We start from the raw sequence: 57,671 nt of genomic DNA, 5'->3' as shown, positions 1-57,671 counted from the left end.
CTGCCGGTGTTGGAGTCAGCGCGTTGTTCTCAGTCACTGCAGGCACCGCCGGAACTGGCAGCGGAAGACCAAAGTTGCTGACCAGCAGATCCAGGGTGGCACCGCGCGTATCCTCAACCGTATTGTCGCCGCGACCACGAAGCACCAGCGTGATGCCATTCCCCTGTTCGCGCGAGTACTTCAAGATCTCGGCCTGCTGATCGGTCATCGCCACAATCAAGAGCCACGAGCCGGGGGTAATGCCAGGGCCATTTGCCTCGGTGGTCGTGTTGGTGGTGCCATCCGGGCTGATCGGCTGGCCGCTCTCATCAAGCTGCGCCTCGGCTGTTGGGGTAGTAGTGCCCTCAGGGGCCGCTTCAGCATGGCGGATCCTCAGCACCTGCACATTTTGGATCAGAGTCTTCGTCGACTGGCCGTTAAACTGCTCCTCAACGATCTTAAGCAGGCCCTGCTCATCAAACCCTGGACGGAGGTAGATGCGCGACACATTGAAAGATGCGATAATATCGACGAAATCCCCTGGTGTGATCTCATCGGCAACACCTGTCAGGTTGTTCACCATCAGCGAGATCGCCTTGGTGCGCGGCTGGCCCTCGGCAGCCGGCGGGATCTGCGAGGAGAGACCAGCGTCGGTGACATCATCTGCCATGATCGGCTGGGTCGCATTCACTGCAGAGATAGTCACTTTGCCCGTGAGCTCGGAGACATTGGTAAAGTATTTGTTCGCCTGGCTGCTGTACTCAGTCTCAGGGATCTCGGTCTCGGTCAGCAGCGACTCGGTATCGGTCAAGAGGGTATTGCGCGGAATGTCTACCCGGGCAACCACCACACGCTGCATAGGAATAGCCGTGGGAGGAAGGACTTGCTCCTGGCTACTTCCAGTCAGGCCAGAAAGACCGTTCCCAAACATGAATATGACCGCTACGACCACTACAGCCAAGAGAAGACCCACAAGCAAAATCAGCTGGCCTCCACGCCTCATGAGAGATGACCTTTCTTCACAATACACAAATGCGGTGCGCGAGGTACCTGTGGTGGCAATTATAGCACAGGCACTTAAAGATGAATAGCCTATAGAGAAGGGCTAAAACACCTATTGGTCTATAGTACTAAGGTCCAGGCACGGTACCAATTTTTACTTTTAGACACAGCAGAACATCCACTCTGGTGCTATTACGAGCACCAGAGTGGATGTTTTTCTCAGGTCTACTTGCTGATCATTGGCAGCGACAGATCGTAGGAGACGACAGGAATCTCAGGGTCGGTAGGATTCAAGGTGAATGAATATTTGATCACATTGTTGGACTCACCATTCAGCGCATCGGTCTCATCGATGCAGCCGTTCGCAATCCCATTCCCGCTGGTATCATCGCAGTAGGAGTCGACCACCAGATACACGTAGTAGGTGCCTCGTCCGTTCTTGGCAAAGTAGCTAAGCAGATTGAGGTTGTTCGACGTACAGTTGGGATCGGTGGTGATATCAGCCCACGACAGGATCTGATAAGTTTGATTGGCTGTCATCCGCGATGTTGGGATTGTTGTACAGCCGATATCGTGTGTATCGGACTGCACAGGGATAGTTGGCGGTGAACTTGGCTCCTGATCCTTGTAGATAAAGATATCGACAAAGAAGGAGCCAACCGAGCCATCCGAATCGGCATTCTGGGTTGGCTCATAGCCTCCATTTACCGGCAGATCTTCCTTATCATTGTGGTTACGGATACGCACATTGAAACCGATAAGCTGCTTGTCGGCGTTGAAGACCGCCTCGATATCTTTCTTATCAAGATCTGCGCGTATATCCGGGCTGCCCGGCAGCAAGATCAGCAGCGAGAGGTAGAGCAGCGTCGGGGTAGATGCCCCCAGGGCCGCCGAGTATTCTGGCTCATTCTTGAGGCTAACAAGTCGAGCACGATATTGGAAACAGCGACCCTCGGCGGTATCCAGGGTTACCTCATTTGCGCCCTCTTGGGAGAAGGAGCTGCCAGAGTTGCCATCTATTGGCTTCCAGTCGTTAAAGGTCCAACCCGGATCGCTGCAGGTGTTGGCGTTCGCCACACGATACGAAATCTCGATATCGCCATTATTGGGATCGCTAAAGTAGGTGCCCCAGCGGATGTTCTGCACCTCAGCATTCGAAAAGTTGAAGTCGACCACATTGCTGTAGTACCAACCATCACGCGGGTAACCAACCAGCTGCTTCTGCTCGCCGCCGATCTTGCCATAGCGAATGTCGCTGGTATAAACGGGGTTGTTGCCATCAGCCGTAGACTGCCCGCCCAGCACATACACATATGCCGACTCGCCCACCTTCACCAATGCTGTACCATGGAAGGCTCGTGCGGTAGCAAATGCATCTTCATCCGCGAGGAAGTTTGAGCCATTCTCGGACAGAGGAGGCAGTTCAAGAAAGTCATTAACGATCGACATGAGCATGTCGTTCTGGGGGTTAAGCGCGGATCCATCCACCACAGCCCCGCCGGGCAGATAGTTTTTACCACCAAAGGTCACTGCGCCTAGCCCAACGCGTGCCGAGGGCAGTGTACCACTCGTCCAGTCGCCACTGTCGGGCGAGCCAGTTGCGCTGGGCAAGATCTGGTACACCTCGGCATTATAGGCAGCACCTGGGTTGCCAGGGAAGTTATTTGATACGGTCTGACCACCAAAGACGTAGATCGCACGGCCACCATACAAGTTGTTGGTGACATCGTATGCGCCGGATACTGCGGCGGCGTCCCAGAGGCCAGCAGCATCCACACCGCTATCATCCCGAAGATCCAGGTCGGCCCCACGATCCCAGCCCTCCTGCGAAGGATTGGATGGCTTAACAAGCTTGCCAGTCGAGCTATCGACCTTGGCCCAGAAAACTGCTTTCGAGCCACTCTCCACCATATTTTGATCAACGCGATAGCGCTGCAGGCCACCGATCAGGTACACATAGGTCGTACCGTTAATCGTGCTAGTAACCGCCGATGCGCCCTGCAACCCGGAAAGCTGGTTAATCAGCGGGATAGTCGCGTTCGAGAGGCTCTCCCAGGTGCTGATGCGGCCATTCGAACCAATCGTGGCGCGGCGCACCGCATAGCTCGAAAAGTCGCGACCGCTCTCGCCAATGCGCGTGTTACCGCCAATCACATAAATGTAGCTCTTGCCACCAGCGGTCGCGGTCACCACCGCCGGCGAGTTCACTACCGCCGTAGGGTCAGTGAAGCCAGTATCACCAGAGGATACAACAGCTGGCAGAGAAGGTTCAGCAACCCAATCAGAGGTAAACTCGCCGATAGCCTGATTTGCCGTTGCGGTGGTAGCCACCTCGGCCGAATAGACCTCGGCGGTTGTCTCATAGGTGCTTGAGCCGTTGACATGGGCAATGCCGCCGATCACAAAGATACGGGTGCCCACCACAGCAATACCCATGCGTGCCAAGTTTCTCGGCAGCGAGTGGGCCGACGCATTCTCTTGAAACTTGAAGATGCTAATAGGAGTGACCTGCACCCCACCTTTGTCATCGAGCGCTGCGGCACTACCCGAGGTAGATTCGTAGGTTGTCATCTCGGCGCGCTGAAATGTGCCCTCGGTAAACTGGTTAATTGTATTATTTACCGTTAGGTTCTTCTTCACTTTTGCTTCAGCAACCTGTGGCGTGAGCACAGTGGAGAGAAGCAGGCAGGTGCTTACCAGCAGCATCATGCCTGCGTTGCGTGATGCAGATTTCCACCTCATTGCGTAGCTCCTTGAATGAAACCGGCCAATAGGGACAACAGATCGGATAGTATTGTAGCGGGAGTGTATCAGATAAAAAAGCAAAAAATGCTATTCAAACATTTCAATTTTTCTTCAATTACGCTGCCATATAGCAGAAGCATCGGATCGATAAAGCTGATCAAGCGTTTTTTGACACCCAACTCCCTCTGATGCGCTGCGTACAGGTATGCATACGAATGCGATAGACCAACAGTGCGCATCTGAGACAAGAACCGAGTCCCGAGCAAACGCTCGGAACTCGGTTCTTGAGCCGCTACTCCCCTACTTGACGGGGCAGACGTTCTGATTCGACTCAAGGTCTACGTAGACCGTGGGCAGAATGATACTGCTATTCAGCGAACTATCCTTCACCACCGCAAACGAGAGCTTGTTTGAGAACGAGATCTTGTTCCACGATAGCGCCTGATAGATACGTGAGATCGGCGTTGGCTCATCCCCGCCCTTGTATCCAATCCAGGCGGCCATCTGGTAGTTGCCTGGCGGCAGGTTGGTCTTGATACCCAGCTTGCCACTGGCGGCATCGTGGGTAATCGGAACCTCGGCGATAACCGACGTGCCGTTATCGTTGTAGATCTTCACCTTGCCGAACTGCTCTGATGTCAGTGCGTAGCTACCGCTCAGATCTGAGTGATGGGAAGCATCGATACGATCATAGTAGCGGCTGCCACCATTCGAGATGCAGTTCGTGTTGTTCACGCGCTTGCGGATGGCCTCCATCACCGAGCCGACAAAGCCAGGCTCGTTGGCCTTGTAGAGCATCGACGGGGCCGAGGCAACCTGCGACAGGCCATCGGTTGCCACAGTGGCCAGCGCGATCACATAGATCTGCGACTCTTTGTTGGCCTCCTTCAGCAGATTGGCCTGGTTGACCATCTCGGTGATCGGGCGGTTCTGGCCAGCCGATGCCGAGTAGCCGATCTGGCACGGGTCAGGCGTGTTCTGCGCCTTATTTGGCGACCAACCTGCGCTCTGAGGGCAGATATCGGTTGCATAGTTTGTCGTGCCGCTCAGGAACACGTTGGCAACACCATCGGTCAGGTAGATGATAACATCACGGTACTTCTGGCCGTTAGGAGCAACACTGGGGGCTGTGGAAAGCACCGTGCGCGCCATCTGCAGCGCCTGCGGGCCAGGCGTGCCACCATTGGTGATGTACGGATCGTTGTTGTATGAACCAAGCGTATCAAGCTCGCTGAGCAGCGTCGCTTTATTGTTGGTATAGCCGCTGCTCGGCACCACCAGGGCATTGCCGCTATAGCCGCGACCCGAGCTGAATGCGGTGTAGCGCATGGTGTCGTTCGCGCCAAGGCCGCCGATAAAGGTGCGGATCGCATCCTTGGTCGTGTAGATGCGGCGCTCTTTGTAGTTCCACCAAGGCGACGTCGGACCGCTGCAGTTTTCCCTATAGGTGTACTGTGTTTCGGGGGCCGACCACTCGCAGCGATAGTTGGTGCCGCCAGAGGTGTTCGCGTTGGCTTTTATCGTACCGCCAAGCGTACCATTGCCATAGAAGTCCCACACCATCGAGCCAGAGACGTCGATGACCAGCTGGTAGGCGATCGGGTCAGCAGGCTCGCTCTCGGTCTGCCAGCGCGGGTTCACCTGGAACGGGATGGTGACCTCAATACCAGGGGGCGGAGTAGTTGTACCAGGGGGGGGCGGCGTAGTGGTGCCATCCACCGGGTCAACGTTAGTCACCAGACAGGGCATGTCGTTCGCTGGCCCAAGGTAGACCAGGTCGATATATGCATTAGCGCCGCCTTGCTGGCTCATACCGCCGTTGCCATCGGGATTGCCAATATAGAACTTGCCAAAGCTCTTCAGCTTCACAGCGGTATTGGTGCCACCCCCATTACCGTTAGCATTATTGATAGCCGTTTCAGAGCTGATAATGGGCAGAATAAGGGTAGTGCGCTCTGTTTGTAGCTTCTTCAGCGCAGCGCCCACATCGTTGCTCTGGAACTTCGCGCCGGGTGCGGCTGCGATCCAGTCGCCAATGGTCAACTGGCCAGGCGAAAATGGATAGCCAGCGAGCTGTGGGGTATCGCTTGGGGGTTGCGGAGTCACCTCTTTGAAGGTGCTAGCCAGCGTGCCAGCACCAGTGAAGGCGGCGGCTAGGCCAGGCACATCCGATGATGAGTCATTGGCGTTCCAGCGCAGGAGCGAGAAGCTACCCGCGCCCATAGCAGTACCCGAGTCCTTCAGCCAGATTCGCCGCCAGAACTTGTTCTTGTACACCCCATCGGAATAGGTGCCAAACTCTTTGTCAAGTGAATTACCTTTGTGTAGTTCGGCCGGGGTCGGCGCCCTCATCACGCCATTGATCTCATCAACGGTGGTATGCCACACTGCAAGCGGGTAGACGCCATTAATCGGCGGGCAGCGCCCAGCCCACGACGTCGAATCGACCGGCAGCGAGGGCCGACCTACCACCCGTGCGAAGTAGGTGCTAACCGTGCCTTTCACATTCACCTGGATATACTGAGCTTCTGTGATGTTCACGGTCGTACATTCGCCAATATTACAGTTCGAGATGACCTTACCCTCGACATTCAGGTAGTTGGCCTGAAGCGTACGCGGGCTGCCATCATCGGTATCCAGCTTGACACCATTGGACTTTAGCGACTCGCGGATGCTTTGGCCAATCGCTTCATCGCTATAGCCCTTGACCAAGAAATCCATACCTGCGATTGCAGCCGCGTTGGTGCCGCGCGTGACGGTGCGCTGTTCGGCATAGGTATTGCCGACATCCACCGAGAGGCCAACCATCGCGAAGAGCAGCACGATCATCAGCGCGATGAGCGGGATACTCTGGCCGGACTCCCTTCTACGCCGTAGAAGATTCATACTCGTCCTCCTGAAGTGGTGGGTTGATAGTGAAACTATTTCTTATAGACCGTGGTAAAGGTATTACTGACCGAGACACCGTTGTTGCCAGTGGCCGTGACAGTGATCATAAAGGTCTTGCCATTCAACGCGTTTTTCTCGCTATTCGTATCCATAGCCGAGATCAGCGAAGTCTGGCTTAGTGACTTGCAGGAGGTCGCCCCACCAAACACGCAGTAGGGAACCGCCGAGTCAGCACCATTCGGCAGCGATGGGCTACCCCCTGGGAAGGCAAAGGTGATCTGCACATTCTGGATACCAGCACCATTGCTTGTCCCCACACCCTTGTCATACGCCTTAAACGTCCAGGGCATCTTGGTCAGATCGGTGAAGGTTGAGCTAAACACATCTGGCTCGATCACCAGCTGGTTCGCATTCGGCGTCGCGGTGGGTGTTCCATAGTTTTCAGTGCCAGAGCCAGTACGGAAGCTATCGCGGATCAGCAGGTAGTAGCTGCTCGTCACATTCACCGAGTTATCGAACGATGGCGACAGCGGGAAGAACATCCTATGCACCTTGGTGACAGAAACATACACGTAGCAGGGCACGGTGCTCTTGGAGGGGTCTTCGCAGAGCGCGCCCCCATCATCGGTTGGGTTACCATTGACATTATTGTCGGCCAGCGAGAGCACCTTGATGTAGCCCGTCTTACCGGTCGAATCGATCACGCCCGATTCCTGCTTGATATCATCCTTGCCGTTGCTGTTGAGATCGAGCAGATTGCTAATACCATTGCCGCCGGTATCGCCAGACTCATAGCGCACACGCGACTGAATGGTTACATAGTCAAGCTCGCGCCCGCCGCCTGTCCTACTTTTGAGCTTGTTGCTACCATACATCGCACCCTCTTGAGCGGCGCTGGTCAGGCCCTGTTTGGTAAAGAACAGGAAGCCCAAATCAATGGCGGCAGCCAGAAGGAAGAAGATAAGGGTTGCCGCGAGAGCGAACTCGACCATCGCCTGCGCCTGGGATTTTGAAAACTGTCGCATAGCGAACCTCACTAGCTGCACGCGGTTAGATTAGGAGAATAGTAGTTCTTGGGATTTTCACCCAACACCTCGACGGTGCGGCGGGTGGCGATCACCACCTTGTACGCACCCTTGTTGCCTATCGGCACCATCTGCCAGAGCGGCGTCAGCGGACGGATGGTGTAGGTCAGTTTGACTTGGATCGGCTCGCCTGGTGCCCGTATGCTGGTGGGGTAGCTGATCTCGATGTTGTTTGGGCTACCGATATCGGCAAAAAGTGGCCCGGTCTGCACCACTTTATTCACAATGCTGCTGACGCAGACATCGGTCATATCGGGGGTTTTGCCCACACCCACTCGGGTGGTCATAGGCGGCAGCATGGTCGCCTCCTCTGCGGCAGATCGCGCGGCCATATAGACCGTGGCATAGCCATACACATACCAGCCGAAATCGATGATCCCCATGATCACCACCAACATAAGTGGTAAGAGCAAGGCCATCTCGACAATCGACTGGCCTTTGTGTGTGTGATGCCGCATAACGACATTCCTCCCCGAAGTTCGAACGTTCTGTTTCAAATTATAGAAGACCATGTACTGGGGCTAAATAGTCCGATAGTCCTGAAGGGTCAAAAAGGTGTTTTTGGCGCAACACTGCGGCCAAACGCATCGTCAAAAATTGCGCCGACCGAGCGAAAAACAGCAGCTCTATAAAGAAGATACCCTTGACAAGCGTGGGGGAGGCAGCTATAGTGGGCGCATTCGTGCGACTATTCGGGAGGGCCAACAACCCTCCCTTTTCGCACCATGGAGAAGTATCACGCACTGGGAAGCGAGTTCTACGATTCACCGATAGGCATGCCGCCGACCCAGCGCGCCCGCCGCATAGATGGTGCGGCCCTATTCCCTGCGGGCAGGGAAATATGACCGCACCTCGTAGAGACATAGCGGCGTGGCCCGTTCTGTGGGCCGCGCCAGATCCGACGAACAGCATGAAAGCTTGCGTATGGCCAATAAACTAGTGATTGTCGAGTCGCCCGCCAAGGCCAAGACCATTCAGAAATACCTGGGGCGCGGGTTCCGGGTTGAGGCGTCGATGGGCCACGTGCGCGACCTGCCCAAGAGCGGCCTGGGTGTCGATGTCGACAGCGGCTTCACCCCCAGCTACGAGATCGCCAAGGGCAAGGAGAAAGTCGTCTCGACCCTGAAGAAGTCCATTCGCGAGGCCGAGGCGGTCTACCTGGCCACCGACCCCGACCGCGAGGGCGAGGCGATCGCGTGGCACATCCTGCAGGCGGCTAGCCCGCCACGCGGCAAGCCGGTGTACCGCGTGGTGTTCAACGAGATCACGCGCAACGCCGTGCAGCAGGCCATCGCCACCCCACGCCAGATCGACAACAACCTGGTGGATGCCCAGCAGGCCCGCCGCGTGCTCGACCGCCTGGTGGGCTACAAGATCTCGCCGCTGCTGTGGGAGAAGGTGAAGCGTGGCATCTCGGCGGGGCGCGTGCAGTCGGTGGCGGTGCGCCTGGTGGTCGAGCGCGAGCGCGAGATCACCGCGTTTGTGCCCCAGGAGTACTGGACGATCGAGGCCGACCTGCGCCGCCACGTGTTCGCCAGCGAGAAGGAGGGCGCGATCTTCCGCGCTACCCTGATCGAGCGGCAGGGCAAGAAGCTGGATAAGTTCGCCATCGGCAACAAGGCTGCCGCCAAGACGATCGTCGACGACCTGAACGGGGCCAGCTATGTGGTGCAGAAGGTGGTGCGCAAGGACAAGAAACGCACCCCCGCGCCGCCCTTCACCACATCCACACTACAGCAGGAGGCCGGGCGCAAGCTGGGCTTCACCGCCAAGCGCACCATGATCGTGGCCCAGCAGCTCTACGAGGGCGTCGACATCGGCGGCGACGAGGGCGTGGTGGGCCTGATCACCTATATGCGTACCGACAGCTTCAACGTGGCCAGAGAGGCCCAAGATGAGGCCCGCGTGGTGATCGAGCAGCGCTTTGGGCAGGACTACCTGCCCGAGAAGCCGCCGTTCTACAAGACCAAGGCCAAGGGCGCGCAGGAGGCCCACGAGGCCATCCGCCCCACCTCCAGCAGGCGGCTGCCCGAGCAGCTGCGCAGCGTGCTGACCAGCGAGCAGATGCGGCTGTACGACCTGATCTGGAAGCGCTTTATCGCCAGCCAGATGGCGGCAGCCGTGTTCGACAGCACCACGGTGGACATCGCCGCCCGCAAGGAGGCAGGCGAGGGTGCCGCGCCGTACGTGTTCCGCGCCAACGGTTCGGTGCTGCGCTTCCCCGGCTTCCTGGCGGTCTACAACGTGACCCTAGACGAGGGCGAGGAGGATGAGGACGCCGAGAAGCGCCTGCCGCCGCTGGCCGAGCGCGACCCGCTTGACCTGCAGAAGCTGCTGCCCATCCAGCATTTCACCGAGCCAGCGCCGCGCTACACCGAGGCCAGCCTGGTGAAAGAGCTAGAGCGCCTGGGTATTGGCCGCCCTTCCACCTATGCGCCAACGCTGGCAACGATCGTCGATCGCGAGTATGTCGAGATCAAGGAGAAGAAGCTCATCCCAACGACGCTGGGCGGCGTGGTGACCGATCTGCTGGTGCAGCACTTCGCCAACATCGTCGACTACAGCTTCACATCCGAGATGGAGCAGCAGCTCGACGACATCGCCGACGGCGAGAAGCGCTGGGTACCGGTGATGCGCGATTTTTACGTGCCGTTCGAGCAGACGCTGCAGACCGCGCGATCTGAGATGCGCAATATCAAGCGCGAGGAGGTGCTGAGCGGGATCGTCTGCCCGAAGTGCCACGAGGGCATCCTGGCGGTGAAATTTGGCAAGAACGGCGAGTTCTTGGCCTGCAACCGCTACCCCGAATGCGACTTCACCAGCGACTTCGAGCGCAACGCCGACGGCCAGATCCAGCTCAAGGCGGCCAGCTCGCCCGAGATGAGCGATGTGATGTGCAACCTGTGCGGCAAGCCGATGGTGCTGAAGAAGAGCCGGTTTGGCCCCTTCTACGGCTGCAGTGGCTACCCCGAGTGCGCCAACACGCGCCGGATCGGCAAGGATGGCAAGCCGGTGCCGCTGCCCGAGCCGACCGGCGTGGCCTGCCCCAAGTGCACCGAGGGCGAGCTGATGCGGCGGCGCGGCAAGTTTGGCCGCCCGTTCTACGGCTGCAACCGCTACCCGAAGTGCGACTACATCACCAATGATCTAGCCGAGGTGGCGAACTATCGCCCCGATGCGGAGCCAGCCGAGGCCAAGGCCGCACCAGCGCGTGCCACCACGCCCGCTAAAGCCAAGGCCGCACCATCCAAGGCCAAAGCAGCACCGGCCAAGGCCACTGCGGCCAAGAAGCCTGCCGCCAAGGCCACTGCGGCCAAAAAGCCCGCCGCGACGACCAAAAAGCCTGCCGCCAAGCCAGCCGAGGCCGAGAAACCAGTGCGCACGCGCAAGGCCAGCTAGAACCGCAGATCTTCAGATCGAGAGCGAGAGCGGCAGCGCCTACGCTGCCGCTCTTTTCTTTTGCCCCATGACCGTTTTCACACAGTATTTTGTTAGGCAAAATAATTGACTAGAGCGGCTGAAACCGCTTCTGCGCTACCCTTGTCGCCCAGCTATTCTTCTGTCATAATGGCTATGGAGGCTCCACCCCACCACGCCTCCTCCCCGCTACTCGTATCTTCGTAGGAGCACACACCTGTGATGGATCAGCTTCCCGAGTGGCTGCGACAACGCCCAACCATCATCGCCAGCATCGTGCTAGTTCTGGCCGCGCTCGGCGCGCTGCTGCTGCTTGGGCAGCGCTCGTCGGGCGCAACGTTTAGCGCTGGTGAGGCCGTGAGCCTTCCCACCAGCGAGCTAGAGGGCAGCCAGGACGAGGAGGAGGAGCCAACCGCCACCCTCGCCCCCGAGATCGTCGTATCGATCAGCGGCGAGGTGATGGACCCCGACGCATACCAGCTGCCCGCCAACGCGCGGGTAAAAGACCTGGTGATGGCCGCCGGTGGGCTGAGCGAGCAGGCCGACGCAGCCCAGATCAACCTGGCCCAGCGGCTGAGCGATGAGCAGCATGTGCACATTCCCAAGCTCGGCAGCGCCCCTCCCGCCACCAGCGCGGCAGGCGAGGGCGGCAAGCTCAACATCAATATCGCCAGCGCCGCCCAGCTGGAAGACCTGCCAGGGATCGGCGAGGTGATGGCTGGCAACATTATCGACTACCGCACTGCGCATGGCGCGTTTCAAAAGATAGAAGATCTGCAACATGTCAATGGACTAGGGAAAAACGTGTATGATAAGATAGCACCGCTGATAACTATTGGCCCATAAGAAGGCCAATAGATGATATGAGCGCTGCCCTATCATCACCATAGAAGCGCCTAGGCGCTAGATAGCAACACACGTATGCGAAGAACCAAGATTGTTGCGACTATCGGCCCATCAAGCAGCACCCCCGCAACCATCGAGCAGCTGATCGAGGCCGGGGTGGATGTGGTGCGACTCAACTTCTCGCACGGCTCGCACGAGACCCACGCCGAGTGGATCCGGCTGCTGCGCGAGGCGGCCAAGCGCGCCGATAAGCCGCTGGCCATCCTGCAGGATCTGCAGGGCCCCAAGATCCGCACTGGCCCCCTGGTCAACCACAAGCCGGTCATCCTCATTCCCGGCAACACCTTTGTCATCACCACCGTGCCGGTAGACGGCACATCCGAGCGTGTCAGCACCACCTACCAGGCCCTGCCCCATGATGTGAAGCCAAATGACCGTGTACTACTCTCGGATGGGCTGATCGAGCTGCGCGTGCTGCACTCGGATGAGGTGGAGGTGGCCACCGAGGTCATCTTCGGCGGCGAGCTGCGCGAGCACCAGGGCATCAACCTGCCCGGCGTGAACATCAGCGCCCCCGCCCTGACCGAGAAAGACCTGGAGGATCTGGCCTTCGGCCTTGAGCACGGCGTCGATTATGTCGCGCTGTCGTTTGTACGGAGGGCCAGGGATGTGATCCAGACCAAGGAGCGCATGGCCGCACTTGGCTACAATGTGCCGCTGGTCTCGAAGATCGAGAAGCCCGAGGCGCTGGATGATCTGGCCGCCATCCTCGATGCCTCGGATGCGATCATGGTGGCGCGCGGCGACCTAGGCGTGGAGATCCCCACCGAGCAGGTGCCGCTGGTGCAGAAGCACCTGATCGAGGCCGCCAACGCTGTGGGCAAACCAGTGATCATCGCCACCCAGATGCTCGACTCGATGATCCGCAACCCGCGCCCTACCCGCGCCGAGACCAGCGACGTGGCCAACGCGATCATCGACGGCACCGACGCGGTGATGCTGAGCGGCGAGACGGCCAACGGCAGCTTCCCGCTGGAGTCCGTGCGGATGATGGCCAGGATTGCCGATGTGACCGAGAGCGGCGAGCGGCGCGGCGACATCCTGCCGGTGCACATCGATGCGCGCAAGACCTCGTTCATCGAGCCGCGGCGCGATATCGCCGACGCGATCAGCGCGGCCTCGGTGGCGATCATCCACACGCTGAAGATCAAGGCGATCGTCGCCTTCACGATGAGCGGCAACACCGCGCGGGCCGTGGCCCAGCTGCGCCCCGAGGTGCCGATCTTCGCCTTCACGCCCAACGAGAAGGTCTACCACCAGCTCAATCTGGTGTGGGGCATCGAGCCGATCCTCTGCGAGTTCACCTCGCGGCTGGATGACCTGCAGGCCATGCTCGAACGAATCGTGGTGAGCCGGGGGATGGCCAAGGTGGGTGACCGCCTGGTGATGACCGGCGGGCACCCGATCGCCAGCCGTGGCGCGACCAATTTCCTCAAGGTGTTTGATATTCGCCCCCAGGACTAGCCTAGGAAGGAGGACGCTGCGGGTCGGCAACAGCCCGCAGCAATAGGCGGGCGGAATCGTAGCCCCAGCTCTAACTATGAATATGGTACTACTACCAGACTGGGCCATCGGCCTGCTACAACTACCCCTAGCGCAGGCGAACGAGGAAAAGGGCCTCGCCGGGCCGATCCTGCTGCTGCTCGGCGTGGTGCTGATCAACGTGGTGATGATCGCCCTGGCCATCCGGCTGCGGCGACGGCTGCGCGCGATCGAGGATCAGAAACCGAAGGAGTAGGCAAAAGGATACGGCAGGTAACGTTTAGGTTGGCAGATACCTACTCATACAGCGACGGCACAGGGGCAGCGCGACGCTTGCCGACCTGGCCACTGGAAAGCCAACCCGTATGCGTCGTCTCACCTTCGGCCTTGTCCTGCTCCTCATGCTGGCCAGCACCTTGGCGGGCGCAGATACCCCCGCCGCCGCCCGAGGCGGAATGCCCCAGCAGATCTCCCGCGCCAGCTTCGTTGGGATGGTGGTGCGCGACCCCTTCTACGAGTTCGGATCCGATCCCGCCAACCCCGCCGCTACCAACGCCGCCTTTCAGGATGAGATGGGGCGCATGCTCGCAATGGCGGGGGTACAGTGGGTGCGCCTAGAGATCCATCTGGGCGACGACGTGCAGGGCGACCTCGCCAAGCACGACTACTTCATCAACACCGTCGCGCCGCGCCATGGCTTCAAGGTGCTGGCGCTGCTGGCCTTCGATGTGGTGCGTGACCGCAACCTGTGGGATCTCAACTGCCTACAGGCCGAATGCATGGTGGGCGGCTCGAAATATGGCGGCGGCGTGAACAGCTTCATGCAGCAGTGGCTCGACCGCTCGCTGATGGTGGCCGACCGCTACGGCAGCCGCATAGCTGCCTACGAGGTGCTGAACGAGCAGAACCGCCTGCCGCCCAGCGGCCTGGGCATCGAGCCGACGATCACCGGGCGGCTGATGACCAAATTCTACCGCTTCTGCCACGGCATCGGCACACCTGCGGGCGAGTCCCACGGCTGCGGCCAGTCGCAGATCGTGCTGGGCGGGCTACACCCGCGCGGCACTGGTGACCCCACCAAGCCATCCACCATCAAGCTGACTGATGCCCAGTATCTCGCCGCGATCTATAGCGACCCCAGCTCGTTCGCCAGCTTCTACAAGAGCTATGGCTACTACCCGCTGGATGGTGTGGGCTACCACCCCTACCCCGAGGAGGTGCGGCTCTCGCTGCCCAGGCAGGTGTATGTGGACACCGGCATCCAGCGCATGCTGAAAGTGCTGGATGCCTACGACCCCAGCAAGCCGCTGTGGATCACCGAGATCGGGTATAACCTAGCGTTTGCGGGGAACGACCCCAGCCAGCTGGGCGCGTTCGTGCGCGACATCTACACCACGCTGGCGCAGCAGCCGCGTATCGCAAACGTGTTCTGGTTTAAATATGAGGATTTTGCGCCTGCCGAGGGCAGCAACGCGCAGAAGTGGGGCATGGTGCGCATCCCTTTCACCGCCGACGCCTCGCGGCCCGACGGGGTGCGCTACCAGGCCCAGGGCCAGCCAGCCGAGGTGCGCACCACCTTCAGCGTGCTGCGCGAGCTGACAGGAACGCCGCTCTTCCCGGCGCGAGCCTACCTGCCCATGGTGGCGCGCTAGGCCCAGGGCAGCAAAAAGCCAGCCCAAGGTGCAAAAGAGATGTGCGCCCTGGGCTGGCTGTTATGTACTTACCGACTCGGCTTACCAGCGCGAGTTGCTGGTGGTGCGGCGCTGTGCCTGGAAGCAGTCCGAGCAGAGCACCGGCTTGTCCCCACGGGGGACAAAGGGCACCGTAGCGGGGCCGCCGCACGAGGCGCAGACCGTGGTGTGCATCTCGCGAGGAGCGCTGTTGTAGCTGTCACGACCGCCGCCGTAGCTGTCACGACCGCCGCCGTAGCTGTCACGACCGCCGCCGTAGCTGTCGCGGCTGCGACCGGCACCACCACCAGAGGAAGCCTTGCGCGCCTGGCGGCATGCCGGGCACCGGGTCGGCTCGTTGGTGAAGCCCTTCTGTGCGTAGAACTCCTGCTCACCCGCCGTAAACACAAACTCGTTCCCACAATCTCGACATGCGAGGGTTTTGTCCGCGTAGCTCATCGCTACTCACTCCTTAATGGGTATAGGTCCGGAAAACGCTGTCCATAGGCTTGGGAACGATGAGCAGGAGAACCATCGTCCTGTAGGGGCAGGCGGGGGTCTTAAAGCATATCGTGGCTGGCCAAACCTTGAACATGGCAGAGAGCATACCATAGTTTATTTTGAGATTCAAGAGGCAATTTTGATAATATCAGCCAAAAGGCTGTTGATTCTCAAGAAATAGCAACTACAGAATCTTATGAGCGTCCATTTTGACGCCTTTTTGTTGCTTAAGATCGGTTGGTTTGTTGCTCTTTCAGCGCTTTCTTACACAATCCACTGCTTTTTTCATACTGGTCGTTAGGGGGCTATTTATTTTTTCACACGAAATGTACTGATTACCGAGTATTCGCGCTAAATCAAGCACATTCGTCTTGTTTCTCCACAGAATCACTCTAGAGACGTATCTACGACAGCAGAAGCATGGTAGAGCGAGCAAACGCCGCTCTGCGATAAAACGGGGAGGGGCGCTGCGCCATGGCCGCACCCTCCCCACAGCCGCCCGTAGGCATTAGCTAGGCTTTACCGCTGCGGCGAGGCCGCCCCCACACGGCCCCACCCCTCCCATCGGCATGAAGGCGCGGGTACTTCAAGGCACCGCAAGCTAGCCAAACAGCGCATCCACCGCAGCGGTGAGCTGGCGCAGGTTGCCCACCTCATGTACCGCGTCGCACAGCGGCGCGTACTTGGGCATGTCGCTGTCGCCGGTGCCCCACGAGCGCGGCGGCTCGGGGGTGAACCACAGCACGCGGCGGGCGCGGCGCTTGATCTCGGCGAAGTCGCGCAGGTTGGGGTCAAAGTAGTTGTTGCGGCCATCACCAAGGATGATCACGGTGGTGCGGCTATCCACCGCGCCCATGTGGTCGCGGCTGAAGGTGCGCAGGCTGTTGCCCAGATCGGTGTTGTAGTGGCCGGGGCGGATGCGCTCGAGCACGCTCTGGATGGCCTGCTCGGGCCGCGAGTCCTGGAAGTCGGGCGAGATGTCGTGCAGATCGGCCACGAAGGCGTAGGAGCGGGTGCGGCTGATCTGATCTTGCAGGCCGTAGACCAGCAGCAGCATGAACGACACGACCGGGCGCATGGATGTGGAGAGGTCGCACAGCACCGTGACCTTGGGCTTGAGGTGCCTGCGGCGGTGGTGGATGGCCAGCGGCACCCCGCCGTAGCGCATGCTGGCGCGGATGGTGGCCTTGGCATCTAGGCTGCCGCGGCTGCCGCGGCGCTGGCGCAGCGCCGCCCGCGTGCGGATCTGCGAGGCCAGCCGCGAGAGGCTGCGGCGCAGCATGTCGGCATCCTCGTGGCCCAGGTACTCGAAGGGCCGGTCCATCAGGTCTTCGGGCGAGCTGCGCGGCGGCGGGTTCTCGCGCTCGTGCTCGGCGATGCCCTGGCCCACCTCCTGCGCCAGCTGCTGGGCCAGGGCCTGCTGGTTCTCGCGGGCCTGCTCGGTCAGCTCGCGCAGGGCCTCGTCGCTCACCCCAGCCTCGCGCATCTTCTGGATCAGCTCCTCCAGCAGCTGGTCGAGCCGGTCGAACTCAAGATCGCGCATGGCCCGCTGGGCAAGGCGCTGCTGCTGGAAGCGGCTGAGGTAGGGGGCGCGGTCGAGCGTGCCCTGCACCATGGCCCGCAGCGCCTCGCGGTCCATCTCCACCCCGCGCACCATGGCCTCGAACAGCTGGCGCAGCTGCTCGGGCGACATCTGCTGGAGCATCTGCTCAAGCATCTCCTCCAGCTTCTGGCGGTCGTCGGGCGACATGCCCTGGCCCGGCTGGTTGGGCATGGGCGGCGCGCCTGGCCCAAAGTAGCTGGGGAACAGCTCGTCGAACGAGTCGCGGTCCTTCGCATCCTTCACCAGGGTGGCCCGCAGCGCCAGCCGGAACAGCTCGCGGTCGGCGATACCAGCCGCCGCGATCGCCCGCAGCGCATCGGCGCTCTCGGCCACCGAGATGCGCACACCTGCGGCCCGCAGCGCCGCAATGAAATCGATCAGACGGTCATCCATAGGGGGCCTGCCTTCTTGGGTACTGAGCTACTGTATGACGCCGCCGTTGTCCAACATCGGGCAAGCAAGCCAGCTGGGTTGACCCAGGGGCCAATGGCAGCCAGGGCATGCTCGCCGCTACCGAAAGCTCTAGCGATCTGGGGCCAGGGTTGATACGGGTGGTACCTGGGATTATCCGCTGTTTTGGGCGCGAGGGCAAGGGGTGTGGGGAAGAGGTGGGCGGGGGCCAGGGGCAGGCTACAGCGTGACGCTGTAGCCTGCGGGGCGTACGTGCGAGCGCGAAGGCTAGACCTTCTTCACGGCGTGGCCGCCGAAGCCCTTGCGCATGGCCGCCAGCACCTTGGCCGCGAACGAGTCATCCTGGCGCGAGTGGAAGCGCTCGAACAGCGCCAGCGTGATCACCGGCGCGGGCACGTCCAGATCGATCGCCGACTGGATGGTCCAGCGGCCCTCGCCGTTGTCCTCCACATAGCCCTTGATCGCATCCAGCTTCGGATCCTCGGCGAAGGCGTCCTCGGTCAGCTCCAGCAGCCACGAGCGCACCACCGAGCCGTGGTTCCACACCGAGGCGATCTTGTGCAGGTCGAGGTTGAACTCCTTCTTGGCCTGCATGATCTCGAAGCCCTCGGCGTAGGCCTGCATCATGCCGTACTCGACGCCGTTGTGCACCATCTTCACAAAGTGGCCGGAGCCAGCCGGGCCGCAGTGGATGTAGCCATCCTCGGGGGCCAGGTCGATGAAGGCCTGCTCCAGCGGCTTCACCGCCTCGGGTTCGCCGCCCACCATCAGGCAGAAACCCTTCTCCAGGCCCCAGATGCCGCCCGAGGTGCCCTGGTCGATATAGTGGATGCCCTTGGCCTTCAGCGCCTCGGCGCGGCGCACGTCGTCGTTAAAGTTGGTGTTGCCGCTGTCGATGATGGTGTCGCCCGGCTCCAGCAGGGTGGCCAGGTGGTTGATCGCGTCGTCGGTCACCTTGCCCGAGGGCAGCATCACCCACACCGCGCGCGGGGCCTGAAGCTTGGAGACCAGCTCCTCCAGGCTGTAGGCAACCTCCATCCCCTCCGACGCGATCTCCTCGGCGACCGAGGCCGTGCGGTTGTGGCCAACCACGCGGTGCCCATTGCGAAGCCAACGGCGGGCCATGCCCGCGCCCATCCGGCCAAGGCCAGTAATACCCAGGTCCATGAAAACTCCTTCGGCAGGTGCGACCCTGCCGTTCACCTCATAGCGTTCCAAACGTCTTGTCTATGCTGGACTGCTACGTTGCAGGACTCCACGGTGAACCAAGCGCAGCCGGGGCCAGCGGTGCCGCAGCGGCCATGCCTACGGAAGCGGTTCGATTTCATCCCCGTATAGCCCAAGTATACCAAGCGTGCGGGATAGGTGTCAAAAAGAAAGCGCCTGCTTTCATAAGACTTTTCCGTCACAGTGGTGCAGTTTTCCGCCCTGCTGCCACGCCATATCGCCGCACCCTCCTCTACGCGCGGCGGGTCGCATGAGATCTGGCCATTTTTCGCACATGTGGAAGGAAAAAGAAGATCGCCTCGTGGGGATAGGCGTTCCCGCTTCGGTGCGGATCATGGCCAGCTGGCGGGCGCGGCACCTTCGCCGCATGGGCCAGGTAGGTGAGGGTTGCGCCCCGATATGTTCCTCCCTTCGTGCCTTCGCGTCTTCATGGTGAAACGGCTCTTTTGTCTCTTGGTGTCTCGGTGCCTCAGTGGTAAAAATTCTGTGATTCGCCGGGTCGCCACACGCGGGGCGGGCGGTGAGCCGTGCTATACTACGGCCACCAGAGCAGGGACACATGGAGAGCATAACGTGACAACATACGCACAATCGGGCGTAGACATCGCCGCCGGCGCGCAGGCGACCAAGCTGATGGCCGCCGCCGTCAAATCCACCCACGGCCCCGCCGTGCTGGCTGGGATGGGCTCGTTCGGCGGCTGCTTCGACCTGGGCGCGGCGGGCGCGGGCAGCGTGCTGGTGGCATCCACCGACGGCGTGGGCACCAAGACGGTGATCGCCGGGCAGCTGGGCCGCTACGACACCGTGGGGCAGGATCTGGTCAACCACTGCGTCAACGACATCCTGGTGCAGGGCGCGCGGCCCCTGTTCTTCATGGACTATATCGCGGTGGCCAAGCTCGACCCGGCCCAGGTGGCCGCGCTAGTGGGCGGGGCCGCCGAGGCATGCCGCGCGCTGGGCGTGGCGCTGCTGGGCGGCGAGACCGCCGAGATGCCCGATGTCTACCACGAGGGCGCGTTCGATCTGGCGGGCACGATCGTGGGCCAGGTCGAGCGGCAGAACATCCTGCCGCGCGACGTGGCGGCTGGCGACGCCGTGCTGGCGCTGCCCTCCACCGGCCTGCACACCAACGGCTACTCGCTGGCGCGGCGCGTGCTCGGCCCGCTGGGCTACGACACCCGCCCCGCCGAGCTGGGCGGCCAGAGCATCGGCGAGGCGCTGCTGGCGGTGCACCGGCCCTACCTGCGCGAGATCGAGGCGCTGTGGCTGGCGGGGGTCGAGATCCACGCGCTGGCCCACATCACCGGCGGCGGCGTGTACGACAACCTGCCCCGCGTGCTGCCCGAGGGCCTGGGCGCGCACATCCAGCGCGGCAGCTGGGCCATCCCGCCGATCTTCGAGCTGCTGGTGCGCCAGGGTGGCCTGGCCGAGCGCGAGGCCTACCACGCGCTAAACATGGGCCTGGGCATGCTGATCGTGCTGCCCGCCGAGGCCGCCCAAGCCGCCCTGGCCACCCTGCCCGAGGCCCGCCACGTCGGAACCATCGTTGCCGAGCCAGGCGTCACCCTTCTCTAGCACTACCGCGCGGCCACCGCGCTATGGAGCGTTCTATGCAGCTTGGAGAAAAACTTGCCGAGGGCAAGACCAAAATCGTGTACGCCCACCCGACGGATCAAGAGCTGGCGATCATGGTGCATAAGGACGGGATCACCGCTGGCGACGGCGCGCGGCGCAACGTCATCCCCGGCAAGGGCGCGCTCAGCGGGCGCACCGCCGCCAACGTGTTCAGCCTGCTGAACCGGTCGGGCATCGCCACCCACTTCATCGAGGCCCCCGAGCCGACAGTGATGGTGGTGAAGCGCTGCGCCATGATCCCGGTGGAGGTGGTGATGCGCCGCATGGCCACCGGCTCGTACCTCAAGCGCAACCCCGAGGTGGCCGAGGGCACCCGCTTCAGCCCGCCGCTGGTCGAGTTCTTCCTGAAAGACGACGTGAACCACGACCCCCAGATCACCGCTGAGAATATGGTGTTCCTGGGCGTGGCCAGCGCCGAGGAGGTCGGGCAGATCACCGCCGAGGGCATCCGGGTGTTCGAGGCGCTGGAGCAGGCCTGGGCCGAGCAGGATGTGACTCTGGTGGACATGAAGATCGAGTTTGGCCGCGACAGCGCGGGCCGCCTGATCGTGGCCGATATGGTCGACAACGACTCGTGGCGGATCTGGCCGGGCGGCGAGAAGGCCAAGATGCTCGACAAGCAGGTCTACCGCAACATGGCCGAGGTCACCGAGCAGGGTCTGGAGGAGATCCGCCAGCGCTACGAGACGGTGGCCAGCCTGACCGATGTGTGGCGGGGGTAGCGCGGTGACAGCACCAGAATCACCCGCGCCGCTGGTCGGCATCATCATGGGCTCCACATCCGACTGGGAGACCATGCAGCACGCCGCGCAGACCCTGGCCAGCCTGGGTGTGCCCCACGAGGTGCGCGTGGTCTCGGCCCACCGCACCCCCGACCTGATGTTCAGCTACGCGGGCGAGGCCGAGGCGCGCGGGCTGCACGCGATCATCGCCGGGGCGGGCGGGGCGGCCCACCTGCCCGGCATGGTGGCAGCCAAGACCACTGTGCCCGTGCTGGGCGTGCCGGTGCAGTCCAAGGCCCTGAACGGCATGGACTCGCTGCTCTCGATCGTGCAGATGCCCGCAGGCATCCCGGTGGGCACCCTGGCGATCGGTCGGGCGGGCGCGGTCAACGCCGCGCTGCTGGCCGCCAGCATCGTGGCTAACAGCCAGCCCGCCGTGCGCGAGGCCCTGCGCCGCTACCGCGCGGCCCAGACCGAGAGCGTGCTGGCCAACCCCGACCCCTCGGCGGCTGGCGGGGGCGCGAGCCATGGATGAGATGACGGTCGCTATCCTGGGGGCGGGCCAGCTTGGCCGCATGCTGGCGCTGGCGGGCTACCCGCTGGGCCTGCGCTTCCGCCTGCTCGACCCCGCGCCCGCATCGCCCGCCGCAGCGCTGGCCGAGCAGCTGGTCGGCCCCTTCGACCAACCCGAGGCCCTGGCCCAGCTGGCCGAGGGCGCGGCCTGCATCACCTACGAGTTCGAGAACGTGCCCGTGGAGGCCGCGCGCCTGCTGGATCGCCACGCCCCCGTGCTGCCGCCGCCCGCCGCGCTGGAGGCCTCGCAGGATCGGCTGGTCGAGAAGCGCTTCTTCCAGGGGCTGGGGGTGGCCACACCGCCCTTCGCCAGCGTGGAGAGCTACGCCGAGCTAGAGGCCGCGCTGGCCGACCTGGGCGCGCCCGCCGTGCTGAAGACCCGCCGCATGGGCTACGATGGCAAGGGCCAGCAGGTCATCCGCAGCGCGGGCGAGGCCCAAGCCGCCTGGGGTGCGCTGGGCGGCCAGCCGCTGATCCTTGAGGGCTTCGTGCGCTTCCGCCGCGAGCTGTCCATCCTGGCGGCGCGCGGGCGCGGCGGCGAGCTGGCCTTCTACCCGCTGGTCGAGAACCACCACCGCGAGGGAATCCTGCGGCGCTCGAACGCGCCAGCGCCGGGGGTGTCGCCCGCGCTTCAGCAGCAGGCCGAGCAGATCGCGCAGGCCGCGCTGGCCGCGCTGGGCTACGTGGGCGTGCTGGCCATCGAGCTGTTCGAGACCGAGGCGGGCCTGCTGGTGAACGAGATGGCCCCGCGCGTGCACAACTCGGGCCACTGGAGCATCGAGGGCGCGGAGACCAGCCAGTTCGAGAACCACCTGCGGGCGATCTGCGGCATGCCGCTGGGGTCGGCGGCGGCGCGCGGCCACAGCGTGATGCTCAACATCATCGGCACGCTGCCCGACACCGAGGCGCTGCTGCGCATCCCAGGGGCGCACCTGCACCTCTACGGCAAGCAGCCGCGCCCAGGCCGCAAGCTGGGCCACCTGACGGTGTGCGCCGACACCGAGGCCGAACTGGCCAAGCGCGTGGCCCTGGCCGAGCCGCTGATCGCGCCCTAAAAAGACATACCACGAAGTCTCGAAGGCGCGAAGAGGCCGATTTACCACCAAGCCACAAAGGCTCTAAGGGCGCGAAAAACGACGGCGGGGCGGGCGTGATGCCTGCCTCGCCGTTTTTTAGCACATGGGTGTACCTCAGACCCGCCTCTACGACGATGATTGCAGGGTAGTCACAGCTGTAGGGGCGGATTTTATGTCCGCCCGCGCCGCGTGCATCGCACCCATCGCAAGGGCGTTCGATGGTACCCGATGAACACGGCGTGGATCGCATCGCCATGCGCCGCCCGCATCGGCTGCACCCGACGCTATACGGACGATGCGCACATAGTGGGCGGGCACCAGACCCGCCCCTACATCATGGGCGATCATTGGGCCGATGGCGATGATTGTAATGCGCAATCATTGGCAGCCAAACCCATATCAAATTGGGTCTTCGCGCCTTCACAGCATTCGTCTTCTTTATCTCCCTGGTGTCTCGGTAGGAGAAAAACCAGCCCGAGCGCCTTCTGTTTCCCCAGCTACAACCTTTTTCCCTAGCGCGGCGTCTCTGTTCATGGTACATTTTTTGAACACAATCCTTCGAGCGTCGAAACACTACCTCGCAGCCTCCCCTCGCCACACCCTCATGGTGGCAGCCGAGGCTCTACCATAGGGTGAGCATATGATCATTGACCAATTCCACGGCGAAGCGGCTCGCAAGAAGCTGGCGCTGGTGCTGGGCGGCGGCGGCGGCAAGGGCGGGGCGCACCTGGGCGTGCTGGGCCAGCTTGAGCTGCTGGGGCTGCCGATCGATATGTTTATCGGCACCTCCATCGGCGGGGTGGTGGCCGCGCTGTACGCGGCGGGCTACTCGATCGGCGAGATCGCCAATAACTTCACATCCACCTCGCTCTGGCGGCTGATGGACCCCGACCCGCTAGGGCTGGGGCTGCTGGGCATGAGCCACTTCCGCAGCTCGGTGGAGGATATGCTGGGCGAGCTGACCTTCGAGGAGCTGAAGTACCCCTGCGCGGTGGTGGCGGGCGACCTAGTGACTGGGCAGGAGGTGGTGATCGACAGCGGGCCGATCGTGGATGCCCTGATGGCCTCGGTGGCGCTGCCCGGCATCTTCCCGCCGGTGCGGCGCGGCGACATGCTGCTGGCCGACGGCGGGGTGGTGAATAACGTGCCGGTGGACGTGGCCTACGCACGCGGGGCCGACAAGGTGATCGCGGTGGACCTGGGCGGGATGCAGGGTGGGTTCCAGCTGCCGCCCACCACGGTGAGCCTGCTGCCCAATGTGCCGCTGACGATCGCCAACCGCGGCCTGGGCGTGCTGATCGCCCAGCTGACCCGCTGCCGCCTGGAGCAGCACCCGCCAGACGTGCTGATCTGCCCGCAGGTGGATCATATCGGCATGCTGGATTTTGTGCGGGTGAATGAGGGCCAGGCCGCTGGCGAGGCCGCGACCCAGGCCGTGGCCGACCAGCTACTGGAGATCTACGCGTGGCGCACCGATGGGGCGCCGCTACCACAGCTCGCGCTGCCCAGCTTTTCCGAGGCGGTCTAGCGCCGCGCGCTGCTCTCCCTTACGATCAGGGCTGATCGCGGGAGAGCGCACCCCTGGCCTTCGGTCGTTTCCCCCTGACCTTCGGCCATTTCCCTCTGACCTTCGGCCATTTCCCCCTGGCCTTCGGCCATTTCCCCCTGACCTTCGGCCATTTCCCTCTGACCTTCGGCCATTTCCCCCTGGCCTTCGGTCGTTTCCCCCTGACCTTCGGCCATTTCCCCCTGGCCTTCGGTCGTTTCCCCCTGACCTTCGGCCATTTCCCCCTGACCTTGGGTGTATCTACGTGCGGTTCTATGTTTCTACGTGCGGTTCTATATATCTACAACAGGAATCCTATCGATAGCGACGATGAACACTGCATTTTGCAAAAAGACCATTCTACACAAGTTGATGACTGCAATCTGTAATCATCGACTCCAGCTACCCACCTGGCCCATGCGGCGAAGGTGCCGCTGATGTTTTGATAGCCATATGCATAAACATCAGCCGCCAGCATTCGGCATGGGAATGCTTCAAATTGGGGGTTCGAAGGGGGCGACGCCCCCTCGTGGGGTTCCGAAGGGCTAAGCCCCTCGGCGCCGCCCGCGCAGGGCATCCACCCACCGAACATGTACCACCGCTATCGCTGATGGGAAACACCTCAAAAAAAGTGACACCATGTGAGGGCATCGCCCCCTTGGAACCCCCAATGTGAGGCGTTCCAATGCTGTCTTCATGGCGGCTCATGTTCGTACATATGGCTAGTTTGCCGTCGCAGCACCTTCGCCGCATGGGCCGGGTGGATGTGGGCGGCGTACCTCTTCCCCCAAACCGTTGCGTGGGTCGTGGTGGTAACGGTCGAAGCATAGCAGGGCGCGGCGCTAGGCTATGCTACAATGCGCGGCATGAACACCGAGACATCTATTCGCGTCGCCATGCTCGCACGTGTGGTCTTCCCGCTGCACGGGTTCGGCGGCATCGAGCGGCACGTCTTTCACCTTGTTACCCACCTGCGCCGGATCGACGTGGATGTGACGCTCTACGCGCAGCCGCCCAGCAGCGCCAGCGAGGAATCGCACCGCGAGGCCAGCCAGCGGCTGGGCCAGATCGCCATGGAGCAGGTGCGCTACGACTACACCAGCCCGTGGCTGCGGCCCAACTCCATCATTGGGCGGCAGATCAACTACCCCTGGTACTCGTGGCAGATCGGGCGGCACGCGGCGGCGGCGGCGCGGCAGGGCCGCTACGACGTGGTGCACGCGCAGGGGCTGTGCGCCCTGGGCTACGGCTGGATCCGGCAGCGCGACCCGCTGCTGCGGCAGGTGCCCTTCATCGCCAACCCGCACGGGCTGGAGGAGTACCGCACGCAGGACTGGCGCAAGTACCTGGCCTACGCCCCGTTCCGCGCGCTCTACACCTACGGCAACCAGTGCGCCGACCGCGTGATCGCCACCGACGAGTGCACCAAGGACGACGTGCCGCACTACCTGCACGTCGACCCGGCCAAGGTGGTGGTCATCCCCAGCGCGATCGATGTGGAGGAGTGCCTGGGCTATGTGAGCAGCGCTGCCCGCGCCGAGCTGCGCCAGCGGCTGGGGCTGGATGCGCACGACCTGACGCTGCTGAGCGTGGGGCGGCTGGAGCGCAACAAGGGCTTCCACGTGATGATCGAGGCGCTGGCCCAGCTGCGCGCCGAGCTGCCGCCGCGCTGGCTGTGGCTGGTGGTGGGGCAGGGCAAAGAGCGGCAGGCCCTAGAGGCGCAGGCCCAGCAGCAGGGCCTGGCCGAGCACGTGCGCTTCGTGGGGCGGCTGGATGACACCGAGCTGCACAGCCTCTATGAGGAGATCGACCTGATCGTGCACCCCACACTCTACGAAGGCTCGTCGCTGGTGACGCTGGAGGGCATGATCCACCGCAAGCCGGTGGTGGCCTCCGCCGCAGGCGGCATCCCCGACAAGGTGTTCAGCGGCAAAAACGGCTACCTAGTGCAGCCAGGCGACGCGGCAGATCTGGCCGAGAAGCTGCGGCTGACGCTGGCGCAGCGGGCCGACTGGCCCGCCTGGGGCGAGGAGAGCGTGCGGATCGTGCGCAGCACCTTCGACTGGCCGGTGGTGGCGCGGCGCACCAAGGCGGCCTACCAGCAAATGCTGGGGCGGGCCTAGCGCCCAGCCAGCTCAACACGATGTGGGCTACATCCCTACAGATGCAGGCGCTCTCTTGGGGCTGTTTCTGCGTCGGGCCGACCGTAGGCAATGCTTGCAGCGTTGCCCGGTCGGCCCGACCGGCTGCGGCTTCGATACAGATGGTTCCTCTTTTATGATTGGTGTGTGCCCTGCGCGGGCGGCGGCTCGGGGCCTGCCCCTCGCAACCCCGCGAGGGGGCAATGCCCCCTTCGAACCCCCAATGTTGGGCGTTCCCGTTCCCTTCCCTGGCCGCTATCATTCGTGCATATGGCCATACACGAGTAGCACCTTCGCCGCATGGGCCAGGCAGGTAGGGCTGGGCGGTGCTTATTTTCAGCCTGGTTTGCAGACAATAATACGCGGCGCATGGTCTGGCACGCGGGTTTCTACGATTTACCACCACCGCTGATGCCACACACCATCGGCCCGACCGAGCAGCGCTGCAAGCACTGCCAGACCGGGCCGATGCGGGAACACCCAAAGGGAACGCCTGCAGAGGCTACATGCCCACCGGGCAGATCTTCTCGGGGTTGTCGCGGCCCACGTGGCTGGCGAAGAAGCTGCGCAGCGCCGACTCGTCGTAGCTATCGAGCTTGAGCATATAGGTCCACGAGGTGGCGGCGATCGGCACATCCAGGTTATCCACCGGGCGCGGCTCGGTGATGATGCAGGGGTTCTGCTGCTGCAGGCTGAGAGTCAGATCCTGGAGCTTCTGCACCGTGGCGCTATCCAGATCGGAGCGGTAGTGAAAGATCACAAAGCCGTGCTCAAGGTTGTGCACGGTGATCGTGTCGGATATCGGCGTGGTCTTCACGCCGGGGTCGGCCACGCCGCCGCCCCAGTGCCAGCCCGAGGTAGGCGGGTTGGAGTTGTAGGGGGTGGGCAACGGGTCGGTGGGGCTGCTCAGGTGGTTGGTCTCGCCCTGGGTGACATCGGCGAAGTGCAGGGCCGAGGGGCGGGTGAGCGACCAGGCGTACATGCCTGCGGCCAGCACCACCACCACGCCCAAGATGATACCAACGACCACCATGGTCGAGCGATCGTTTTGCTTCTGGCGCAGCTGGCGTCCGCTGACGCTGGGGCGACCTTTTGGTTGCGGCATAGTTATGCTCCGTTGTGAAATGGCAACAATCATCACCCTTGTATTATAGGGCAGGTATATTCTCTTAACAGTAGCTTCTTCTTTAAAAGTTGATGATAGCGCGATCTGCCGCATGGCGGCGCCCGCCACATGCCCCAATAAAACTTGACGCCCCTAGTATGAACCTCTATAATGACCGCGCCACTGGACACGATTTCGTCGCAGGCAAGTTCTATCATCCCTGCCCAAGAACGGCACCAAGCGCGACCAACACGCCTTCGCTTCGGCTGCGCGCAACCCTCACTTTATGACGCCACCGACACTACGACAACCGATCGTTGCAGTATGTGGCGCAGGCAGCTGCGGCCCCGAGCTTGCCGCCGAAGCAGAGAGCGTCGGCATAGCTCTGGCCCAGGCGGGGGTTGCCCTGATCTGCGGCGGCCTGGGCGGCGTGATGGAGGCAGCCTGCCGCGGCGCGCGTGCCGCAGGCGGGGTGACGATCGGCGTGCTGCCGGGGGCAGACCCCAGCGCCGCCAACCGCTTCGTGCAGATCGCGCTGGCCACCAACATGGGCGAGGCCCGCAACGCCCTGATCGTGCAGGCCGCCGCTAGCGTGATCGCTATCGGCGGCGAGTACGGCACGCTCTCGGAGATCGCGCTGGCCCGCAAGCTGGGCAGCCGCGTGGTGGGGCTGCACACCTGGGAACTGGGCGTGGGCCATATCACCGCCGCCGCCACCCCGGCGGAGGCCGTGGTCCTGGCCATCGCCCAAGAATAAGCCGAAACGCGCTCTATCGGCCAGTTGCTCGACGCTGGTTCAGCCAACTCTCATCGCGGTATCATCCTCGGGTGCAGCAAACAGCAAGGGTGGCAACGTTGAGATCTACAGCACCAGCAGCTAACTAGAACATAGGAGAATTCGATGGTCCGACGTGTCTTCCCAGCAGTGATGCTGAGCATCTTGCTTGCGAGCATGGCTGTGTCGCCTGCGACCAGCAGCGCAGCCGCTCGCACGCCAGGAGATGTCCCCGATACGAAAGCGCCCTTCACCTCCCACTACTTCAGCGAAACGCAGCACAACGCGATGAACTCGTTCTACGTGACGTGGAAGAACACGCCGAACGCGCTGTTTGTGCTGGGCTACCCTATCAGCGAGCCATTCATCGAGGAGAGCTTCACCGAGCCAGGCAACTACTACCGCGTCCAGTACTTCGAGCGCGGCGTGCTGGAAGAGCACCCCGAGAACTATGGCACCAACTACTACATCCTGGGCCGCCTGATGGGCAACAAGCTGGTCGAGGGCCGCGAGGGCGAGGCCCCCTTCGTAGCGGTGGGCAACACCAACGACGGCACCTGGGATGACGCCACCGGCCACACGCTGCGCAACGAGCCAGCACCCTTCCGCAGCTTCTGGGAGAAGAACGGCGGCTTGGCGGTGTTCGGTCGGCCCAAGTCCGAGCAGTTCCAGGAGAAGAACGCCGCCACCGGCGAGACCTACTGGGTGCAGTACTTCGAGCGCCAGCGCATGGAGTGGCACCCCGACGAGCCGGATGCCAAGTACCGCGTGCTGCTGGGCCTGCTGGGCAACGAGTACCGCGACGCCCACCACGCCAGCGAAGACGCCTTCAAGCCCGCGCAGCAGGTGGTGACCCAGCCGAGCAGCAGCGGCATGATCTACGGCTTCAACGCCATTCTCTATGGGCAGGGCAGCAGCTGGCAGAACCGCGGCCTGGCGCTGCAGCTGACCAAAGAGGCAGGGGTCGGCTGGCTGCGCCAGCAGATCCGCTGGCAGGATCTGCAGAGCGCGCCCGGCACCGGCTGCTACTCGATCTGCTGGGGCGAGCTTGACCAGATCGTGGCCGACGCCAGCAACGCCGGCGTCAAGCTGCTGTTCAGCGTGGTGAAGGCCCCCACCTGGGCCACCGGCAACGGCCAGAACGGCATGCCCAGCCGCGCCAACTACGGCGAGTTCGCCAACTTCATGGGCAAGATGGCCGAGCGCTACAAGGGCCGCGTGCAGGCCTACGAGATCTGGAACGAGCAGAACCTGGCCTGGGAGAACGGCGGGCGCGTGGCCAGCGCCACCAACTACATGGACATGCTGGTGCAGGCCTCCGAGAAGATCAAGGCCGCCGATCCCGACGCGCTGGTGGTCTCCGGCGGCCCCTCGGCCACCGAGACCAACCGCTCGGACATCGCGATCAGCGACCTGACGTTCTACCGCCAGATGTTCAACGACCCGCGCTTCGAGACCCATGTGGATGTGATCGGCGCGCACCCCGGCGGCGCTTCTAACCCGCCCGACACGCTCTGGCCGGACAACCCCGGCCCCGGCCCGAACTTCGTGACCAGCCGCGAGTTCTACTTCCGCCGCATCGAGGATGTGCGATCTATCCAGGTGTCCGCAGGCCTGGGCGCGAAGCCGGTGTGGATCACCGAGTTCGGCTGGGCCACCAAGAACAACACGCCCGGCTACGAGTACGGCAACCAGATCTCGCAGGAGACTCAGGCCAAGTGGATCGTGCGCGCCTTCGAGATGGGCCGCACCAGCTACCAGCCGTGGCTGCAGGGCATGTTCCTGTGGCAGCTCAACTTCGCACCGAACTGGCGGGCCGAGGGCAACGAGTACCACGAGCAGGCCTCGTTCGGCGTGCTGAATGGCGACTGGACGCCCCGCCCATCCTACTACGCCATCCGCGACATGCAGAAGTAGACCACAGGGCCAGAACGATAGCAGGGGGCAGTCCTAGGCTGCCCCTTGCGCATGCCAGCTTCCCTCTTTCAAAGAACGATCGCACCGCATACAATGCACGTATAGGCCGCCCGCCAGCGGCGGCAGCGCGCCCTGGCAGCGTGGCCAGTGCGCCCGATCGTCATCTTTCTTGCCAAAGGAGCATCCTATGTCTCTGACGGGCCTCCAAAAGACGAGCAGCATCGCTCTCCTTGCGCTCACCATCCCGCTCTTCACCGCGTGCGGCGGCCAGGGCCAGCCCACCGCCACCACCATCCTGCCCACGGTGGCCACGGCCCCCACCGCGCAGGTAGCGCCCACCGCCGACGCCGCCCCCACCGCCGAGGTGGTGCCCACCGCCGAAACCGCCCCCACCGCCGAGGCCCCGGCCAGCGGCGAGCTGGAGTCGGGCTTCCCCATGCGGTTCAAGCACGCGCAGTTCGGCGTGGTCAACCATCTCTACTACACCGACCGCGAGCGCGTGCTGACTCTGGATGGCATCGCTGGCTTCACCTGGGTGCGCCAGCAGGTGGTCTGGCGCGACATCGAGGGGCCGACCGCAGGCAACTACGCCTGGGGCGAGCTCGACCAGATTGTCCCCGACGTGGCCAAGAAGGGCCAGAAGCTGCTGGTCAGCATCGTGCGCTCGCCCGCCTTCTACGAGGCCAGCGGCGGCATGCCCAGCGACCCGAAAACCATGGGCAACTTTGTGGAGGCCATGGCCAAGCGCTACGGCGACCAGATCGCAGCCTACGAGATCTGGAACGAGCCGAACCTCCAGCAGGAGAACGGCGGCACGGTGGTGCCCGATGACGCGGGCAAATATGTCGAGCTGCTGGTCGAGTGCTACAAGCGCATCAAGGCCGTCAGCCCCGCCGCCTTCGTGATCGCCGCGCCGCCCTCATCCACCGGCGTGAACGACCCGACCAAGGCCGTGTCGGACGAGGTGTGGTACCGCACCATGTACAGCTACAAAGATGGCCTGGTGAAGCAGTACTTCGATGCCCAGGGCGTGCACCCCGGCGGCTCGGCCAACCCGCCCGAGACCATGTACCCCAGCGAGCCATACACCGTCGAGGGCTGCCCCGCCGAGCTGGGCAGCTGCTGGACCAACGATGCCACCTTCTACTTCCGCCACGTCGAGAACGTGCGCCGCTTCATGGTAGAGGAGGGCGTGGGCGACCACCAGATCTGGATCACCGAGTACGGCTGGGCCACCAAAAACAGCACACCTGGCTACGAGTTCGGCAGCTTCGTGAGCGAGCAGCAGCAGTCCGACTATATCATCGGCGCGATGAAGCTGATCAACGACAAGTATGTCGACAAGGATGGCAAGCCGTGGGTCGGCGCGGCCTTCCTGTGGAACATGAACTACGCCGTGCTCTGGCAGCAGCAGAACGACCCGCTTCACGAGCAGGCCTCGTTCGGCATCCTGAACGGCGACTACAGCCCGCGCCTGGCCTTCACGGCCATCCAGGGCTACCTGAGCCAGATCAAGCAGGAGCGCGCGCAGCAGTAGCCCGCGCCCCACAGCCCAGGCAGAAACACACAGCCCAGGCGCGATGCCTGGGCTGTGTCTATAGTGGGCACTGGTATGGCTACTTTTGGCCCTTGCCGCCGCGGCGGATGTGGATCTCCTCGGTCGCGCGGCGCGGCTCGGCCTTGCGCTCGTCGCTGATATAGGGCAGCAGCACCAGGGTCAGGGTGAGCATGATCACCAGGAACAGGCCAGGAAGGGATGCCAGCACAATCATGATCCTCCGTTCTCTATGATACGGCATCGTGATGCACTGGGTATAGTAGCCACCAGGGTGGCGACGCGCAATGACAGCGGCCTGAGAGCCCGCTGAGAGCATGCAAAAGGCCGGGCGCGTGCGCCCGGCCCTAGCCTACGCTAGCCGCAACCTAGTGCAGCACATCGCGGACAATCTGCTCCAGCCGGTCGAGCGGGAAAGGCTTGGGGAGATAGTGGTCGACGCGGTGCTCGCGGGCGCGCTTCTCAAGCTCGGGCGTGGCGTAGGCCGTGATCAGCACCACGCGGGTGCTGGGCGAGGCCTCTTTCACCGCCGAGGTGAGCTGCAGACCATTCATACCCGGCATATTGTAGTCGGTGATCAGCAGAGGGACGGGCCGCAGCGCGATCTGCGCAAGCGCCTCCGCGCCACCATTCACCGTGACGATATCGTAGCCGCCGGTGAGATCGCGCATGAGCCGGTGCAGGATGATCAGGATGTCTGGCTCATCCTCGACAAGAATAATAGCCGGATTACGTGCGGACTGATCGGACATACATCGCTCCTCTGCAGTGCTGGCCGATATGAGGGGCAAGCATTATCGGTCTCAGCCAATTCTAGCACATTGCCTTCTAATGGGCAACACAGCGACAGGCGGGCAGCGCGGGAGGCAGCAAGCGCGCTGTTCCCGACGGGGGAGTTTGAACACGATATGGCTGCAAAAGTTTATATCTGTAGTATTTTGTTAATACTCTTGCAATCAATCGGCTAATCGCACCAAGTATACAGCGGCCAAACAGCATTTGTTGCTCAAAATAGATACAAAATGCGATCTACTAGGAAAAAAAAGCTACTAATAGCGGCCTCATTGATGCAATAGCGCTCGGGCTGCTGTGTTGCAAGAAAAAGAGTTCGCGGTATAGTATAGGAAACGATAAATCATAATAGCATACGTTCTACGAGCAGGAGGCTCACCGGTTATGACAACAGACGCAGCGGAGCTGCAGCGCATCTTCACCAGCGCAAGCCTTGGCATGGCGGCCTACCGCAGCTGGGCGCTGCAGGCCCGACGCGAGCGCAGGATCAATATCGCCAGGCTGCTGGAGGCGCTCGGCGCGGTGAAGATGGTGCGGGCCGAGGTGGCCTTCCGCGACCTCGGCGAGATGGGCGTGACCACTCGCAACGTGGAGTGCGCGCTCGGCGGCCTGGAGCCAGAGGCCATCGCCACCGGCCCGGTAACCGCCACCAGCCCCATCGCGCGCGATCTGCTCAAGCGCGCCAAGCACGCCCTGGCCGAGAACCGCGACCTGCGCGCCGATGAGATCGGCGACCTGTTCGTGTGCACCAGCTGCGGCAACCTGCAGGAGAGCAAGGTGGCCACCACCTGCCCGGTGTGCGGCACCGTGGCCGAGGCCCACAAGGCCTTCCGCGCCATCGAGTCGATGGGCACGCTCGGCCCCCACGGAATCATGCACTTTCTTGAGCACGGCGAGGAGGCCATCCGCAAGCTGGCCCAGGGCATCGACGAAACGCTGCTGGAGACGCCGATCACCCCGCGCGATATCTCGTTCAAGGAGCTAGTGGGCCACCTGGCCGATATGGATGCGGTGTTCCGCGAGCGCGCCTGGCTAATATTGGAGACCAACCAGCCCGAGCTGCCGCCTGCCCACCCGCCCCGGCTCGACGCCGCCGTGCTCTACCGCAGCTACCCGCTGGCCGAGATTTTGGAGCGCTACCACGCCAGCCGCAAGCAGACGCTGAGCCTGCTGCGCGGCCTGACCAGCGCCGCATGGCACCGCACCGGCCACCACGAGATGTACGGCGATATCGACCTGCTGCACCAGGGCAACTGGGTGGTGAACCACGAGCGCGGCCACCTGGTGGAGCTGGCCCAGATGCGCCACGACCTGCTCACATCCATCCCGCACGAGCCAGAGGCCGAGCTCAACACCCCCGTGGTGGATGAGATCAACGAGGGGGAGTAGCGCCACACGGCCAGCCATGCCACCTTCACGCAAAACCCCATACGACCTTGAGGAGATCACTCCCAACCACTTTCTGGTGCACAACGACAACGCCTACAGCGTGCTGCGCGGCGAGGGCGAGCGGCGCGGCAAGATCTTCGAGCTGACCAGCTGGCGGCGCGAGGGCCTGCTGGCGCGGCTGGCCCTACGCACCTATGTGGTGCTCACGCTCGAAGGGCGCATGGAGCGGCTGCCCCAGCTGCCCGCCGCGCCCGCCCTGGGCGAGCTGGGCTGGCGGCCCACCGCCAGCGCCAGCGAGCGCTACAGTGTGTTCGACCCCGCCGCCCGCGCGTGGGTCGCCATCGAGCCAGTGCAGCGCGATGGCGGCGCTGCACTGGCCCTGCGCGAGGGCACGATCCTGCGGCGGCGCAAGGGCCGAGGTGCCGCCGAGTACTTCCGCTGCTTCATGGAGCGCGGCGGAACCATCGGCATCCGCCCGCTGGATGAGAACTCGGCGCTGCTGGCCAGCTACGCCCAAGCCGCGCCCATCCCGCTGGTGGCGCGGCGCACAGCCGAGGGCTACCACGTGGCCAAAATCACCCTGCCCGGCTCCTACCGCGATTTCCTGGCCCGCCTGGGCAGCGAGGTGCCCGATGGCTGGCTGGTGGAGGAGGCGGGCTGGCCCTACGCCCAGCGCATGTTCAACCGCATCGGCGTGCAGCTCACGCTGGACGAGGCGGGCTAGCACGGCGCGAAGCCAAAGCGGCGGCCTCATGCTTGGGCATGGGGCCGCCGCTTTGTGCTGCCGTGGGCTGCTGCCAGAGTCTATGTGCGCCACGGAATCTATAGGCTGGGACAAACGGACAACGCCGGAAGATCGTCTCTATTCACCCCAACGCTGCACTGTCCCTACCCGATAGGGAGCCATGCGCTGCATCCTCTCAGAATTTCCCCCTTCGCGCCCTCGTGTCTTTGCAGTAAAACAGCCCGCTTGGAGTCTTGGTGGTAAAACGTTTTGCCGATCGAAAACACCTAGGCCGTGGGGCCGCTACTGCTGCTGCTGGTCATCTAGGGCCACATCGAAGATCAGCGCGTCGATCAAGTTTTCAACCGGCGCTTTGTCGTCGGTGAAGGCGGCGAAGCGCGCGTCGGCGGGCAGAAACTCGTGGGGTGGCGCGAACAGCCGCTTGGGGTCGCCGGGGCCGTCTATCGCCCAGCCGATCACGGCCTGCAGCGCGGGGATGCCCACCGTGACCCTGCTCTTGGCGAAGTTGGCCACGCCGTCGCCCACCGGGCTGTTCACGCCCACCAGGATCTGGTTGCCGCCATCGTAGGTGTCGAGCACGAACACCTGCGGGAAAACCTGCAGCATGGTGGTGGCCAGGGCGTTGCCCAGCCGATCGTCGCCGGTGGGCGACTTGCCCGCGTTCACCACGGCCACGCCCTGCGCGCTCAGGTGCGCCCGCACGCTGCGGAAGAACTCGACGGTGGTGAGGTGGAAGGGGATGTAGGGCTGGTGGTAGGCATCCATGCCGATGATGTCGTAGCTGCCCGCCTGGGTCTCCAGCCAGTAGCGGGCGTCCTCGGTGTGCACGCGGTAGTTGGGGTGCTTGGCGCTGCCGTCATCCATCCCGAAGTAGGCCCGGCCATTGGCCACGATCCGCGGGTCGATCTCCACCGCATCGACCTTGGCGCTATCGCCGTAGATGGCCAGAAACTGCTTGGGGATCGAGCCGCTGGCCGAGCCGAGCATCAGCATGCTGCCCACCGAGGATGGCGCGCGGTCGGGGTAGAAATAGGGCGCGACAGTGAAATAGTCCCACGGCCCACCGCCGGTGAGCAGATCCAGCGGGTCGCCGCTCTGCTCGTAGCGCAGGTTGTAGATCGAGTGGACCGCCTGGCCCTCGTTCAGCACCAGGTTGACCGACTCGGTGGGCTGGCCGGTGACGGTGTGGCGCTGGCGGGTGATAATCTGGATGTAGTTGTACTGCGACTCCTCCTCGTGGGCCAGGGTGCAGCGCTCGCAGTCGGCGGTCTTGATCACGCCATGGGCGGCGGTGGTGTAGCCCGCCAGCAGCGCCACCACCACCAGCATGCCCAGGTAGCGCCAGTCGCGCAGGCCGATAATGCCGATGATGATCAGGAACACCGCAAACAGATAGGTGGTGCGCGCCGTGCCCACGCTAGGAATCAGCACCAGCACGGTGAGGAAGTTGCCCAGGATCGAGCCGAGCGTGGAGAGCGACGAGAGCGAGCCAGCTGTCTTGCCCGCGCCCTCGATGCCCTGCTGCACACGCTTGAGCTGCACGCGCACCGCGAACGGGCTGACCATAGCCATGAGCGTGACGGGGATGGCGAACAGCAGCAGCACGCCCACCAGCGCGCCCAAGAAGCTGCCCACCGCCAGCGCCTCCAGCGCCTGCTGCGAGATGTGCAGGATGGGGTAGGAGAGGATGGGGATGAAGCCGGTGGCGAAACCCGCCCAGCAGATGATCTGGTAGAGCACCTGCTCGTCGGGGCGGCGGTCGGCCAGCGCGCCGCCCAGGCGGTAGCCCAGCGCCAGGTAGACCAGGGTCATGCCGATGACCACGGCCCAGATCGGCTGCGAGGTGCCGAAGTAGGGCGCGAGCAGCCGCGAGGCCACCATCTCCACCCCCAGGGTGCCGATGCCGGCCAAGAAGACCACAAGCAGAACAAACCAGCTGGAGCGTATCACCGGGTCGCGCCGCGCGGGGGGCGCGGTGCCTTCGTGCTGTGCCATGGGGAGAAGCCTTTTCGCTCTTGGGTTGGCGGGTGGGCGGGGCTTGATAGCCCCGCCCAGTTCGCCCAAGAGTATACCCCAAAAAGATCTGCCTGCGGCGCGGCCACGCGGGCCGTACGCCACAGGCAGATCGGGCCGCGCCTGCGCTAGCGGGCGAAGGCCACCACCAGCTGCGAGATCGCCACCAGCAGCATCATGGCGATCATGGGCGAGAAGTCGAACATAGACACCGGCGGCAGGATACTGCGGATGGGAGCCAGGATCGGCTCGGTGATCTCGCGCAGGATCTGCGATATTTTCATGTTGCCCATCGGGTCAACCCACGAGAGCAGCATCCGGCCAAAGATCGCTAGCGAGAGCACCTCAAGCAGGAGCTGGATAAATGTTACAAAATAGGAAGACATAGCGTGTGCGCCGCCTCCTCACGCAGCTTAGAAGGTTCAGTATTGATCCCATTATACCAAATCAAGACGATGCGGGCGGGGCAAGTGTTGCAGCGAGCAGTATGCGCGGGCGATAATCGTGCGAATTTTTCGTTATAATATAATCTATCTAAGTTTACGTTATCCTATCTACACATATACTCTCATTTTCAAACAAAAGCATGTATTTTTTGATAAAAATATATTTCGGCAAGAAAGATATACTGTGTCGTAAGATGACGGGCGTGTGGGCTTCGCTTGCACGTCGGGCCGACCATGGTGCGCCTTCGTCAAGTGAGTGGATGCCCTACGCAGGCAGCGCCTAGGAGCTAGCCCCTAGGAACCCCACCAGGGGGCATCGCCCTTACATGGTGTCACTTTTTATGGTTTTCTGAGGCGTTGTTGACGAAACGGCGCGTTGCGGTTGATTGAGCTAGGGTGCGCCTTCGTCGATAGTGGGTGTGTTTGGATGGTGGTGCAGGCCCTGTGCGGGCGGCACCAAGGGCTCCGCGCCCTTGGAACCCCGCCAGGGGCATCGCCCCTTGGAACCCCAATTTGTAGCGTTCCAATGCCATTTTCCTGGCAGCTCGTGTTCGTGCATATGGCCAGCTGGCATGCGCGGCACCTTCGCCGCATGGGCCAGGTGGGATGGGGCTGCTGGTGATGATCACCATTGCCGACATCGACTCCAGCCTCATTCCCACAATGCCCTGCCAAGACGATGGGGCGGGCACAAGACCCGCCCCATCGTCAATAATTGCATCGCGCGCCCGCCGCAGGCATCGAAAGCCCTACAATCTGGGCATTGATGCTCTATCCAATTTCGGCCCCTATCCTAGATCAGGCAGAATGGCGTGAAGAAAGGCAGAATGGCGCGAAGCGGTGACTCAACGCCGCGAAGCGGTGACTCAACGCCGCGAAGCGGTGGCTGAATGGCGTGAAGTGGTGGCTGAATGGCGTGAAGTGGTGGCCGAATGGCGCGAAGTGGTGGCCGAATGGCGCGAAGCGGTGGCTGAATGGCGCGAAGCGGTGACTCAAGGCCACGAAGCGGTGACTCAAGGCCACGAAGCGGTGGCTGAATGGCGCGAAGTGGTGACTCAAGGCCGCGAAGCGGTGACTCAAGGCCGCGAAGCGGTGGCTGAATGGCGCGAAGGGCTGGCAGCAGCGGGGCGCTGGGCTTTACCCCCAGCGCCCCATAGTGCTACTCGCCCAGGCGCTGGCGCACCGCCGACTCGTGGGCGGTCAGGCCCTCGGCGCGGGCTAGGCGGGCGGCGGCGGGGCCGATGCGAGCCAGCGCGGCCTCGTTCAGGCCCACTAGCGAGATGACCTTGCGGAAGTCGTCCACGTTCACCGGCGAGGCGTAGCGGGCTGTGCCGCCAGTGGGCATGATGTGCGAGGGGCCAGCCACATAGTCGCCCAGCACCTCGAACGAGCGCTCGCCCAGGAAGATGCCCCCGGCGTTGCGCACCTTGCCCACGTGCTGCCACGGCTCATCCACCAGCAGGCAGAGGTGCTCGGGCGCGTAGGCGTTGGCCAGCGCGAAGGCCGCATCTAGGTCGGGCACGACCACCGCCCCGCCGCGCGCCGCGATGGACTGGGCGGCGATCTCGGCGCGCGAGAGCTGCTCCAGCTGGCGGGACACCTCGGCCTGCACCGCCTCGGCCAGGGCGCGGCTGGGCGTGAGCAGGATGGCCGAGGCCACCAGGTCGTGCTCGGCCTGGGCCAGCAGGTCGGCGGCGGCCAGGCGCGGGTCGGCATTCGCATCCGCGATCACCATGGTCTCGGTCGGGCCGGGCAGGGCCTCGATGCCGACCACGCCGTAGACCTGGCGCTTGGCCAGCACCACAAACAGGTTGCCGGGGCCAGCGATCTTATCGACCTGGGGCACGCTCTCGCTGCCGTAGGCCATGGCCGCGATGGCCTGCGCCCCGCCGATAGCAAACACCCGATCGACTCCGGCCACCAACGCGGCGGCCAGCACGATATCGGCCACGGTGCCGGTGGCGCGCTGGGGCGGCGAGCAGACCACGATCTCATCCACCCCGGCCACGCGGGCAGGGATGGCCGCCATCAGCAGCGAGGATGGCAGGGGCGCGCTGCCGCCGGGGGCGTAGAGGCCCACGCGCTGCAGCGGCACCACGATCTGGCCCAGCGCACCCTCGGCGGAGAAATCGACCCACGAGTTGCGGGCCTGGCGCTTGTGGAAGCGCTCGATCTGCTCGGCAGACAGCCGCAGCGCATCTAGCAGATCGGGGTCGAGCCGGGCCGCCGCCGCCTCGATCTCGGCGCGGGGCACCTCCAGCGCGCCGCCGCCGAAGCCATCCAGCTTGGCGCTCCACTCGCGGATGGCCGCATCGCCGCGCCCGCGCACATCGGCCACGATCCGCCGCACCGCCTCATCGGGCGAGATGCGCTCGCCAAACAGGCGCTCATTGGCATCCAGCATGGATGGCGGCACCACCACCTCATCCAGCGACACGCGGCGCAGCACGGTGCGCTGGGCCTCGGCCACATCATCAAAAATCGGCAGGGTCATCGCTTGTTTCTCCCCAAGGCTAGGCCAGATCGAGCGCACGCAGCAGGCGCTGGTACTCATCGCTGTGGGCCGTAAACACATACTGGGCCGTCGTCACGGTGATGCCATCGCCGCCGAGCGTGCGCAGGTGCTCGATGGCCGAGAGCACCTGCTCCTGGCGCACCACGATGGTGACGGTGTGCCACTCGAACGACGCGCCGTCGGGCGTCCACACCGGGGCCACGGTCGGCCCCTGCATGCCAGCCAGATCGCGCTTCTGCGCGACCTTGCGGCCCACCTCCTCGGCGGATGCGCCGGGCACGTTGGCCACCACCTGCACGAACTGCCGCCCGCGCTGGCGGGCCTCCACCAGCTCCAGCACAGTGCGCACCGCCGCCAGCTTCTGGGCGTCGGCGCGCAGGGTGGCGCGGTTGGCCACCAGGCAGGCCTGCGAGCGCAGCAGCTGGCCGCCCACGATTTTTAGCTGGTTGTCGCGCAGGGTGGTGCCGGTCTCGGTGATGTCGGCGATGATGTCGGCGTAGCCCAGGCCGGGGGCGGCCTCGGTCGCGCCCTGCGAGTCGATCAGGCGGAAGAAGTTGATACCGTGGGCGTAGCAGAAGGCGCGCACCTGGTTGGGGTACTTGGTGGCGATCCGCAGCGGGCGACCCTGGCCCTGCAGCTCCACCGAGAGATCGGCCAGATCGCGCCAGCTGCTCACGTCGATCCACGAGTCGGGCACGGCGATCACCAGCTCGGCGCGGCCAAAGCCTAGGTCGTCGTAGATCACCAGCAGGTCGTCGCGGTCGCCGCGCTGCTCCTCGACCAGATCCAGGCCGGTGATGCCCAGGTCGATCTCGCCATCGGCCACCTTCTCCACGATGTCGGCGGGGCGGTGCAGCAGCACATCGGCCTGGGGCAGCGTGCGGATGCCCGCCGTGTAGCGGCGCGGGTTGGGGCGCGAGACCTTGAGATTGCAGCTTTCAAGAAAGGCCGCCGAGCCATCGTACATGGGGCCTTTGGAAGGGAGGGCAAATCGTAGATTCATATCGCATTCACCGTATTCATTGAGTGGTTACTCGGCACTCGGCCTTGTGCGATCGGCCCACCAGGCCTGGGCCGCCTCCTCCCACGAGCCGCGGAAGTAGGTCTCGACGTAGCGCTGGTAGACGCGGCGGCGGCGGGCGTACAGCTCGCGGATGCTGGCGTGGCTGTGGTTTTCGAGCAGGGCGCGCACCGCGCCCACCAGGCTCTCGGTGGCCAGCACCAGCGCCGACTCGCCCTGCGAGGGGGTGGCAGCGCGCGGGTCGTTGCCCAACACGCCGGTGATGGCCGGGGGCAGCGGCCCCTCGCCCAGCGCGGCCACATCCACCAGGCGCGGGCGGATGGCCAGCATCTGGGCCACCTCCCAGTGGGCGGCGTGGTCGAGCATCTGGTCATCCACCAGCGCCATGGGCGGGATGGCCAGCACCATGATGCCGTAGCGCTCCATCGCGGTCTCGGCGGCATCCATCAGCAGCAGGTCGTGGGCGTGGGCATAGTGGCCGGTGGCCACCACCGCCAGCTGCACGCCCAGCCGCATCAGCTCGGCGAACAGCGCATCCCAGAGCGCCAGCACCACGTGGCTGGGCAGCGAGATCGAGAAGTGGTGGGGCACGGCGGTGATCGGCCACCATGTGGTGGGCAGGATCACCCCGCCGGCGCGGCGCGCCACGCGCTCGCAGATGGCCTCGGCGGTGAAGCCAGCGACGCCGAAGGGCAGGTGCGGCCCGTGCCAGTCGAGCGCGCCCCAGGGCAGGTAGGCCACCGGCGACTCATCCAGAATGCGCTCAAGGGCATTGGGGTGCAGCGCGGCGTAGTATCCCCACGCCGCATCATCGGGGGCAGGTCGATTTCCTCGTGTCATCGGTCCGCCTTTATTGAGAGGGAACTAGGCGACTGGCGGCAGCGCTTCGAGCGCCAGCACCTGCTCGCTGCGGTCGGCGAGGCTGCGCCATACCAGGGTGCCGCTCGCCTCGTGCTCCGGCCCGACGATCGCCAGCGCCAGCGCGCCGCGCCGCGCCGCATCGCGGGCGTTGGTGGCCGCGTTGCGACCGCGCACATCCACCGTGGCCACATAGCCGCGCTGGCGCAGGGCTGCGGCCACGCGCTGGGCATAGGGGAAGCTGGCATCCTCGGCGGGCACCACCACCACCTCGCTCGGCAGCGGCTGCGGCTGGGCCTGCTGGGCAGCTAGGGCCACGCGCTCTAGGCCATAGGCGAAACCCACGGCGGGGGTGGGCTGCCGCCCGCCCAGGGCGGCCACCAGATCGTCGTAGCGCCCGCCGCCGCACAGCTGCACATCGTCGGCGTAGATCTCGAAGATCGCACCGGTGTAGTAGTGCAGGCCGCGCCCCAGGCCAAAGTCGGCCACGATCCGCTCCTCGGGCACACCCGATGCGATCACTAGATCGAGGATGGCGCGCAGGTCGGCCAGGCCGTCGGCGGGCAGGCGGTACTCTTCCAGCAGCGCGGCCAGCTGGGGGATGGCCTCGGACGGCGGGCCGTAGATGTGGGCCATGCGGCCCAGCAGGTCGAGCGCGCGGTCCACGGCGGCGCGCTGATCCTCGCGGCGCAGCTTGCGCACCAGCCGCCGCACGATCTCCTCGGGCGGGCGCGTGCCAAACTGCAGCTTCACGCCGATCGCGCCCAGGGCGTGCAGCAGCAGCGCCTCGGCCTGATCGTCGCTCAGGCCCTCCAGCAGGGCCGCGTCGAAGGGGATGTCCTCGCCGCTGGCACTCTCCTGCTCGAACTGGCCGCGCACCGTATCCACGCCGCGCGCGCGCATGCGCTCCAGGCTCCAGGCCAGCATGCCCTGGGTGCGCTCGGCCAGGCCCAGGCTGGCCAGCACGCTGCGCACCAGGCCGATATGGCCCACGCGCACGGTGTAGCCGACGATGCCGAGGGCATCCAGCCCGGCGCAGGCCAGCGTGATGCACTCGGCATCGGCGCGCGGCGCGGGGCCGCCCACCATCTCCACGCCCACCTGGGTGAACTGGCGGTAGGTGGCGCGCTGGGGGCGCTCGTTGCGGAACACCGGCCCGGCGTAGCGCAGGCGCAGCGGCAGCGGCTGATCCTGCATGCGCGCCACGTAGGAGCGCAGCACCGAGGCCGTCCACTCGGGGCGCAGCGCCAGCTCGCGGCCGTGGAAGCTAAACTCGTAGACCTTGCCCACCAGCTCCTCGCCGAGCTTGCGCAGGTAGAGGTCGCGCTGCTCAAGGATGGGCAGATCGACCGGCTGGTAGCCAGCGCGCGACAGCGCCAGCTCAAGCTTTGCGGCGACAGCGGCCTGGGCAGCATACTCGGCGGGCAGGATGTCGCGCATCCCCCGCACAGCGTCAATTGTTCCGTTCACAACCTTTGGCCCATGAATATGGCTGATTTCGATGCCGCCATTGTACCCGAAAAGCAGATCTGCTATGCTATAGTCTCAAGCTGCTCATTCGGCAAAGAATCGCCGTGGAGGAAACACGATGACGAATACCCGGGTTATCGAGCATCTGCGCCGCGCCGAGATCTTCGGCGGGCTGGATGACCAAGAGCTGATCCAGATCGCCGGGGTCTGCAAGGCGGTCAAGGCGCATACCGACACCACGATCTTCCACGAGGGCGACGAGGGGCACGAGTTCTACATCATCCACGAGGGCAGCGTGCGCGTGCAGATCACCACGCGGCGCGCCGACGGCAGCGTCTCGCCCTCCACCATCAACATGCTCTACGCCGGGCAGTGCTTCGGCGAGCTGGTGCTGCTGAACAACGCCCACCGCTCGGCCACCATCACCGCGTCGGAGCCGACCACGCTGATCGTGCTGGGCGACCAGGATTTCAGCCGCCTGTGCGAGTCGTCGCCGCGCATCGGCTACCTGGTGATGCGCAACCTCGCGCAGGATCTGGCCTTCAAGCTGCGCTCTTCCAACCTGCTGCTGCGCGGCAACATCCGCTGGCAGCGCGGCGAGCTGGGCGGCCACGCCTAGCGCACACCGCAGGCGCACCACCTGGGTGCGCCTGTCGGGGGGGATGGGCGGCCTGGGTGAGGCTAGTCCGCTGGCAGGGCGATAGTGATCATACGATGGGTCATATTTGTCACGCTGCCGCTCACCACCACCTTGCTGCCCGCGCACGAGACCAGGGTCAGCCGCTCCTGGCCCATCGGCAGGATGTACTTCACCTCGCTCGGCTTCACCAGCAGCTGCTTGGCCACCACATAGCGGTGCTTCGTGCCATCCTTGGTGTAGAGCACGATCTCCGCGCCTTTCTTCAGCTCCTTCACGCGGGCGAACGGCGCGCTCAGCTTCGGCGCGTCGCGGAAGCGCAGCACGTGGCCCCACAGCACGATGTTCTCGCCCGCGCCCGGCTTGGCGCTCAGGTTGTACCAGCCCACATCGTGCTTGGGCACGACCGGCACGCGCTTGGCATCCAGCCCCACCGAGAGGATGGAGCGGTCCATGTCGATCTGGTCGATCACGATCCGCACCGGCTCGCCATCCGAGGCGGTGTCGGCGGGCGCGGGCGCGGCGGCGGCGGGCGCGGCGCTGGAGAGAGCAAACATCAGGGCCAGCAGCAAGAGCCAGAGTTTTCGCACGTGGGGTTCCTCCTGGGCGGCAGAAAAGGTCGGTAGGATGCGGCGCAGGGCCGGATCGGGCAAGGGGAGTATACCATAGCGCCGCAGGGGAATGCTACAATGCGCTGGTACTCTGGGGTATGGCCCGCCTGCCGTGCCCGCCTAGCGATTGAGAGCACCGCCCATGGCCGCCAGTTTCAGCTTCGTCTCCGCCGCCAGCTACTCGCTTGAGGACTTCGCCGAGATCTTCACCCGCGCCTTCGAGGGCTACTACTACCCCGGCATCACCACCGCGCCCCTGCTGGCCGAGCGCGCCCGCACCGAGCAGATCGACTTCCACCGCTCGCAGGTGCTGCTAGATGACTACACGCCATGCGCCATGGGCGTGCTGGGGCTGCGCGGCGAGCGTGCCTGGTGCGGCGGGCTGGGGGTCTTCCCCGAGTATCGCGGGCAGGGGCTGGCGCAGCGCGTGGTGAGCGCCCTGATCGATCAGGCGCGGGTGTGCGGGGCCAGGCAGTTCGGGCTGGAGGTGCTGACCCGCAACGAGCGCGCCATCCGCACCTACCAGAGCGCGGGGCTACAGATCGCGCGGCGGCTGCAGATCTTCGAGTGGGCCGAGCGCAGGGCGGGCGAAGACCCAGCCGACTGGCCCGCGGTACCGCTGCTCTATGCCAGCCTGCCCGCCAACGGCGTGACCGAGCTGCCCCCCGCCGCGCTGCTGCCCCACTTCGCGCGGCTGCACACGGTGGCCTCGGCGTGGCAGCGCGATCTGGCCAGCCTGCTGGTGCGCACCGGCACCAGTGGGCTGGTGCTGGGACACCCCCAGCACCCCACCGCCTACCTTATCTACCGCTACCACGGGAACGAGGCCCGCATCCTTGACCTGGCCGCGCTCACCCCTGAGGACGCGCTGCCGCTGCTAGAGGCGCTGCAGAGCCGCTACCCCCACATCGGCAGCGTGAACGAGCCAGCCGAAAGCCCGCTGATCAGCGCCTACCTGCGGCGCGGCTTTGTGGAGACCGACAGCCAATTCGAGATGTCGCTGGCGCTCTAGTCGGCCAGGGCGGGCAGCGTGATGGTGAGGCATGTGCCCGCGCCGCGCTCGCTCTCGGCGCTGATGTCGCCGCCGTGGGCCACCACGATCTGGCGGGCGATCGCCAGCCCCAGGCCGGTGCCGCCCGTGCCGCGCGTGCGCGCCTGGTCGGCCCGCCAGAAGCGCTCGAAGATATGCGCCAGGTCGTCGGGGGCGATGCCCGCGCCGGTGTCGCGCACGCTGATCGCCACGCTGGGCGGCTGGCCCTTGCCCCCGCCGCGCAGCTCGGCGCGCAGCCCCACGCTGCCGCCAGCCGGGGTGTGGCGCAGCGCATTGGCCAGCAGGTTGCCCAGCACCTGCTGCATGCGCTGGGGGTCGATGTCGATCAGCGGCAGGTCGTCCGCCGCCTCATAGGAGAGCGCGATCTGCCGCTCGGCGGCCTGCGCGGCGAACGAGGCGCGCGCCGCCGCCAGCAGATCTGTGGGGTCCATCGGCTCGCGGTAGAGCGGCAGTTGGCCCGCCTCGGCCAAGGCCAGCACGCGCAGATCCTCGATCAGCCGCTCCAGCAGCGCCGTCTCATCCAGCAGCTGGCCGATCTGCTCGGGCGTGGCCTGGTAGATGCCATCCTGCACGCCCTCCAGCCGCCCCTTGATGATCGACAGCGGCGTGCGCAGCTCGTGGGCCACGTCGGCGGTCAGCTGGCGGCGCTGGCGGTCGGCGTCGCTCAGCGAGCGGGCCATGGTGTTGAAGGCGCTGGCCAGATCATCCAGCTCGCGCACCCGCGCCCCGGCCACCTGGGTGTCCAGCTGGCCCCCGGCCACCAGCAGCGCCGCGCTGGTGACGCCGCGCACCGGGCGGGCCAGCCAGCGCGAGAGCAGCACCGCCAGCAGCAGCAGGAAGCCCAGCAGCAGCAGCGCGGCCAGCACAAAGCTGCGGGCCACGGCGCGGAAGGTGGTCTGCGGCTGCAGCAGCTCGCTCTGGTCTTTGCCCATGCGGAAGGCCAGCGTGCCGATCTGCTTGCCCTGCGCCAGGATGGCAATATTGCGGCCCGGGCGACGCCCGCTCACCACCGGCACAATGCTTGAGTCGCCCGCCACAACATTGCCGCTGGTGTCCACGATCACGTAGTCGCCATGTTTCACCACCAGAAACTGATCGATCCGCCCCTCGATGCCATCCCACGATTTGCCGTTCGCCACGTAGAAATCACCCAGCACCTCGCCGTACATCCGCTGGTTCTTGCCGATCTGCTCGCGCACGGCGGCGGGCTGCCACACGCCGCTGGCCGCCAGCGTGACAAAGCCGACCATGCCGCAGATGCCGATCAGGATCACCAGCGCGAACGAGGCCAGCAGGGTCCAGAAAATCGGTGGGCGCATAGGGCTCCTCACTCCGCCACTGGTGAGGCGGCGACATCCTCGGTAAATTTGTAGCCGATCCCGTAGACGGTGAGGATGTAGGTCGGCACCCGTGGGTCTGGCTCGATCTTGCGGCGCAGATTCTTGATATGGGCGTCGATCGTGCGGTCGAAGCCAGCGTAGGCCGTGTCATAGACCAGCTCAATCAGCCGGGTGCGGGTGAACGGGCGGCCTGCCTCACGAGCGAGGATGGCTAGCACATCGAACTCGGTGGCCGTCAGGTCGATGGCAGCACCGCCCCGCCGCACGCTGCGTCGCGGGAAGTCGATCACCAGATCGCCCGCCGTCAGCGCGCCGCTGGCCTGCTCCTCGCCTGCGGTGCGGCGCAGCACCGCGCGCACCCGCGCCACCAGCTCGCGCGGGCTGAACGGCTTCACGATGTAGTCGTCGGCCCCCAGCTCCAGCCCGGCCACGCGGTCGGCCTCGCCCACCCGCGCGGTCAGCATGATCACCGGCAGCGAGCGGGTGGCCGGGTCGGCCCGCAGCGCGCGGATGACATCTAGCCCGTCGATCTCCGGCAGCATCAGGTCTAGCACCATCAGCGCGGGCGACTCGCTGCGGGCCAGGCGCAGCGCCGCAGCGCCGTCGCCCGCCACCAGCACGCGAAACCCGGCCTGCGCCAGGTAGTCGCGGGCGATCGCGGCGATCGCAGGCTCGTCATCCACCACCAGCAGCGTTCGTGTTGCCACGGCACATCTTCCTCTCTACAATCACCCACAATGGCCAGAGAGCAGCGCTCCCTGGCCATCGCTCCTGCATCCATCATAGCACGCGCCTGGCGCTAGAGGTTGCGCGTCTCGTTGGTGTAGGGCGGCTCCTCGCTCGGCGGCGCGGCGGCGGCGGGCGCGGCTGGGGCCACCGGAGCGGCGGCGGGCTGGCGGCGCTTGTTCAGCCACTTCACCACCAGGAAGATCGCCAGCGCCAGCAGGCCGAGCTTGAACAGGGCGGCCAGCATGCCCAGCTTGAACAGGCCAAACCCACCAAATGGCCCACGGCCAAAGAACCCGCCGCCGCGCGGCCCATACTGCTGCGCCTGGAACTGACCCGACTCATCCGGCTGGGCCGGGGCCTGCGGGTGCTGCCAGCCGCGCCCGCCCGGCTGGGCCTGCTGGCCCTGGCCCTGCGGGTTCTTCCAGCCGCGCCCGCCCTGATCATTCTGCTGGAACTGTGCGTGCATGCCGCCCATACGGCCCGCCATCATGCCATGCTGCATGCGCCAGAGGCTAAACTGGCTGCTCAGCGCCACCAGCAGCGCCACCGTGCCGATGGCGATCGCGATCCAGCCAAGTTTCCGTTCCCGCTCCATTGTCGTGCTCCTTGTGATGATTGTTCTGCATTCCGCAAGCGGCGGCTGCCGCTCATATTCATTTCTCGCTTGCCTGTATCATAGAAAAAAACTGTGAAGCACTTATGAAGATCTGCCATACAAATAGTGGAGAAAGCGATCAGATTCTGGTCGCACCCGCCAAAGCCCGATAGTCAGATTCAGTTCTGGTATAATCGCCACGGAACCAATGCTCAGGACAACACGACATGACACTTTTCAAACGCATGCTCGGCGCTGGGTGTGCGCTGCTGGCGGCGCTGGCGGCCACCGCCGCCCCCAGCCCGCTGCGCGCGCAGGACGCCGGGCACGAGATAACCATCGGCGCATCGGGCGAGGGCCGCCCGATCACCGCCATCCGCTTTGGCGATGGCCCGCGCAAGCTGGTGGTGGTGGGCGATACCCACGGCGGGCCAGAGGCCAACACCCACGTGCTCACCACCATGCTGATCGACTACTTCCGCGCCCACCCCGACGAGATCCCCGCATCGGTGCGGCTCTACCTCATCCCCTCGATCAACCCCGACGGCCTCGCGCTCGGCTCGCGGTTCAACGCCCGCTGGGTGGACCTGAACCGCAACATGAATACGCTCATGAATTCCTGCGCCGAGGACGACTGGAGCACCACTGTCGAGGGGGCCTACGGCGTGGTCTCCGAGACCGGCGGCCCCTACCCCGACTCCGAGGTCGAGAACCGTGTGCTGCGCAGCTTCCTGCTGGACGCCCAGGGCGCGATCTTCATCCACAGCAATGCGGGCCTGGTCTTCCCCTCCACCTGCGAGCACCAGCCATCCATTCTGATGGCCCAGGTGTATGCCAAAGGTGCAGATTATGTCTATAGCCGCTTCTGGGATAAATACCGCATCACCGGCTCGATGAACGACTGGGCGGGCAGCATGGGCATCGCCGCCATCACCCCCGAGCTGGTGACGGGCGAGCTGCCCGAGTTCGACCAGAACCTCGCGGGGCTGAAGGCCGTGCTTGCCCAGGCCGAGGACATCATGCCGCTGTCGCAGGACCGCCGCGAGGCCGGGTTCGCTATGCCCGAGCCGATCTGGCGCTTCTGGCGGGCCTACGGCGGGGCCGAGCGCTTCGGCGAGCCGCTGGGGCCAGCCACGCAGCAGGGCGGGGTGACGCGGCAGACCTTCGCCAACGCCGTGCTGGAGCTACGCCCCGACCAGGCCGACACACCCCAGCTGGTGCAGCCCGCCGCGCTGGGCAGCCAGTACCTGGGGGCCGAGCCAGCCGTGGCCGACGACGGCAGCGGGCGCTACTTCGCGGCGGCAGGCCACAACCTCGCGGGTACGTTCTTGGCGGCGTGGCAGCGCGCCGATGGCGAGCGCGTCTACGGCGCGCCGATCAGCGAGGCCTACACGCTGCCCATGCCCGACGGCCAGCCGCGCCAGGCCCAGCGCTTCGAGCGCGGCATGCTCACCATCGACCCAGGCAGCGGCGCGGTCGAGCCCCAGCCGCTCGGCTGGCTGGCCCAGGCCGCGCCCACGCTGCGCTCGCCCGACCAGCCCTTCCAGATGCGCTAGGGGCGCTGCTGGCGCTCGGCCTTGCAGCTGCATCAATCAGCCATGAAAAAGCCAGCTGCGGTACTATCAAAAGTAGTACTGCAGCTTTTTTTGATCTATTTCCTCGGATGAGCGCTTGGTGAGATCAGCAAACTATGTGCGACAAAGCACATTATTTTGCGTACATGAATATGCGATCTGTTCCAATTCACGAGGAGGACACAATGCAGATCGTTATTCTGTTCCTTGCCAGCCTTGCGATTGCCGCCTACGCGAAGGCGCTGGTGCAGCACAAGGCCCCATCCGCTGTCGATCTCGTCATCGGCACCACTGCTACCGCAATGACTGCCGGGCTAAGCTTCTTCACCAGCGCCGCTGGCGACGAGTGGAGCCTGGGCATTCTGCTCTTCCTGGTCGCAGCGCTCACGCTCGGTCTACACCCGCTGACGCGCCGCTCGCTGTTCGGGAAGTAGCCTATAGACGATGGGAAAGAACGCGACGGCCAGCAGGCCCGCGCCACTATGGTGGCGCGGGCCTGCTGTGTTTCAGGGGAATGGGAAGCGCTACTTGGCCTGGCGGTAGTGCACCTCGGAGAGGGCGCGTAGCCGCTCGGCGGCCTGCTCGGGGGTGATATCGCGCTGCGGCTCGGCCAGCAGCTCGTAGCCCACCATGAACTTGCGCACGGTGGCCGAGCGCAGCAGCGGCGGGTAGAAGTGGGCGTGCAGGTGCAGCCCATCGTAGGCGCCGCCGTCGGTGGGGCGCTGGTGGAAGCCCATGCTGTAGGGGAACGAGGTGCTGAACAGGTTGTCGTAGCGCGCCGTCAGCCGCTTGAAGATATCGGCCAGCCCGCGCCGCTCCTGTGCATCCAGGTCGGGGATCGCGCCCACGTGGCGGCGGCTGATCACCAGCGTCTCAAATGGCCAGACCGCCCAGAACGGCACCAGCGCCACAAAGTGATCGTTCTCGCACACCACGCGCTCGCCCAGCGCCAGCTCCTGGGCCAGGTAGTCGGCCAGCAGCGAGCGACCGTTGGCGGCAAAGTACTCGGCCTGCGACTCGATCTCGCGCTGCACATGCAGCGGCACGTGCTGCTGCGCCCAGATCTGGCCGTGCGGGTGCGGGATGGAGGAGCCCATCATCGCGCCGCGGTTCTCAAAAATCTGCACGTGGCCGATGTCCGGGCGCGCGCCCAGCTCCAGGTACTGCTCGGCCCACACATCCACCACCGCCGACAGCGTGTCTAGATCGATCTCGGCCAGCGTCAGGTCGTGGCGGGGCGAGAAGCAGACCACGCGAGCGGTGCCACGCTCGCTCTCGGCGCGCAGCAGGCCCTGCTCCAGCGTGCCATCGGGCGTGTCGGGCAGCAGCGCGGCAAAATCGTTGGTGAAGACAAAGGTCTTGTCGTAGGCCGGGGTCAGCTCGCCATTCAGGCGCACATTTCCAGGGCAGAGATAGCACTTTGGATCATAGGAGGGGCGGTCCTCCAGCGAAGGAGGCTCCACCTGGCCCTGCCAGGGGCGCTTGGTGCGATGCGGCGATACAAGCACCCACTCGCGGCTGAGCGGGTTGTAGCGTCGGTGCGGGTGATCATCCATGTTGAACTGTGTCATTGCAGGAACCTTTTCTTCGCCGAACAATCATACGGGCATGTGGCAACGATGCCCAAGCCACGCGCAGGCCATCTTCACGACCCAAACACGATGCCCTATCAAAGTATAGCCGCAAAACCCATAGCGATGCGGCGTGTTGCGCTTTTCTGCGTGGAGAATTATCGACGCAGCCGCCGCCAGACGCCCACGGGGTAGCCCGCCATCTTGGCCAGATCGCCCACCACGCGGATGCACGGGATAAGCGCCAGGGCTGCGGCGCGCTGCCCTGGCCCCAGCTCGGGCGCGCGGCGCAGCAGGCGGCGGGCGGGCGCGCGGCAGTAGCCCGCCGCGCCCAGGCCCAGCAGCCCCAGCAGCCAGGGCCGCCGGGGCGCGAGCGCCAGCAGCGCCAGCCCGGCCAGGTACGCGCCATAGCGCAGCACATAGCGGCGCGGCCATAGGTTGGCCAGCCCATCGCCCCGCGCGTAGAGGAAATACTGGCGCGCAAACGCCCGCATCGACTCGCGCGGGCGGAAGTGGACCAGCGCCTGCGGCACGAACGCGAAGCGGAAGCCCTCGCGCTTGAGCGCGAAGTCGAACAGCAGATCCTCGCAGTGGCTGGCCCACTCGGGGTAGCCGCCCACGCGCTCCCAGGCCTGGCGTCGGAACGCCACCGACTGGCCGAAGGGCAGAAAGGTCGCCGCATCGACCTCTTCCGCATCGCGGTAGTTGGTCGCGCCCAGCGCCGTCTCGAACAGCGTGGTGGGCGCGGGCTTGAAGAAGCCGCCCACCACATCGGCCTGATCGGCCAGGATGGGGGCCACGATCTGCTCAAGCCAGTCGCGCTCTAGCGTGAGGCCTGCGTCGGTGCAGGCCACCACCGGGTGGCGGGCGTGGCGGATGGCGTTGTTGCGACCCGAGGGGATGTTGGTGCCGCCGCGCACCAGCCGCACGCGCGGGTGCCGCGCCACATAGCCCTGCACGATCTCAGCGGTGGCGTCGCGGCTGCCGCAGTCGTTCACCACGATCTCATCGGGAAGGCAGCTCTGCGCCAGCATCGAGTCGAGCAGCGCGGCGATATTGTCGGCCTCATCGCGCACGGTGCACACCAGCGAGATGCCTAGCGGTTCGTTCATAGCAGTAGCTCTGTTTCCCATACTTGTGGTCCAATTATAAACCAAGTGGCGGCGGCGGCGCACAAAAAAGCATGCCCAGGGCGAAGCCCTGAGCATGCCAAGGGACGAAAGCCAGCGCTACTTGCGGTCGCTGATCGGCAGATACGGCACGTTCATCGGCCCGATGTACTCCGACTCGGGGCGGATGAGGCGGTTGTCGCTGTACTGCTCGTACACATGGGCGGTCCAGCCCGAGGTGCGGCTGATCGCGAAGATCGGCGTGAACAGGTCGATCGGAATGCCCAGCGTGTAGTAGACCGAGGCCGAGTAGAAGTCGACGTTCACCGGCAGCGGCTTCGAGTCCTGCACGATCGCGCGCACCCGCTCGGAGATCTCGTACCACTTGGTGTTGCCCGAGGACTGCGCCAGCTCCTCTGCGAGGCGCTGCAGCCACATGGCGCGCGGGTCATCGGCCTTGTAGACGCGGTGGCCGAAGCCCATGATCTTCTTCTTGGCGGCCAGCGCGCCCCGCGTCCACTGGTCGGCGCGGTCGACCGAGCCGATCTCCAGCAGCATGCGCATCACCTGCTCGTTCGCGCCGCCGTGCAGCGGCCCCTTGAGCGTGCCGATCGCCGACACGATCGCCGAGTGCAGATCGGAGAGGGTGGATGCCGTAATGCGAGCGGCGAAGGTCGAGGCGTTCAGGCCGTGGTCGGCGTGGAGGATGAGGCAGGTATCGAGCACCTCGGCGGCCTTGGGGTCCGGCTCTTTGCCCGAGAGCATGTACAGGAAGTTGGCGGCGTGGCTCAGCTCGGTGCTGGGCGGCACGGGCCAGAGGCCGTTGCGGATGCGATCCCAGGCCGCCACAATGGTGGGCATGCTGGCGGTGAGGCGGATGGACTTCTGGACATTCGCCTCAAGCGAGTTGTCCTCTTCCAGCGGGTCGTGGGCCGAGAGCGCCGAGACGGCGGTGCGCAGCACCTCCATGGCGCTGGTCTGCTTGGGGAAAGCCATCATCATCGCCAGAACCTCGTTGGGGATCTGGCGGTTTGCCCGGAACTTGCGCTCGAAGCTCTCCAGCTGGCTCTTGGTCGGCAGCTTGCCGTACCAGAGCAGGGCGGTCGTCTCCTCGAATGTGGAGTTCTCAGCAAGCTCGTTGATCTCTAGACCGCGGTAAAACAGGCGACCGTTCTGTCCGTCGATGAAGCTTATCGCCGTCGAAGCTGCGACGACGCCCTCAAGTCCTTTGCTCATTGCAGTCCCTTTCAAGCTCTCAAGCCTCAGCGCTGAGTACTCTCACCATCGTCTATCGTTAGGGCAGCTGATCTTGTACCAAGTTTCACAACATTATAGCACGTATCATTCTCTACGTGCATCAGTGTTTTTTGGGTTCAAGGCCAGATCGTAAATTAGCAGGGGTAGGTCTTTCCCGACCGGTAGAGAAAAAATGCGCGCCGCCACGCTTCTTGCGAACGGGCGGCGCGCATTGGGGAGAGCGAACGATCAGCGCAGCGCGCCACCAAACGCGCCCATGCGCGTGACCCCGGCGCGCAGCCGTGCGCCCAGGATAGGCAGATCGTGGATGACATCGGCGGGGAGCAGCAGATCCACATTTGCGCCAAAGCGCATGGTGGCCAGGCGAGCGCCCGCGCCCAAGCGTGCACCTAGCTCAAGCTGGTGGGCGATCTCGGGGGTCAGCGGCCCGGCCTGCAGCATCAGCAGCAGCGGCCCCCACTCGGCCTCGATCCCCAGCTGCAGCTGCTCGGCCTGGGCAGGCTCGCTGCGCTCCCAGAGCGCGTGCGGCTCGCCGGGGGTGTGCTCCACATAGCGCAGCGTGCCCGCCGCTGGGCTGCGCACCACCGGCACATCCAGCGGCGCGATCCGGATGCGCAGGCGCAGCGCGTCGGTGTGCAGAAAGCGGTGCTCGTACAGCTCGTCGATTGCCACCACCAGGCCATCGGCAGGGGCGAAGAGCGCGGCATCCTCCACCGGGGTGCGGCGCCTCGGGTCGCGAAAGAGGATGGCAGCCAGCGCGGTCAGCGCCAGGGGGTAGGCCGCCAGCTTGGGCCGCAGCCCCAGCGCGATTCCGGTCAGGCCAAGGCCAAGGCCGATCAGCGGGGTGGCTGCTGCGTCGATGCCGGGCAGGCTTGTTTTTGGTGGTGTGACTGCCGTTTCCTCTGCCATGGGTATGCCTTCTTGCGCATCTCCACGCGATAGATCTGGGCGAGGGATGCATGTGGTGCGGATGGAGCAGGGTCATGTCTATCGGTAGTCTGATTGTAGCATGGGCGCTGGGCGCGCGCAACCTATGCAACAAAGCAGGGCCGCGCCCATAGGGCGCGGCCCTGCTTTGTACTGCTAACGCGCTAGTCGCCCAGCAGGCCTGGGATCAGGCGGATGACCATGCGCTTCTGCGCCGGGTCCATCTCCACGATCACCTCGTGGATGATCGGGATCAGCGCCTCGGGCTGCTGCTCGCGCTGCACCACCAGCACATCGTTTGCGCCAGTCTGCAGCACCTCGCGCACGGTGCCCAGCAGCTCGCCGCCCTCCAGCAGCACCTGCATGCCGTAGAGGTCGTGGATGAAGTACTCATCCTTGGCCAGCGGCACCGCCTGCGACTCAAGGATGAACACCTCGCTGCCGCGCAGGCCCTCGGCATCGGTGCGGGTGGCGATGCCCTCGAACGTAAACACCAGCAGGCCCGGCTTGTGCTCAAACACCTCTTTGATCTGGTAGGGCTTGAGCTTCGGGCCGACGTAGACGGTCTTGATCTTGCGGCGCAGATGCGCGACGTTGTCGGTAAGCGAGCGCACTTTCAGCTGCCCGCGGATACCGAACGCCGCGACGATCTCGCCAACGAGGAGAACTTCCTCGGGGGTGGGAATATGCTCTGTCATGACACCAATGGCGATCATCCGATGCCCCGCCCCGTGCCGCCAGAGTGGGCAACGCCGCAGAGCAAGCAATGATCATTCAATATCGACGTGGACGCGCTTGTGCTGGCGGGCCGCCGCGACGCTCATGATGTCGCGGATCGCCTTGGCCACACGGCCGTTGCGCCCAATAATTTTGCCAGTCTCGTCTGGCCCTACCTTCAGCTCGTAGGTGATCGTATAGCGGCCTGCGCGCTCCTTCACCTGGACAAGCTCGGGGGTGTCGACCAGGTTCTGCGCCATATACTCGAGCAGTGCTTTCATCGGCGTATACCTCTGCTATACATCGATCACAAATGCGGCGTCGCTGCCGCGCTCGCCAGATCGAGATGAACGAATAGAGCGGAAATGCTGCGCACACCGAGGTTCGGCGAGGATCAACACTCCGCTCTATCTTTTTCTCTCGGCGCTTCGGCGAGGGCTAGGCCTCGGCGGGAGCGGGCACCACGGTGCCAGCCTCGTCCAGCACGTTCACCTTCTTCAGCAGATAGGTGACGGTGTCCGAGGGCTGCGCGCCGACGCTCAGCCAGTAGCGAGCGCGGTCGTCCTTGATCACCAGCTCTTTGGGCTGGCGGACCGGGTTGTAGTGGCCGATCACCTCGATGAACTTGCCATCGCGAGGCGAGCGCGAATCGGCTACCACCACACGGTAGCTCGGCTGTTTGGTCTTGCCCTGGCGGCGTAGACGAATGCGAACCATGCTTTTTGTTTCCTCCGCAATACGCGTTGTGAAAAGGATAAATCTATAACCTAGAAGCGACAGCGCTGCCCCATAACGCCGGACAGTACGCGTGGAGCTTGCCTCGCGCCCCTGCGTGCTAGCGAAGCCGCCGCATCAGATCGCGCGGATCGATGCCGCCACCCCGGCCACCTCGGCCGCCTTTGCCGCCCTGCCCCATCTGCTTCATCATGCGCTGCATCTCTTTGAACTGCTTGACCAGCGCGATGACATCCTGCACCTGGGTGCCGCTGCCCTTGGCGATCCGCTCTCGCCGCCGCCCCTTGATGATGTCGGGGTTGCGGCGCTCCTCCATGGTCATCGAGAAGATCATCGCTTCGAGCCGCTTCATCTCGCGCTCGCTGATCATCTCGTCGATGTTGCCAAGCTTCCCCATGCCCGGGATCATCTTCAGGATGTCCTGAAGCGGCCCGAGCTTGCGCATCTGCTGCATTGAATTGAGGAAATCCTCAAAGTCGAAGGAGCCTTTGACCAGCTTCTTCTGCATCTTGCGCGCCTGGTCTTCGTCGTACACCTGCTCGGCGCGCTCGATAAGCGAGAGCACATCGCCCATGCCGAGGATGCGGGAAGCCAGACGGTCGGGGTGGAACGGCTCCAGCGTGTTGGTGTCGACCTTCTCGCCGGTGCTGAGGAACTTGATCGGCACGCCGGTGACGGATCGGACCGAGAGCGCCGCGCCACCGCGGGCATCGCCGTCGATCTTGGTCATCACCACGCCCGAGAGCGCTACGCGGCGGTTGAACTCATCGGCCACGCGCACGGCCTCCTGGCCGATCATGGCGTCGACCACGAGCAGGCGCTCCGCCGGTTGGACGGTATCCACGATCTCCTGAAGCTCCACCATCAGCGGCTCGTCGATCTGAAGGCGACCGGCGGTGTCGATGATCACGTGGTTGTAGCCCTCGGCCTTGGCTTTCTCAAGCGCGTGCGCGGCGATCTCCGCCGGGCGGGCCTGGGTTCCCTCCGAGTAGACCGGGATGTTGAGCTGCTTGCCCAGCGACTCCAGCTGCGTGATCGCGGCTGGGCGGTAGATGTCGGCGGCAACCAGCAGCGGGCGCTTGTTCTTCTTGCGGAGAAACAGCGCCAGCTTGGCGGCAAGTGTGGTCTTTCCAGCGCCCTGAAGGCCAACCAGCATCAGCACGGTGGGGCCGGGCTTGCTCTCCGTCAGGGGAACGTGCTCGGTGCCCAGCAGCGTGACCAGCTCCTGGTTGACGATCTTGATGACCTGCTGATCGGGGGTGAGGCTTTTGGTGACCTCCTCGCCGATCGCCTTCTCGGTCACCGCGCTGACAAATTCCTTGACCGTCTTGAGGTTCACGTCGGCCTCAAGCAGGGCGATGCGCACCTGCTTCATGGCCTCGCGGACATCGTCCTCGGTCAGCTTGCCTTTGCCGCCTAGTTTTTGGAAGACCGTCTGGAGACGGTCGGAAAGGCTTTCAAACATTCGTGTTCTCACAAACACAAAAAAGCGCCAGCGCGCTGGCTTCGGTTGGTGTATTGTACCAAGCTCTTGGGCAAGCGTCAAATAAGATGGTGCGCGGTATAATGCCCGTGCAAGGAGGTTTCTATGCTGCGTGTGCTGCTGG

Annotated in this window: 49 protein-coding genes and 1 pseudogene (2 of these 50 cut by a window edge); 21 read left to right on the top strand and 29 right to left on the bottom strand. The window is 64.4% G+C overall.

Going from position 1 to position 57,671, the window contains the following annotated elements:
* The 5 genes from cpaB to F8S13_23820 form a co-directional block, all read right to left on the bottom strand.
* Window positions 1–982 carry the 5' portion of a Flp pilus assembly protein CpaB gene (gene cpaB / locus F8S13_23840; GenBank protein KAB8140508.1) on the bottom strand. Its footprint begins 44 nt before the window's first position, so only the first 982 of its 1,026 coding nucleotides appear in the window; it begins with the start codon at window positions 980–982; its stop codon lies off the left edge, out of view.
* Window positions 983–1,206: 224 nt separating this feature from the next.
* Window positions 1,207–3,723: a hypothetical protein gene (locus F8S13_23835; protein ID KAB8140507.1), complete on the bottom strand. Its 2,517-nt coding sequence runs from the start codon at window positions 3,721–3,723 to the stop codon at window positions 1,207–1,209.
* Window positions 3,724–4,026: 303 nt separating this feature from the next.
* Window positions 4,027–6,612 carry a hypothetical protein gene (locus tag F8S13_23830; protein ID KAB8140506.1) on the bottom strand — a complete coding sequence of 862 codons (2,586 nt, stop codon included), beginning with the start codon at window positions 6,610–6,612 and terminating at the stop codon, window positions 4,027–4,029.
* A 35-nt stretch (window positions 6,613–6,647) separates the two neighbouring features.
* Window positions 6,648–7,640: a pilus assembly protein gene (locus F8S13_23825; protein KAB8140505.1), complete on the bottom strand. Its 993-nt coding sequence runs from the start codon at window positions 7,638–7,640 to the stop codon at window positions 6,648–6,650.
* 11 nt (window positions 7,641–7,651) lie between these two features.
* Window positions 7,652–8,212: a pilus assembly protein gene (locus F8S13_23820; GenBank protein KAB8140504.1), complete on the bottom strand. Its 561-nt coding sequence runs from the start codon at window positions 8,210–8,212 to the stop codon at window positions 7,652–7,654.
* A 412-nt stretch (window positions 8,213–8,624) separates the two neighbouring features.
* Here F8S13_23820 and topA point away from each other — a divergent pair, with 412 nt between their 5' ends.
* The 5 genes from topA to F8S13_23795 all read left to right on the top strand — a co-directional run bounded on the left by topA (window position 8,625) and on the right by F8S13_23795 (window position 15,157).
* Window positions 8,625–11,099 (top strand): type I DNA topoisomerase, encoded by a 2,475-nt coding sequence (gene topA, locus F8S13_23815; GenBank protein ID KAB8140503.1) that lies wholly within the window; start codon window positions 8,625–8,627, stop codon window positions 11,097–11,099.
* Window positions 11,100–11,339: 240 nt separating this feature from the next.
* Entirely contained in the window at window positions 11,340–11,963 is a 624-nt protein-coding gene (locus F8S13_23810; GenBank protein KAB8140502.1) for a ComEA family DNA-binding protein, read from the top strand.
* A 75-nt stretch (window positions 11,964–12,038) separates the two neighbouring features.
* Complete coding sequence (gene pyk / locus F8S13_23805) at window positions 12,039–13,487, top strand: pyruvate kinase (protein ID KAB8140501.1); 1,449 nt, start codon at window positions 12,039–12,041, stop codon at window positions 13,485–13,487.
* A gap of 82 nt (window positions 13,488–13,569) precedes the next feature.
* Window positions 13,570–13,761 carry a hypothetical protein gene (locus F8S13_23800; GenBank protein ID KAB8140500.1) on the top strand — a complete coding sequence of 64 codons (192 nt, stop codon included), beginning with the start codon at window positions 13,570–13,572 and terminating at the stop codon, window positions 13,759–13,761.
* A 109-nt stretch (window positions 13,762–13,870) separates the two neighbouring features.
* Window positions 13,871–15,157, top strand: a complete 1,287-nt coding sequence (locus F8S13_23795) for a hypothetical protein (protein ID KAB8140499.1) — start codon at window positions 13,871–13,873, stop codon at window positions 15,155–15,157.
* 81 nt (window positions 15,158–15,238) lie between these two features.
* Here F8S13_23795 and F8S13_23790 read toward each other — a convergent pair whose 3' ends face one another.
* The 3 genes from F8S13_23790 to gnd form a co-directional block, all read right to left on the bottom strand.
* Window positions 15,239–15,634, bottom strand: a complete 396-nt coding sequence (locus F8S13_23790; GenBank protein ID KAB8140498.1) for a hypothetical protein — start codon at window positions 15,632–15,634, stop codon at window positions 15,239–15,241.
* Between the two features lie 643 nt (window positions 15,635–16,277).
* Window positions 16,278–17,672, bottom strand: a complete 1,395-nt coding sequence (locus F8S13_23785) for a VWA domain-containing protein (GenBank protein ID KAB8140497.1) — start codon at window positions 17,670–17,672, stop codon at window positions 16,278–16,280.
* Between the two features lie 285 nt (window positions 17,673–17,957).
* Entirely contained in the window at window positions 17,958–18,857 is a 900-nt protein-coding gene (gene gnd / locus F8S13_23780; GenBank protein ID KAB8140496.1) for a decarboxylating 6-phosphogluconate dehydrogenase, read from the bottom strand.
* 633 nt (window positions 18,858–19,490) lie between these two features.
* Between gnd and F8S13_23775 the strand changes: the two genes are divergently transcribed.
* The 5 genes from F8S13_23775 (at window position 19,491) to F8S13_23755 (ending at window position 24,451) form a co-directional block, all read left to right on the top strand.
* Entirely contained in the window at window positions 19,491–20,492 is a 1,002-nt protein-coding gene (locus F8S13_23775; GenBank protein KAB8140495.1) for a phosphoribosylformylglycinamidine cyclo-ligase, read from the top strand.
* A 35-nt stretch (window positions 20,493–20,527) separates the two neighbouring features.
* Window positions 20,528–21,274, top strand: a complete 747-nt coding sequence (locus F8S13_23770; GenBank protein KAB8140494.1) for a phosphoribosylaminoimidazolesuccinocarboxamide synthase — start codon at window positions 20,528–20,530, stop codon at window positions 21,272–21,274.
* Complete coding sequence (gene purE, locus F8S13_23765; GenBank protein KAB8140493.1) at window positions 21,258–21,809, top strand: 5-(carboxyamino)imidazole ribonucleotide mutase; 552 nt, start codon at window positions 21,258–21,260, stop codon at window positions 21,807–21,809. Before F8S13_23770 ends, purE begins: the two co-directional genes overlap by 17 nt.
* Before the next feature lies 1 nt (window position 21,810).
* Entirely contained in the window at window positions 21,811–22,902 is a 1,092-nt protein-coding gene (locus F8S13_23760) for a 5-(carboxyamino)imidazole ribonucleotide synthase (protein ID KAB8140529.1), read from the top strand.
* Between the two features lie 661 nt (window positions 22,903–23,563).
* Window positions 23,564–24,451, top strand: a complete 888-nt coding sequence (locus F8S13_23755; protein ID KAB8140492.1) for a patatin — start codon at window positions 23,564–23,566, stop codon at window positions 24,449–24,451.
* Here F8S13_23755 and F8S13_23750 read toward each other — a convergent pair.
* Window positions 24,448–24,708, bottom strand: a complete 261-nt coding sequence (locus F8S13_23750; protein KAB8140491.1) for a hypothetical protein — start codon at window positions 24,706–24,708, stop codon at window positions 24,448–24,450. The two genes, F8S13_23755 and F8S13_23750, sit on opposite strands and share 4 nt — an antisense overlap.
* 618 nt (window positions 24,709–25,326) lie before the next feature.
* Between F8S13_23750 and F8S13_23745 the strand changes: the two genes are divergently transcribed.
* Window positions 25,327–26,592, top strand: coding sequence for a glycosyltransferase family 4 protein (locus F8S13_23745; protein ID KAB8140490.1), 1,266 nt, complete (start codon window positions 25,327–25,329; stop codon window positions 26,590–26,592).
* 520 nt (window positions 26,593–27,112) lie between these two features.
* Here F8S13_23745 and F8S13_23740 read toward each other — a convergent pair.
* Window positions 27,113–27,829, bottom strand: coding sequence for a DUF3105 domain-containing protein (locus tag F8S13_23740; GenBank protein KAB8140489.1), 717 nt, complete (start codon window positions 27,827–27,829; stop codon window positions 27,113–27,115).
* 172 nt (window positions 27,830–28,001) lie between these two features.
* On the opposite strand from F8S13_23740, the gene F8S13_23735 reads away from it, so the two are divergent.
* From F8S13_23735 to F8S13_23725, 3 genes and pseudogenes are all read left to right on the top strand, one after another.
* Window positions 28,002–28,472, top strand: a complete 471-nt coding sequence (locus F8S13_23735; protein KAB8140488.1) for a TIGR00725 family protein — start codon at window positions 28,002–28,004, stop codon at window positions 28,470–28,472.
* Between the two features lie 144 nt (window positions 28,473–28,616).
* Complete coding sequence (locus F8S13_23730; protein ID KAB8140487.1) at window positions 28,617–30,407, top strand: cellulase family glycosylhydrolase; 1,791 nt, start codon at window positions 28,617–28,619, stop codon at window positions 30,405–30,407.
* A 230-nt stretch (window positions 30,408–30,637) separates the two neighbouring features.
* Window positions 30,638–30,817, top strand: a pseudogene (locus tag F8S13_23725) (isocitrate dehydrogenase (NADP(+))).
* A gap of 1,513 nt (window positions 30,818–32,330) precedes the next feature.
* Here the strand turns inward: F8S13_23725 and F8S13_23720 are convergent.
* Window positions 32,331–32,714, bottom strand: a complete 384-nt coding sequence (locus F8S13_23720; GenBank protein ID KAB8140486.1) for a response regulator — start codon at window positions 32,712–32,714, stop codon at window positions 32,331–32,333.
* A 424-nt stretch (window positions 32,715–33,138) separates the two neighbouring features.
* Here F8S13_23720 and F8S13_23715 point away from each other — a divergent pair, with 424 nt between their 5' ends.
* Complete coding sequence (locus F8S13_23715) at window positions 33,139–34,143, top strand: DUF664 domain-containing protein (protein KAB8140485.1); 1,005 nt, start codon at window positions 33,139–33,141, stop codon at window positions 34,141–34,143.
* A 16-nt stretch (window positions 34,144–34,159) separates the two neighbouring features.
* A complete protein-coding gene (locus F8S13_23710) occupies window positions 34,160–34,867 on the top strand; it encodes a hypothetical protein (protein KAB8140484.1) in 708 nt (235 codons plus the stop codon).
* 303 nt (window positions 34,868–35,170) lie between these two features.
* On the opposite strand, the gene F8S13_23705 is transcribed toward F8S13_23710, so the two are convergent.
* The 6 genes from F8S13_23705 to hisZ all read right to left on the bottom strand — a co-directional run bounded on the left by F8S13_23705 (window position 35,171) and on the right by hisZ (window position 43,211).
* Window positions 35,171–36,883: a spermidine synthase gene (locus F8S13_23705; GenBank protein ID KAB8140483.1), complete on the bottom strand. Its 1,713-nt coding sequence runs from the start codon at window positions 36,881–36,883 to the stop codon at window positions 35,171–35,173.
* Between the two features lie 146 nt (window positions 36,884–37,029).
* Window positions 37,030–37,287, bottom strand: a complete 258-nt coding sequence (locus tag F8S13_23700) for a YggT family protein (GenBank protein KAB8140482.1) — start codon at window positions 37,285–37,287, stop codon at window positions 37,030–37,032.
* Between the two features lie 1,219 nt (window positions 37,288–38,506).
* Window positions 38,507–39,841, bottom strand: coding sequence for a histidinol dehydrogenase (gene hisD, locus F8S13_23695; protein ID KAB8140481.1), 1,335 nt, complete (start codon window positions 39,839–39,841; stop codon window positions 38,507–38,509).
* Between the two features lie 19 nt (window positions 39,842–39,860).
* Entirely contained in the window at window positions 39,861–40,865 is a 1,005-nt protein-coding gene (hisG, locus tag F8S13_23690; protein ID KAB8140480.1) for an ATP phosphoribosyltransferase, read from the bottom strand.
* 27 nt (window positions 40,866–40,892) lie between these two features.
* The gene (locus F8S13_23685) at window positions 40,893–41,723 is read right to left on the bottom strand and encodes a creatininase family protein (protein KAB8140479.1); all 831 of its coding nucleotides are present in this window, start codon (window positions 41,721–41,723) and stop codon (window positions 40,893–40,895) included.
* A gap of 24 nt (window positions 41,724–41,747) precedes the next feature.
* Window positions 41,748–43,211, bottom strand: a complete 1,464-nt coding sequence (hisZ, locus tag F8S13_23680) for an ATP phosphoribosyltransferase regulatory subunit (protein ID KAB8140478.1) — start codon at window positions 43,209–43,211, stop codon at window positions 41,748–41,750.
* A 118-nt stretch (window positions 43,212–43,329) separates the two neighbouring features.
* Here hisZ and F8S13_23675 point away from each other — a divergent pair, with 118 nt between their 5' ends.
* The gene (locus tag F8S13_23675; protein KAB8140477.1) at window positions 43,330–43,830 is read left to right on the top strand and encodes a cyclic nucleotide-binding domain-containing protein; all 501 of its coding nucleotides are present in this window, start codon (window positions 43,330–43,332) and stop codon (window positions 43,828–43,830) included.
* 62 nt (window positions 43,831–43,892) lie between these two features.
* Here the strand turns inward: F8S13_23675 and F8S13_23670 are convergent, their stop codons facing one another.
* Window positions 43,893–44,303, bottom strand: a complete 411-nt coding sequence (locus tag F8S13_23670) for a class F sortase (GenBank protein KAB8140528.1) — start codon at window positions 44,301–44,303, stop codon at window positions 43,893–43,895.
* A 298-nt stretch (window positions 44,304–44,601) separates the two neighbouring features.
* Here F8S13_23670 and F8S13_23665 point away from each other — a divergent pair, with 298 nt between their 5' ends.
* Window positions 44,602–45,471: a GNAT family N-acetyltransferase gene (locus F8S13_23665; protein ID KAB8140476.1), complete on the top strand. Its 870-nt coding sequence runs from the start codon at window positions 44,602–44,604 to the stop codon at window positions 45,469–45,471.
* On the opposite strand, the gene F8S13_23660 is transcribed toward F8S13_23665, so the two are convergent.
* From F8S13_23660 to F8S13_23650, 3 genes are all read right to left on the bottom strand, one after another.
* The gene (locus F8S13_23660; GenBank protein ID KAB8140475.1) at window positions 45,468–46,829 is read right to left on the bottom strand and encodes a HAMP domain-containing protein; all 1,362 of its coding nucleotides are present in this window, start codon (window positions 46,827–46,829) and stop codon (window positions 45,468–45,470) included. The genes F8S13_23665 and F8S13_23660 overlap by 4 nt on opposite strands.
* Window positions 46,830–46,837: 8 nt before the next feature.
* Window positions 46,838–47,557, bottom strand: coding sequence for a response regulator transcription factor (locus tag F8S13_23655; protein KAB8140474.1), 720 nt, complete (start codon window positions 47,555–47,557; stop codon window positions 46,838–46,840).
* Window positions 47,558–47,649: 92 nt separating this feature from the next.
* Window positions 47,650–48,174, bottom strand: a complete 525-nt coding sequence (locus F8S13_23650) for a hypothetical protein (GenBank protein ID KAB8140473.1) — start codon at window positions 48,172–48,174, stop codon at window positions 47,650–47,652.
* Between the two features lie 227 nt (window positions 48,175–48,401).
* On the opposite strand from F8S13_23650, the gene F8S13_23645 reads away from it, so the two are divergent.
* Window positions 48,402–49,730, top strand: a complete 1,329-nt coding sequence (locus F8S13_23645; protein ID KAB8140472.1) for a DUF2817 domain-containing protein — start codon at window positions 48,402–48,404, stop codon at window positions 49,728–49,730.
* Between the two features lie 203 nt (window positions 49,731–49,933).
* Window positions 49,934–50,182: a hypothetical protein gene (locus tag F8S13_23640; GenBank protein KAB8140471.1), complete on the top strand. Its 249-nt coding sequence runs from the start codon at window positions 49,934–49,936 to the stop codon at window positions 50,180–50,182.
* A gap of 90 nt (window positions 50,183–50,272) precedes the next feature.
* Here F8S13_23640 and F8S13_23635 read toward each other — a convergent pair whose 3' ends face one another.
* The 8 genes from F8S13_23635 to F8S13_23600 all read right to left on the bottom strand — a co-directional run bounded on the left by F8S13_23635 (window position 50,273) and on the right by F8S13_23600 (window position 57,529).
* Complete coding sequence (locus tag F8S13_23635; GenBank protein ID KAB8140470.1) at window positions 50,273–51,319, bottom strand: UDP-glucose--hexose-1-phosphate uridylyltransferase; 1,047 nt, start codon at window positions 51,317–51,319, stop codon at window positions 50,273–50,275.
* Window positions 51,320–51,477: 158 nt separating this feature from the next.
* On the bottom strand, window positions 51,478–52,431 hold the full coding sequence (locus tag F8S13_23630; GenBank protein ID KAB8140469.1) for a glycosyltransferase: 954 nt from the start codon (window positions 52,429–52,431) through the stop codon (window positions 51,478–51,480).
* 117 nt (window positions 52,432–52,548) lie between these two features.
* Window positions 52,549–53,664 carry a citrate synthase gene (locus F8S13_23625; protein ID KAB8140468.1) on the bottom strand — a complete coding sequence of 372 codons (1,116 nt, stop codon included), beginning with the start codon at window positions 53,662–53,664 and terminating at the stop codon, window positions 52,549–52,551.
* A 249-nt stretch (window positions 53,665–53,913) separates the two neighbouring features.
* Window positions 53,914–54,594: a phosphatidylserine decarboxylase gene (locus F8S13_23620; GenBank protein KAB8140467.1), complete on the bottom strand. Its 681-nt coding sequence runs from the start codon at window positions 54,592–54,594 to the stop codon at window positions 53,914–53,916.
* Window positions 54,595–54,776: 182 nt separating this feature from the next.
* Complete coding sequence (gene rimM / locus F8S13_23615) at window positions 54,777–55,310, bottom strand: 16S rRNA processing protein RimM (GenBank protein ID KAB8140466.1); 534 nt, start codon at window positions 55,308–55,310, stop codon at window positions 54,777–54,779.
* 72 nt (window positions 55,311–55,382) lie between these two features.
* A complete protein-coding gene (locus tag F8S13_23610; protein KAB8140465.1) occupies window positions 55,383–55,610 on the bottom strand; it encodes a KH domain-containing protein in 228 nt (75 codons plus the stop codon).
* A 157-nt stretch (window positions 55,611–55,767) separates the two neighbouring features.
* Window positions 55,768–56,046, bottom strand: coding sequence for a 30S ribosomal protein S16 (gene rpsP, locus F8S13_23605; protein KAB8140464.1), 279 nt, complete (start codon window positions 56,044–56,046; stop codon window positions 55,768–55,770).
* A gap of 118 nt (window positions 56,047–56,164) precedes the next feature.
* Complete coding sequence (locus F8S13_23600; protein ID KAB8140463.1) at window positions 56,165–57,529, bottom strand: signal recognition particle protein; 1,365 nt, start codon at window positions 57,527–57,529, stop codon at window positions 56,165–56,167.
* Between the two features lie 123 nt (window positions 57,530–57,652).
* On the opposite strand from F8S13_23600, the gene F8S13_23595 reads away from it, so the two are divergent.
* Window positions 57,653–57,671 carry the start of a B12-binding domain-containing radical SAM protein gene (locus F8S13_23595; GenBank protein ID KAB8140462.1) on the top strand. 1,847 nt of this gene lie beyond the right edge of the window, so 19 of the gene's 1,866 nt are visible here — the first part of the coding sequence; the start codon lies at window positions 57,653–57,655; its stop codon lies beyond the right edge, outside the window.

It is taken from the genome of Chloroflexia bacterium SDU3-3, assembly GCA_009268125.1.
In the GTDB taxonomy this organism is placed as follows: domain Bacteria; phylum Chloroflexota; class Chloroflexia; order Chloroflexales; family Roseiflexaceae; genus SDU3-3.
This window is presented reverse-complemented; position numbering and strand designations above follow the sequence as displayed.

Coding starts and splice junctions, on each gene's coding strand:
- F8S13_23675 (KAB8140477.1), top strand. CDS start 43,330: ATGACGAATACCCGGGTTATCGAGCATCTGCGCCGCGCCGAGATCTTC.
- F8S13_23610 (KAB8140465.1), bottom strand. CDS start 55,610: ATGAAAGCACTGCTCGAGTATATGGCGCAGAACCTGGTCGACACCCCC.
- F8S13_23705 (KAB8140483.1), bottom strand. CDS start 36,883: ATGGCACAGCACGAAGGCACCGCGCCCCCCGCGCGGCGCGACCCGGTG.
- F8S13_23745 (KAB8140490.1), top strand. CDS start 25,327: ATGCGCGGCATGAACACCGAGACATCTATTCGCGTCGCCATGCTCGCA.
- F8S13_23660 (KAB8140475.1), bottom strand. CDS start 46,829: ATGCGCCCACCGATTTTCTGGACCCTGCTGGCCTCGTTCGCGCTGGTG.
- F8S13_23820 (KAB8140504.1), bottom strand. CDS start 8,212: ATGGTCTTCTATAATTTGAAACAGAACGTTCGAACTTCGGGGAGGAAT.
- F8S13_23740 (KAB8140489.1), bottom strand. CDS start 27,829: ATGCGGCAGATCGCGCTATCATCAACTTTTAAAGAAGAAGCTACTGTT.
- hisD (KAB8140481.1), bottom strand. CDS start 39,841: ATGACCCTGCCGATTTTTGATGATGTGGCCGAGGCCCAGCGCACCGTG.
- F8S13_23735 (KAB8140488.1), top strand. CDS start 28,002: ATGACGCCACCGACACTACGACAACCGATCGTTGCAGTATGTGGCGCA.
- topA (KAB8140503.1), top strand. CDS start 8,625: ATGGCCAATAAACTAGTGATTGTCGAGTCGCCCGCCAAGGCCAAGACC.
- F8S13_23630 (KAB8140469.1), bottom strand. CDS start 52,431: ATGAACGAACCGCTAGGCATCTCGCTGGTGTGCACCGTGCGCGATGAG.
- F8S13_23710 (KAB8140484.1), top strand. CDS start 34,160: ATGCCACCTTCACGCAAAACCCCATACGACCTTGAGGAGATCACTCCC.
- F8S13_23600 (KAB8140463.1), bottom strand. CDS start 57,529: ATGTTTGAAAGCCTTTCCGACCGTCTCCAGACGGTCTTCCAAAAACTA.
- purE (KAB8140493.1), top strand. CDS start 21,258: ATGTGTGGCGGGGGTAGCGCGGTGACAGCACCAGAATCACCCGCGCCG.
- F8S13_23790 (KAB8140498.1), bottom strand. CDS start 15,634: ATGAGCTACGCGGACAAAACCCTCGCATGTCGAGATTGTGGGAACGAG.
- F8S13_23770 (KAB8140494.1), top strand. CDS start 20,528: ATGCAGCTTGGAGAAAAACTTGCCGAGGGCAAGACCAAAATCGTGTAC.
- F8S13_23670 (KAB8140528.1), bottom strand. CDS start 44,303: ATGGACCGCTCCATCCTCTCGGTGGGGCTGGATGCCAAGCGCGTGCCG.
- F8S13_23625 (KAB8140468.1), bottom strand. CDS start 53,664: ATGAGCAAAGGACTTGAGGGCGTCGTCGCAGCTTCGACGGCGATAAGC.
- gnd (KAB8140496.1), bottom strand. CDS start 18,857: ATGGACCTGGGTATTACTGGCCTTGGCCGGATGGGCGCGGGCATGGCC.
- F8S13_23795 (KAB8140499.1), top strand. CDS start 13,871: ATGCGTCGTCTCACCTTCGGCCTTGTCCTGCTCCTCATGCTGGCCAGC.
- F8S13_23650 (KAB8140473.1), bottom strand. CDS start 48,174: ATGGAGCGGGAACGGAAACTTGGCTGGATCGCGATCGCCATCGGCACG.
- F8S13_23755 (KAB8140492.1), top strand. CDS start 23,564: ATGATCATTGACCAATTCCACGGCGAAGCGGCTCGCAAGAAGCTGGCG.
- F8S13_23715 (KAB8140485.1), top strand. CDS start 33,139: ATGACAACAGACGCAGCGGAGCTGCAGCGCATCTTCACCAGCGCAAGC.
- F8S13_23730 (KAB8140487.1), top strand. CDS start 28,617: ATGGTCCGACGTGTCTTCCCAGCAGTGATGCTGAGCATCTTGCTTGCG.
- pyk (KAB8140501.1), top strand. CDS start 12,039: ATGCGAAGAACCAAGATTGTTGCGACTATCGGCCCATCAAGCAGCACC.
- hisG (KAB8140480.1), bottom strand. CDS start 40,865: ATGAATCTACGATTTGCCCTCCCTTCCAAAGGCCCCATGTACGATGGC.
- F8S13_23825 (KAB8140505.1), bottom strand. CDS start 7,640: ATGCGACAGTTTTCAAAATCCCAGGCGCAGGCGATGGTCGAGTTCGCT.
- F8S13_23760 (KAB8140529.1), top strand. CDS start 21,811: ATGACGGTCGCTATCCTGGGGGCGGGCCAGCTTGGCCGCATGCTGGCG.
- F8S13_23640 (KAB8140471.1), top strand. CDS start 49,934: ATGCAGATCGTTATTCTGTTCCTTGCCAGCCTTGCGATTGCCGCCTAC.
- F8S13_23665 (KAB8140476.1), top strand. CDS start 44,602: ATGGCCGCCAGTTTCAGCTTCGTCTCCGCCGCCAGCTACTCGCTTGAG.
- F8S13_23830 (KAB8140506.1), bottom strand. CDS start 6,612: ATGAATCTTCTACGGCGTAGAAGGGAGTCCGGCCAGAGTATCCCGCTC.
- F8S13_23785 (KAB8140497.1), bottom strand. CDS start 17,672: ATGGATGACCGTCTGATCGATTTCATTGCGGCGCTGCGGGCCGCAGGT.
- F8S13_23645 (KAB8140472.1), top strand. CDS start 48,402: ATGACACTTTTCAAACGCATGCTCGGCGCTGGGTGTGCGCTGCTGGCG.
- F8S13_23635 (KAB8140470.1), bottom strand. CDS start 51,319: ATGACACAGTTCAACATGGATGATCACCCGCACCGACGCTACAACCCG.
- rpsP (KAB8140464.1), bottom strand. CDS start 56,046: ATGGTTCGCATTCGTCTACGCCGCCAGGGCAAGACCAAACAGCCGAGC.
- F8S13_23750 (KAB8140491.1), bottom strand. CDS start 24,708: ATGGCCGAAGGTCAGGGGGAAACGACCGAAGGCCAGGGGGAAATGGCC.
- F8S13_23800 (KAB8140500.1), top strand. CDS start 13,570: ATGGTACTACTACCAGACTGGGCCATCGGCCTGCTACAACTACCCCTA.
- F8S13_23700 (KAB8140482.1), bottom strand. CDS start 37,287: ATGTCTTCCTATTTTGTAACATTTATCCAGCTCCTGCTTGAGGTGCTC.
- F8S13_23810 (KAB8140502.1), top strand. CDS start 11,340: ATGGATCAGCTTCCCGAGTGGCTGCGACAACGCCCAACCATCATCGCC.
- F8S13_23620 (KAB8140467.1), bottom strand. CDS start 54,594: ATGGCAGAGGAAACGGCAGTCACACCACCAAAAACAAGCCTGCCCGGC.
- rimM (KAB8140466.1), bottom strand. CDS start 55,310: ATGACAGAGCATATTCCCACCCCCGAGGAAGTTCTCCTCGTTGGCGAG.
- F8S13_23835 (KAB8140507.1), bottom strand. CDS start 3,723: ATGAGGTGGAAATCTGCATCACGCAACGCAGGCATGATGCTGCTGGTA.
- F8S13_23720 (KAB8140486.1), bottom strand. CDS start 32,714: ATGTCCGATCAGTCCGCACGTAATCCGGCTATTATTCTTGTCGAGGAT.
- F8S13_23685 (KAB8140479.1), bottom strand. CDS start 41,723: ATGACACGAGGAAATCGACCTGCCCCCGATGATGCGGCGTGGGGATAC.